Origin of the sequence: Actinoplanes awajinensis subsp. mycoplanecinus (assembly GCF_001509495.1) — a bacterium.
Lineage (GTDB): Bacteria > Actinomycetota > Actinomycetes > Mycobacteriales > Micromonosporaceae > Actinoplanes > Actinoplanes palleronii.
In genome coordinates this window covers 170,874-221,546 of the sequence record NZ_LLZH01000025.1, presented here as the reverse complement: position 1 = coordinate 221,546, position 50,673 = coordinate 170,874, and the positions used below count along the sequence as shown (strand labels likewise).

Sequence of the window (50,673 nt, the reverse complement as noted above, 5' to 3'; positions counted from 1 at the left end):
GGGGGAGGGGTGCCGGGGGAGGGGTCAGACGACATGGGTCACCTCGGCGATCTGCTGCAGGCGCAGCACCAGAACGGGCAGAATGATCGCGCCGACTCCGAGGATCAGGGTGCCCCAGCGGGTCGGTTCGAGCTTGGCCAGCCAGAGCGCGGCCGGGCAGAAGGCGATCGTGGTGATCAGGTAGCCGCCGAACGTGGCGGTGTCCGCCGGGCGGGTGCCGTCGAAGAGGCCGATCACGGCGACCACCACGAGGACCGCGGCCAGGGCGCTGAGCGCGGCCATGGTCAGCAGGTCGAGGCGGCTGGGCGCGCGGTCGAGCGCGCTGCGCAGCAGATACCACGCCGCCAGGAGGAGAGCGACGACGATCGTCGCCGTCGAGAGGGGACCGTTCACCCGGCACAGGTTACTGAGGTGCCGCTGGGCTGGTAACTTCCGGCCCGGGAGATCCTTTAGCGGAGAGGTGGTCGAACCGGTGCGGTTCGGATTATTCGGTACGGGTCCGTGGGCACACATGGTGCACTCCGAGGCGCTGGCCCGGCATCCACGGGCCGAGCTGGCCGGTGTCTGGGGCCGGAACCCGGAGAAGGCCGCCGAGCTGGCGGAGAAGCACGGGACCCGCGCGTACGCGGACCCGGACGAGCTGATCGCGGCGGTGGACGCGGTCGCGATCGCGCTGCCGCCGGACGTGCAGGCCCCGATCGCCATCCGGGCGGCGCGCGCCGGCAAACATCTGTTGCTGGACAAGCCGGTCTCCCTGCGTACCGAAGAGGCTGTTGAATTGGCCTCGGCCGTCGCGGACCGGGAGGTGGCATCGGTCGTCTTCTTCACCCGGCGTTTCGTGCCGGAGTGGGCGGAGTTCCTGGACGAGGCGGTGGCGACCGGCGGCTGGACCGAGGCCCGGGTGGACCACCTCGGTTCGATCTTCACGCCGGACAACCCGTTCGGCGCCTCGGCCTGGCGCAAGGAGCGCGGCGGGCTCTGGGACGTCGGCCCGCACGCGCTGTCGCTGGTGCTGCCGGTGCTCGGCCCGGTGACCGAGGTGACCGGGCTGGCCGGCAACCGCGACCTGACCGCGCTGGTGCTGCGGCACGAGGGCGGCGCGATCAGCCGGCTCACCCTTTCGGTGGACGCGCCGGAGGCGGCGGGCCGGGCGGTGACCGAGTTCTTCGGCGAGGCCGGGATCCGTGCCCTGCCGGCCGTCGACTTCGACGCGGTCACGCTCTACGGCCTGGCGCTGGACCAGTTGCTGACCGCCGCCGACGGTGGTGCGGCGTCGGCGCTCGACGTGGATTTCGGCGTCACGGTGACCCGGATCCTGGAAGCTGCCGAGGAGTCGATCCGGGACGGCCGGACGGTCCGGATCAGCTGATCACTTTCGGTCCCGTGGGCGGCGTCGCGGCCCACGGGACCTGCCCGGTCACGGTACGGTGCGCTCGATCGCGGCGGCGCCGTCGCGCTCCAGTTCGGCCCGGGCGCGGGCGACGTTCTCCGGTGTCGGGTACTTCCCCTGAGCCACCGCCAGGTCCTCGGGATCCCAGGGTTGCTCGGCGCCGGTACGCCAGATCGGCGAGTCCTCCGGCGGTTTCTGGATCGTGCTCACGGCGGCCTCCTTCAGGTGATGTCCGGGCGGTTTTGGTGCCCGGTTTCCCATTCTGTACGCCGGGTAGCGGCAAGGTGGTCCGAACTGAGCGCTAACTGGACAGAACCTGCGCGTTACGGATGGACGCATAGTAGCGAGACGAATACATTTTCGCCTGTCATGCGTGCCCGGGACGACATGTCCCGTCAACGGCCCCGCGGGCCTGCGGGTCGCCGCCGGCGCGCGTGAGGTGAGGGGACGGATCTGCATGACGCACCACCGCACCGCAGCGAGACGAGTGCCGGACCATCGGACGATCGAGCGGCACGGCGCCGCGCCCGCCGGGGATGCCGCGGGCGACGGCCGGAGGGGCGTGCCGAGAGTGGGCCGGGTATGACCGGCCTCTGGGACGCCGAACGCGACGCCGGCGAGGTGGTGCGGGCCCTGGCGGGGCTGGCGGCGCTGCTGAACCAGGACCCCGCGGACCCCGGCCCGGACGAGGAAACCCTGCGGATCATGCGGCAGCTCGCCGTGAACGGCGCGGCGTCCGCGTCCCGGGTCCAGGGCTATCTGCACGAGCAGCGGGGCGCCGGCGACGGCGACGCGGCCGCGGTGCCACCGGCGCTGGGCGAGTGGCGCGACTGGGTGCCCCCGCGGGGTCATCTGTTCGGCGCGCGCCGGGGACACGCCCCCGCCGCCCGCCGGGTCAGCGATGTGCCGCAGCCACGCCGGTGTGATCCCGGGGAGTGACGGTCGCCCGGGGAGTGACGCTCACGCCGCGAGGTGCCGTAGCAGCGCCGGTGTGATCCCGGGCAGTGACGCTCACGCCGTCCGGCGCAACGTGTCGGACGGCGACACCCCGAAGCGCGTCCGGTAAGCCGAGGCGAAGCGGCCCAGGTGGGCGAAGCCCCAGCGATGGGCCACCGCCGCGACGGTGACCATCGCCGGGTCGGCCCGGCGCAGCGTCTCGTGTGCCCGGGTGAGCCGGGTCTGGTGCAGGTACGCCATCGGCGTGCAGCCGAGGTGCCGGCGGAAGCCCTCCTGCAGCGAGCGCACGCTCATCCGCGCGATCCGGGCCAGGTCGGCGACCGTGAACGCCTGGTCCGGCTCCGCGTCGATGGCGTCCAGGGCCCGGCGGATCGCCCGGGGCGGCCCGGCGGTGGCCGGCGCGACCAGCTCGGCGTGGTACCGGTGCGGGACGCTGAGCAGCAGCCCGCTCAGCACGCTGCTGCACAGGTGCTCGGCGACCAGCGGCCGGAAGATCAGGCTGGCCTCGTGGTCCAGCTCGTCGTGCATCAGCCGGATCAGCCGGCTCCAGCTGTGCGCCGGGCCGCCGGTCAGATCAAAAGCGGCCGGGAGGTCGATCGGTCCCTCGACCGGGTGACCCAGCAGGGCGGCCAGTTCACTCTCCAGGGCGCAGCGGTCGATGCGGACGTCGAGCTCGGCGGACGGCGCCTGCGGTCGGAGGTAGACCGGATCGCCGGGGCGGAAGGTGACCGCGGTGGACGGTCCGGCGGTGACCTCGTGGCCGTTGCGCCGGGCCATCACGCGCCCCGCGGTCGGCAAGGTCACGTGATAGGCGTCCCCTTCGGCCGCGACGAGCGTCGCCCGGCCGGTGAAGCGGAAATGGCCGACGGTAAGGGGTCCGAGTTGGATCACATTGATCTGGATCACGCTCTCGGCGCTCTCCGGTTCGCCCAGCGTCACCGGATGATAGAAACGATTCAGCACGTCACGAGCCGCCTGGCCGCCGGTGCTGTCAGAGTGGACAGTCCCCGGGGCCACCGGGTCACGCATGCATTCCGTTGCTCCATCGCATACGGTGAGTATTCGGCCAGGGTCAGTGGACAGTCAACGTGGTCGTCACACAGTGACCGTTCCAGCACATTCCGGCCATATGAACTACTCTGGCGTTCCGCGCCTACGTGGCGTAACTTGCAGACCAGCGGATTGTTGTAGGAACGCGGGTTCCTGTGGCGTCTCCCAGCGAACGCCGCGTGACGTACGACCTTTGTCTCCGGGTCGGCGTGTCATGTCCCGCGGCAAGTCGGCGTCGGACCCTCCGAGGCCAGGAAGAGGGCAGCTGTGTATCTGCCGATCACGACCCGCCAGCTGGCCGACGGCACCGTCGAGATCGCCCCGAGTGGCGAGATCGACCTGGACAACGCCCACGTCATGCGGGACGCCGTCAACGACGTGCTGACCACCATGACGGCCAGCAAGATCTGTCTGGACCTGCAGCGCGTGATGCTGATCGACAGCATCGGGATCGGCATCCTGGTGGCCTGTTTCCACACCGCCGCCGCCAGCGGCATCAAGCTGGTGGTCAGCCACCCCAGTGCCACGGTGTACCGGCAACTCTGGGTCTCCGGGCTGGTCGGGCTGCTGGGCTGCGCCGAGCCGCCGTCACCGCGCACCTCGGTGGGCCTGCGCCCGTCCTGATCCAGCCACGTTTTTTCGGCCGGGGCGCGGACGCGCCCCGGCCGTTTACGTTCAGTGCAGTGATGCCGCGGCCTGCTCCTGGGCCGCCCGCTCGTCACCGGAGAGCGTGGACAGCGGCTTCTCCTTCACGAAGGCCACCGCGACGATCGCCAGGAACGCGATCGGCGCGCCGATCAGGAACAGGTGCGCGGTCGCCGTTCCGTAGATCTCCCGGACCACGGTCAGCACCTCGGGCGGCAGCGTGGTCAGGTCGGGCACCTTGGCGGTCCCACCGGTGGCGGCCGTGCCGAACTTCTCGCTGAACAGCGAGGTGACCTTGCCGGCCAGCACCGCGCCCAGCGCGCTGACCCCGATCGAGCCGCCCATGCTGCGGAAGAACGTCAGCGCCGAGGTGGTGGCGCCGAGCTCGCTGGCCGGAACGTCGTTCTGCGCGGCCAGCACCAGGTTCTGCATCAGCATGCCGACGCCGACGCCGAGCACCGCCATGTAGACCGAGATCAGCGGCACCGAGGTGGTGGCGCCGATCGTGCTCAGCAGCAGCATCCCGCCGGTCATCACGACCGCGCCGGCCACCAGGTACCTCTTCCACCTGCCGTACTTGGTGATCAGCTGACCGGCGATCGTGGACGAGACCAGCAGGCCGAAGATCATCGGCAGGCTCATCAGGCCGGCCACCGTCGGCGACTTGCCCAGCGAGAACTGGAAGTACTGCGACAGGAACACCGTGCCGCCGAACAACGCGACGCCGACCAGCACGCTCGCGACGATGGTGAGGCTGACCGTCCGGTGCCGGAAGATGCCGAGCGGGATGATCGGCTCGGCCGCGCGGGACTCCACCCACACCGCCAGGGCCAGCAGCAGCACCCCGCCGGCCACGAACGCGACGGTCTGCACCGACGCCCAGGCGAAGTGCTGACCGGCCAGCGTGGACCAGATCAGCAGCGTGCTCACCCCGGCCGTGATCAGCAGCGCGCCCAGCCAGTCGATGGTCACGGCGCGCCGGGTCACCGGCAGGTGCAGGGTCTTCTGCAGCATCGCGATCGCGGCGACCGAGAACGGCACCCCGATCAGGAAGCACCAGCGCCAGCCCAGCCAGGACGTGTCCACCAGGACGCCGCCGATCAGCGGGCCGGCGATGGTGGCGACGCCGAAGACCGCGCCGAACAGCCCGGAGTACCGGCCCAGTTCGCGCGGCGGGATCATCGCGGCCATCACGATCATCGCGAGGGCCGACATGCCGCCCGCGCCGACGCCCTGGGCGATCCGGCTGAGCAGCAAAATCTCGACGTTCGGGGCCAGGCCGGCGATCAGCGAGCCGAGCACGAACAGGCCGAGCGAGAGCTGGATCAGCAGCTTCTTGCTGTAGAGGTCGGCCATCTTGCCCCAGAGCGGGACGGTGGCGGTCATCGCGAGCAGCTCGGTGGTGACGATCCAGGTGTAGACGGACTGGCTGCCGCCCAGCTCGGCGATGATCGTCGGCAGGGCGTTGGCGACCACCGTGGACGCCAGGATGCTGACGAACATGCCCAGCATCAGGCCGGACAGCGCCTGGACGACCTCGCGATGGGTCATCCGGCCGTCGGTGGGTTCGATGGTTTCGTCGGCGGTGGGTTGGGCGGTCATCGCTTCCTCAGGGGGTGGGGGTGGGATCTTTCAGGCCGGCGGCGACCAGGCCGAAGGCCTCATGCAGGTGGTCGGCGAGAGACGTCGCCGGATCGGTCGCGGTTGTCCTCGCGCCTGCGGCGGTCTTGGGTACGCCGGGCAGCTCGGTTCCGGCGGCCCACCGCATCAGCGCGACCCGCAGCGCGGCGCCGGTGACCGCGGCCAGCACCGGCGGGAACGCGTGCTCCGGCGGCAGCCCGAGCCGTCCCGCGATCGCGGCGGCCATCTCCTGCTCGGCGGTCGCGGCGATGGCGGCCAGCCGGGGGAGCAGCTGCGGATTGTTGGTGATCACCCGGAACCGGAGCAGCCACAGTTCCCGGTCGTCCTGGATCTGCCGGATCGCCGGGGCGAGCGCCGCCTCGACAGCGCTCAGGGCCGGGCCGGGCGGGGCGGCGAGCATCAGCTCCCGCGGGTCGGCGCAGCCCTCCAAGGGGTCCCCGACCAGGGCGTCGTCCTTGGTGGCGAAGTAGTTGAAGAACGTGCGCGGGGAGACGCCCGCGGCCTCGCTGATCTCGTCGACCGTGACACGGTCAGCGCCGCGCTCGTCGGCGAGCCGGAGCGCGGCGCTGATCAGGGCGAGGCGGGTCTGCCGCCGCTTGTGGTCCCGGTTCACGCCGGGGAGGTTACGCGAAACTTTGCAGAGACTGCAAAGTTTTTACAGATGGCGTTCCAGGAAGTCCACCGTGGCCGAAACCGCCCGGCCGACGTACGGGTCCACGTCGTACAGATCCACGTGGCGGGTGCAGTCCAGCCACAGCGTCTCGTCGGCGTGCATCGCCTCGGCCAGCTCCGGCGAGCAGTAGTCGTCCACCGTGCCGTGCACGATCAGGCTCGGTGGCAGCAGTGGGCGTACGCCCAGCACGTCGAGCGTCATGAGGCTGTGCAGCGAGCCCCGGGTGACCCGGTTCGGCCAGCCGGGCGAGCCGATCCACTTGCCGTAGTACGACAACGGCTCCTCACCCGGCATCGCCGCCTCGCCGTCCGGTGCGACCGCGGGGATCTCCTCGTCGTACCGGGCCAGCATGCCGGCCAGCGCGTCCCGGTAGGCTGGCAGGCCCATCCGCTCGGCGAACCACGCGGGGCTGTTGTACGCGCCGGCGATCCCGGCCACCGCGCGGACCCGGGGGTCGGTGGCGGCGGCGCGCATCGCGTAACCGGCGCCGAGGCAGATGCCGACGACTGCCCGGTCGTACCCGTCGAGCAGGCCGACGGCGGCCCGCAGGTCGGCCAGTTTGCCCTGGCTGTCCTCGTGTCCGGGCCGGCCCTCGCTGGCGCCGTGGCCGCGGTGGTCGAAGGCCAGGGTGGTGATGCCGGCCGCGGTGAGGCGCTCCGCGTACTCGGCCACCACCTGCTCCTTGACCCCGGTGAAGGGGCCGGTCAGCACGGCGGCACGACGGCCGGGGGCGGTACGCAGCACCCCGGCGAGTTGCAGTCCCTCGCTGAAGAACGTCACTGTCTCGGTCACGGTCCGACGCTAGGCTGCCGGGGCGGCGCCGAGAAGAAGGCACTTTCGGGTACCCATGGGGGTGGAGCGTGGATCTGGTCGTACCGGACGTGCTGGAGGAGGGCTGTGTCACGCGGCAGGCCCTGGAACGGCTCGCGGTGAAGTGGCGGGTGCTGCTGATCTACGCGCTGGCCGACGGGGCGCATCGGCCGGCCCGGCTGCGCCGGCGGATCCCCGGGATCACCCCGAAGATGCTCACCGAGACGCTGCGCGGGATGGAGGCGGACGGCCTGGTACTGCGCCGGGTCCACAAGCCCGACCCGCCGCAGCACGTCGAATACGAGCTGACCGCGCTCGGCCGCACCCTGCGCGAGCCGCTCGCCGCGATCTGCGACTGGGCCCGCGAGCACGGCTAGCTCAGTCGTTCAGCTGGGTGTGCTGGATCTCCGTGAGCGCGCCGGTGAGCCACGGGCTCAATGCACGCCCGGCCAGCAGGTCGGTGATCAGCAGCGCGGCGTTGCGCGCCAGCGCCTCCGGTTTCGGCGCCTCGTCGCCGTCCTCGTCCAGCACGCCGAGCGCTCCGGCCAGCAGCCACAGCACGACCTGCGGGTTCGCTTCCGGGTGGGTGCGCACACAGGATCCGAGAGTTTCCCGTACGTCGTCAGCCGTCAACCCGTCCGGGTTGCCGTCCTCCAGCAGCAGCCGGAGCGTGGTGCCGAGGATCAGGCCGGTGTGCGTCGCCTCCAACGCGGCCAGGCCGGCGACGGCCTCCTCGAAGTCGTCCCGGGAACCGCTCCGGACCGCGGTGACGGCCGCCGTGGTGGCCGCCGCGACCGGGCGGGCCGGTGGGGGCAGATGCCGCCAGCTCTCAGTCATCCCGGGACCCTATCCGGTGGTGCCGTCGCCACCGGCACGGTGAGCCGGGACGCCGCGACCGTCACGGTGTGACCGGTGGCGGCCAGCCCCGCGCCGCCGGTGCCCGGATTGCGGGCGAACCGCGGGAACGCGCCGCCGGAGATCTGCAGGCGCAGCCGGTGCCCGGCGAGCAGCCGGTGGAAGCACGGATCCAGGGTGAGCGTCAGCCGCTGTTCCTGGCCGGCCGGCACGTCCGGGTCGAGGCGCAGGTGCCGGTCGGTGACGTTGTGCGAGTGGCCGCGCGGGTCGACGTCGCAGAGCCGGGCGAAGACGTCGGCGTACGGGTTGTCCACCGACACGGTCAGCTCCAGCACCGGCGCGCCGATCACGTCGACCGCGGTGGGCAGCGGATCGGTGCTGAAGACCAGCACGTCCGTCCGCGCCTCCAGGGCCCGGTTGTCCTTCACGCCCATCGAACCGGTCAGGGTGCGGCCACCCACCGACGGGGTCGGGTCGGCCGGGTCGTAGCGGAACTCGGCGACACCCTCCGGACCGTCCGGCGCCGTGGTGGTCAGCCGGCGCCCGGCCCGCAGGTGGAAGACGACCGGGTCGGACGGCGGCGGCCACGCGGGCAGGTCGTGCCAGGCGCGCTCGCCGGTCCGGTGCACTCGTACGGGTGACTTGCGGGCCGCGGCCCCGCCGGCCAGGTGCTGATCGAGCCAGGCCGCGCTCTCCCGGGCGACCAGACCGGCCGCGTGCAGTCCCACCTGCAGATGTGTCCACGGGCCGACGGTCAGGGCGACGTCGACGCCGCGGGCGTGCAGGGTTTTGTACTGTTCCAGGGTCTGGTCCAGGAACAGGTCCTGCCAGCCGCCGATCAGCAGCACCGGAGCGGTCACCTCGGTCAGCGCGGCACCGGCCCGGTACGGCTCCCACCACGGGTCGTCGCCGTCCGGGTGGCCGACCCAGTCGGCGTACCACGGGGCGCGCCCGCGCAGCACCGGCTCGGCCGCCGAGGCCAGCGGCAACCCGCCCAGCGCGGGCCTCAACCGGCGCCCGGCGGTGGCCATGCTCAGCACCCGGCGCAGCCCGCCGTCCTCCTGATGGACGATCTGATCACTCCAGCCGAGGAAGTCACCGAGGGTGAACGAGCCGGTTCCGTAGACCGCCTCGCGGAAGTCGTGCGGGCCGACGTAGACCACCGCGGCACGCAACTCCGGCGGCGGGTCCTGCAGCAGCGCCCACTGGGTCCAGCCCAGGTAGGAGGCCCCGAGAGTGGCCAGCCGGCCGTCGAACCAGGGCTGGTCGCGCAGCCAGGCGACGGTGTCCTGACCGTCCTCGGCCTCCTGCGCCATCGGCCGGAAAGTGCCCTCGGACCCGAACGTGCCGCGCACGCTCTGCAACAGCACGTGGTAGCCGCGGGCCGCGAGCAGCCGGCCGTTCAGCGCCGAGGTGGGCAGACCGCGACCGTACGGGGTGCGGATCAGCACGGTGCCCCGCGGCTCGTCGGCGACCGGGCCGAAGTGGTCGCCGAGCAGTCGCACACCGTCCCGCATCGGGGTCCGGACCTGCTCCACCGTGTACTCGTGCAGGGCCGGCGACTGGCCGAGGAGCCGGCTCAGCATCGCGTCGCCCAGCCGCTGCCGTTTCGAGATCGCCATACCGGCCCCCTTTGTCGCATGCGGGAGAACCGACGATATCGGTGGCCCGGCGAAGGTGAAAGATGAATGGCATTCGCGGGATTGCCGATGTGCGAATCGGCCGGTATTTCGGCAAACTGCGTCGCGTGGACGAGGGAGACAAACTCGGGGGCCGGTACCGCCTGCTGAACGAACTCGGCCGGGGCGGGATGGCCGTGGTCTGGCGCGCCACCGATGAGGTGCTGAACCGTACGGTGGCGGTGAAGGTACTGGCCGGGAGCTACGCCGGCGACGAGCGTTTCCGGTCGCGGATCCTGCACGAGGCGCGAGCCGCCGCGACGTTGTCGCACCCGAACATCGCGCAGATCTACGACTTCGGCGAATCGGTCGAGGGTGAATCCACTCCGGTGCCGTACGTCGTCATGGAATTGATCAACGGGCCGACGCTGCAACAGCTGCAATCGCATGCGCCGCTCCCGCCCCGCCGGGTATTCCGGATCTGCGGCGAGGTGGCCGCGGCCCTCGCCGCCGCGCACGAGGACGGCCTGGTCCACCGGGACATCAAACTGGCGAACGTGATGGTGCCGCCGTCCGGCGCGAAGGTGGTGGACTTCGGCATCGCCGCCGCGGCCGGACCGGCCGAACCGGAGGAGGGCCTGCTCGGCACGCCCGCCTACCTGGCGCCCGAACGCCTCACCGGCGGCGCGATCGAGCCGGCCTCCGACGTGTACGCGCTCGGCGTGCTGCTCTACCGCCTGCTCGCCGACGACTCGCCGTGGACGGTGGAGACCACCACGCAGATGCTCAGCGCGCACATCTACATCGAGCCGACACCGATGCCCCGGCTGCCCGGGGTGCCGGCCGCGGTCGCCGACCTGGTCGACCGCTGCCTGGCCAAGGAGTGCGCGGACCGGCCGGACGCGGCCGAGGTGTCCGCGGTGCTCGGCGACGCCGCGGAGGCCGCCTCGATCCGCCCCGCGGCGCCGGAGACCGATCCGGAACTCACCACCGCGCTGTCGCCGGCCCGGTTCGACGAACAGACCGAGGCGATCGTCCCCGGGATGCGGCCCGCGGTGCCGTCGGCCGACGGGATGCCGGACAGCCGGCGCAAACTCCTGCTGGTCGGCGCGGCCCTGGCCGCGCTGGCGGTGGTGGTGGCCACGCTCTGGGCGACCCGCTCGCACGAGCCGGTGGCCGCGCCGGTCGACGACGTCGCGCCGGCCGCCAGCGGCGACATCGTGGAGGTGGCGCCCGGGGTGACCCGGTCGGCCGGCGCCTCACCGACCCCGGCGGCCTCCCGGAACTCACGGCATCCGGCCGCGCTGAACAGCGGCGTGCCGATCAGCGTCACCGCCTCCGCGGCGATCTCCCCGGCCGCGCCCTCGTCGGCGGCGGCCTCGGCGAACCCGAGTGCCAGCGCGCCGCCGAGCTCGTCCGCGCCGGCCGACCCGGGCACCCTGCTGGAGTCGAAGGGCGGCGCGGTCTACGCGGTCTGCGAGTCCGGCAACGTCAAGCTGATCGACTGGGAGCCGGCCGAGGGTTACGAGGTGGAACGCGCCGACCCCGGCCCGGGGCTGACCGCCTCGGTGGTCTTCGCCGCCGACCTCAGCCGCTACCGCATGTCCGTGACCTGCTTCTCGGGCAAACCCAGCGCGGTAGTCCTCCCCCTCTGACCCCAGCTGGTCCTCAGGGGTGCCTCCGCCCCTCCGAGACACCCCCGAGAACCAGCCGGCCAACCTGTCGCCCGCCGGCTTGCTGTTGTCGGCTGGGCCTCAGGGGTGCCTCCGGCACCCCGAGGCACCCCTGCAAGCCAGCCGGCCAACCTGTCGCTGGTCGGCTTGCTGTTGTCGGCTGGGCGTCAGGGGTGCCTCCGCGCTGCGGAGGCACCCCTGACAGCCAGCCGGGACCCGGGGCGCGCTGCGGTCCGGGGTGGGCAAGTGCCTCGCGGGGCCTCACCCGGGGGGTGCGTTGCCCGCCGCGGCCAGCAGCGTCTCCGCGGCGGGGGTGCGGGAGTTGAGCAGGTGGCGGCGGTCGCGGTGGGTGGCGATCAGGCCGGCCGCGCGGAGGATCCGCAGGTGCTGGGAGATGCCACCGGCGGTGATGCCGGTGCGGCGGGCCAGCTCGGTGGTGGAGAGCGGGCCGGACAGGGCGGTCAGGATGCGGGCGCGGCCGGTGCCGAGCAGGGCGCTCAGCGCGTCCGGCGGGCGGGACGGTTCTTCCCACAGGGTGGCCACGCCGGCGGCCGGGTAGGCGAGTTGCGGTGTGCCCCAGGACGACACGGTGAGCACCGACGGCCAGGCGAAGACCAACGGGATCAGCACCAGGTCGCCGGCGTCCGGCACGTCCGGGGCGGTGCAGTGGCGCTGGTCGACGAGCAGCGTGCCGTCCCGCCAGTGGACCCGGTCGTGCAGGTCGGCGAGGACGGCGGGAGCGCCGTCGGTGGCCAGCCGGTGGGCGCGGCGGCGGACGTCCGCGTCGAGCAGGGCGTGGATCCGCGGCCAGTCCGGTGCGATCGCGGACTGCCAGTAGGCGGCGATCTCGTCGGCGAGCCGGGCCAGGCCGTCGCGCGGATCGGCGTGCAGCCGCCGCACCTCGGGGCCGGGTGAACCGGGCATCAGGTCGAGGTGCGCGCGGACCACGTCGTCGCCGGTGGCGCGCAGGACCGCCAACTCGGCGTCGAGGCCGGGGTCCGGGCCGGTCGGCGGCGGCGTGAGGAAATCCGGGGCATAACCCCCGGTCGGCGGGATCAGGGCGGCGAGCAGGCCTTGCGGTCCGGGGCGGGTCCGGGCCGCCCATTTCTGATGTACGGACGGAACGCCCCGATCGTGCAGCACACGCAGGCTGGCCAGCACCTCCCACAGGCCGGACACGGCGAACCTGATGCGGGAGGTGGCGATCGCGACCATGGTTTTAGTGTCCGCTAAATAGCTGCGTCCGCGCGGCCCGCCCGGGAAGACTTCCGGTGTGACTGACTTCCGTTCTCTGCATCAGCCCGGTTCCCCGCTCGTCCTGGTCAACGCGTGGGACGCGGCCAGCGCCCGGATCGTCGAGGCGGCCGGCGCCGCTGCCATCGCCACCACCAGCGCCGGGGTGGCCTGGAGCCTGGGTGCGCCGGACGGTGACGCGCTCGGTCGTGACCTGGCCGCCGAGCTGGCCCGCCGGGTGGTCGCGGCGGTCTCCGTGCCGGTCACCGTCGACGTCGAGTCCGGTTACGGCGACCCGGCCGGCACCCTGAAGGCGATGGCCGCGGCAGGTGTCGCCGGTGTCAACGTCGAGGACGGTTCCCGGTCCGCGGCCGAGCAGGTCGCCCGGCTGACCGCGGCGCACCAGGCGGCGCCGGAGGTCTTCCTGAACGCCCGGATCGACACGCTGCTGTTCGGGCTCGGTGACGTGGCCGAGGCGATCAGCCGGGCCCGGGCCTATCTCGACGCCGGCGCGGACGGGATCTTCGTGCTCGGGGTGACCGACCCTGCGGTGATCACCGAGCTGGTCGCGGCGATCCCGGGGCCGCTCAACGTGATGACCGGGCCGGGCGCGCCGTCGATCGGCGAGCTGGCGAAGCTCGGCGTGGCCCGGATCAGCCTGGGGTCGTCGGTGGCGCAGGCGGCGTACGGGCTCGTCGACCGGGCGGCCCGGGAGATCTTCGGCGCGGGCACCTACCAGGAGCTGGCCGGCGCCGCCGAGTACGGCCGGATGAACACCCTCAGCCTGCACAAAGACCAGTCGTAGGGTCGGCTCCCAGAATCAGCAGATGATCTTCGTTGACACGACCGGGAGGCGCCGGCGACTGCTCGGCGTCGCCGGTTTCCTGGTGACCCTGTTCGCGGCGCTCTACATGGGCGTGGTGGGTGCCGGCGTGGTGCGGGCCTCCGACGCGTCCCTCGCCGTCCGGGCGACGGTGTCCGCCGCACCCACCCCGTCGGCGTCGGTGAGCGCCTCCGCCGCGGCCGGCTAGCCGGCGAAGTCGTGGAACTGGCCGGTGAACTGCTACCTCGTCTGGGTGATCCCGCTGCAGGCGGCGTCCACCGAGCCGTCGCCGCAGTCGCCGTTGTCCCGGTTCACTGACCAGAACCGGACGAAGCCCAGCCCCTTCTGCCCGGCCCAGCCGAGCAGGTACGCCGCGTCCGCGGTCGTGGTGGTGCCGCCGGTGTCGTTCACACCGATCATCGGGGTGACGCCGAGCATGGCGTAGCGGTCGTCGTCGTCCCGGTCCGGCCACACGGTGGCCAGGTCGGCGTGGACCGCCTCGGCGGCCAGGGTCATGGCCCGGCCCCATCCGCCGCCGGCCGCGCTGAAGTGACCGTGGTGTCGTCGAGCGCGGTCCTGCCGTCCCAGGGGGGAGCACCTCAGCACTATCCCACCGACAAAAGCCGCATGAAGCCGCAATAAAGGCGCACCGGGCCGCGGAGTGACGCCGGCCCGGTGCTCATTGTCGTACCGGAAAAGGGTCTTGAATTTTATGCCCCGGCGGCGGCCGCGGCCTTGCCCGCCTGGCGGCCGGAGAAGAGGCAGCCGCCCAGGAACGTGCCCTCCAGCGACCGGTACCCGTGCACCCCGCCACCGCCGAAACCGGCCACCTCCCCGGCCGCGTAGAGGCCCGGGATCGCCGCGCCGGCGGCGTTCAGCACCCGGCCGGACAGGTCGGTCTGCAGCCCGCCGAGGGTCTTGCGGGTGAGGATGTTGAGGCGCACCGCGACCAGCGGCCCGGCGCTCGTGTCCAGCAGCTTGTGGATCGAGGCGGTCCGGCTGATCTGGTCACCGAGATAGTCCAGCGCGTTGCGGATCCCCATCACCTGGGCGTCCTTGCTGTACGCGTTGTCGATCTCCCGGTCCCGCGCGTCGACCTGCCGTTTCACCGCGGCCGGGTCGAGCAGGTTGTTGCCGGCCAGCCGGTTCATCCCGGCGACCAGCTCGGGCAGCGTCGCGGCCTGCACGAAGTCCACCCCGTACTTCTGGAACTTCTGGATCGGCTCCGGGGTCTGCCAGATCCTCGACAGCAGCAGCCACAGGTTCTTGCCGGTCAGATCCGGGTTCTGCTCCGAGCCGGAGAGCGCGAACTCCTTGTCGACGATCTTCTGGGTGGTGACGAACCAGGAGTAGTCATAACCGGACGCGGTGATCGAGCCGAGCGTGTGCAGGGTGTCGTAGCCCGGCATGTCCGGCGCGCCGAACCGCTTGCCCTTGGCGTCGAGCCACATCGAGGACGGCCCGGGCAGGATCCGGATGCCGTGGTTCGGCCAGATCGGCGCGTAGTTGCGCAGGCCCTCGGTGTAGTGCCACATCCGGTCCGGGTTCACGATCCGCCCGCCGGCCTGCGCGGTGATCGACAGCATCCGGCCGTCCACGTGCGCCGGAACGCCGGTGATCATCGACTTGGGCGCGGGGCCGAGCCGGGCCGGCCAGTTCTGCCGGATCAGGTCCTGGTTCGCGCCGATCCCGCCGGACGTGACGATCACGATCGGCGCCTTCAGATCAAAATCACCGATCACGGTACGGGAGGACGGCGTCCCGCGAGCGGCCGTGCTGGCCTCCAGCACCGCCCCGCGCACGCCGGTGACCGCCCCGTTCGTGACGACCACCTCGTCCACCCGGTGCCGGAACTTGAAGACCACCTTGCCGGCCGCCACCCCGGCACGCACCTTCTTCTCGAACGGCTCGACGATGGCCGGCCCGGTGCCCCAGGTCACGTGGAAACGCGGCACCGAGTTGCCGTGGCCGTCGGCCAGGCCGCCACCGCGCTCCGCCCAGCCCACCGCCGGGAACCACTGCAGCCCGAGCCCGGCCAGCCAGGAGCGCTTCTCGCCGGACGCGAACTGCACGTACGCCTGCGCCCACTTGTACGCCCAGTAGTCCTGCCCGGCCGGGTCGTCGATCCCGCGGTCGAACCCGGCCGTGCCCAGCCAGTCCTGCCAGGCCAGGTCGTACGAGTCCTTGACGCCCATCAGCCCCTGCTCGACCGAGTTGACCAGGAACAGCCCGCCGAACGACCACCAGGCCTGCCCGCCGAGGCTCGCCTCCGGCTCCTGGTCCAGCAGCAGCACCTTGCGCCCGGCCGCGACCAGCTCGGACGTGGCGACCAGCCCGGCCAGCCCGTGCCCGATCACGATGGCGTCCGCGTCGGCTGCCGCGGCGGCGCCGAACGCCGGTGTCGCCCCGGTGGCGGCCAGAGCCGCCCCGGCCGTGGACGCAGCAAGTACGGTGCGGCGATTCATGAGCCCTCCTCGCTTTTCCTGGGCTCTGATGTAAACAAGACGGTCATCCGCGCGGTAGTCGCTGGGGACCAAAGCGAAACTCGGTCGTTGTCGACCGGCGCTGTTGCGTACGGTTTTCCGGTGACCGAGATGAGATCCGTGCCAGAGAAGATCACCCTCGACGGCCTCGAGCGGAAATGGCGCGAGGTATGGGCCCGGAACGGCACCTACACGTTCGACCGGACGGCGCCCCGGTCCCGAGTCTTCTCGATCGACACCCCGCCGCCGACGGTCAGCGGGTCGCTGCACGTCGGGCACGTGTTCTCGTTCACCCACGCCGACGCGATCGCCCGCTACCAGCGGATGACCGGCCGCGAGGTGTTCTACCCGATGGGCTGGGACGACAACGGGCTGCCGACCGAGCGCCGGGTGCAGAATTACTACGGCGTGCAGTGCGACCCGTCGCTGCCGTACGACCCGGATTTCACGCCCCCGGAGGACCTGCCGAAACGGCTGCTGCCGATCTCGCGGCGCAACTTCGTCGAGCTGTGCCAGCGGCTGACCGCGATCGACGAGCAGGCGTTCGAGGACGTGTGGCGCCAGGTCGGGCTGTCCGTGGACTGGTCGCTGCAGTACAGCACGATCGACGACACCAGCCGGGCGGTCTCGCAACGGGCGTTCCTGCGCAACCTGGAGCGTGGTGAGGCGTACCTCGCGGACGCGCCGACGCTCTGGGACGTCACGTTCCGGACGGCGGTGGCACAGGCCGAGCTGGAGGACCGGGAACGGCAGGGTGCGTACTACCGGCTCGCGTTCGGCCTGCCCGGCGGCGGGACCACGTACATCGAGACCACCCGGCCCGAGCTGCTCCCGGCCTGCGTGGCGCTCGTCGCGCATCCCGACGACGAGCGGTACCAGAAGCTGTTCGGCACGTATGCCACCACGCCGGTGTTCGGCGTCCAGGTGCCGATCCGGGCGCACCCGCTGGCCCAGCCGGACAAGGGCTCCGGCATCGCGATGATCTGCACGTTCGGCGACCTCACCGACGTGATCTGGTGGCGTGAGCTGGACCTGACGACCCGCCCGGTGATGGGCCGGGACGGCCGCCTGCTGGCCCAGCCGCCCTCGGACGTGCCGGCCGGGCCTTACGCCGAGCTCGCCGGGAAGACCGCGTTCTCGGCGAAGGAGAAGATGGTCGAGCTGCTGCGGGCCGCCGGCGCGCTGGACGGCGAACCCCGGCCGACCACACAGCAGGTGAAGTTCTTCGAGCGCGGCGACAAGCCCCTCGAGATCGTCACCACCCGGCAGTGGTACATCCGCAACGGCGGCCGGGACGCCGCGCTGCGTGCCGCCCTGCTCGCGCGGGGCCGCGAGATGACCTGGTCACCGGAGTTCATGCGGAACCGGTACGAGAGCTGGGTGGAGGGCCTGGCCGGGGACTGGGTGATCAGCCGGCAGCGGTTCTTCGGCGTGCCGTTCCCGATCTGGTACCCCCTCGACGCGGCCGGCGAGCCGGACCACGCCGCGCCGATCACCGCGACCACGCTGCCGGTCGACCCGAGCAGCGACACCCCGCCCGGCTTCACCGAGGACCAGCGCGACAAGCCGGGCGGCTTCACCGGCGACCCGGACGTGATGGACACCTGGGCCACCTCGTCGCTCACCCCGGAGATCGCCGGCCGGTGGGGCCTGGACGACGACCTGTTCGAGCGGGTCTTCCCGATGGACCTGCGCCCGCAGGCCCACGAGATCATCCGTACCTGGCTGTTCGCCACGGTGCTCCGCGCCCACCAGGAGTTCGACAGCCTGCCGTGGCGCACCGCGCTGCTCTCCGGCTGGATCCTCGACCCGGACCGCAAGAAGATGTCGAAGTCCAAGGGCAACACCGTCACCCCGATGGCGCTGCTGGAGGAGTACGGCTCGGACGCGGTCCGCTACTGGGCGGTCAGCGGCCGCCCGGGCACCGACACCGCGTTCGACACCGGCCAGATGAAGGTCGGCCGCCGGCTCGCCATCAAGATCCTCAACGCGACGAAGTTCGTGCTCCGGTTCGGCGTCGCCGCCGATCTCGAGGCCGTTGCCGTCACCGAACCGCTGGACCGCGCCATGCTCGCCGGTCTCGAGGCCGTCGTGGCTGACGCCACCAGGCACTTCGAGGGGTACGACTACGCGCGCGCCCTGGAACGCACCGAGCAGTTCTTCTGGACGTTCTGCGACGACTACCTGGAGCTGGTCAAGGAGCGGGCGTACGCCGACCCGGCCGGCCCGGCCACCCGATCGGCACACGCCGCGCTGGCGCTCGCCCTGCGGACGCTGCTGCGGCTGTTCGCGCCGGCGCTGCCGTTCGTCGCCGAGGAGGCCTGGTCCTGGTGGCAGGACGGTTCGGTGCACCGCGCCGCGTGGCCGTCCGCCGGCGAACTCACGCCGGCACTGGACCCGGCGGCCCCGGCCACACTGCTCGGCCTGGCCGGCACCGTGCTCGGTCTGGTGCGCAAGGCGAAATCCGAGGCCAAGCAGTCGATGCGTGCCGAGGTGGCCCACCTGACGGTGCGCGGACCGGAGGCCGACGTGCTCGCCTTCGGACTGGTCAGGCCGGACGTGCAGGCAGCCGGCGTGGTCCGCGAGGTGACCGTCGAGGCGGTCGGCGAGACGGTGCTCGCCGAGGTCCGTCTTGCCTAGTTGACACCGGGGAGGGGCCTTCGTGCCCCTCCTCAGCGTGTCCGCTGCGGTACGCTCCGCCCGTGCCCGACAAGATCAACGCTCGCCGCTTCCCGCGGTCGAAGCCGTTCGAGTTCCTGGTGCTGCTCATCGTGGCGGTAGTGGTCGCCGCCGGGGTGCGCACCTTCCTGGTGCAGACCTTCTACATCCCGTCCGGATCGATGGAGAACACGCTTCTCCTGAACGACAAGGTCCTGGTGAACAAGGCGGTCTACCGGTTCCGGGACCCGGCGCGCGGCGAGATCGTGGTCTTCGAGCCGCCGGTCGGCTGGGGCATCGGCCCCAGCGAGCAGGAGTACATCAAGCGGGTGATCGGCATCGGCGGCGACCGGGTGGTCTGCTGCGACGCCGACAAGCGGATCACCGTGAACGGGCACGCCCTGGTCGAGGACTACCTGTTCCCCGGCGACGCGCCGTCCGACGAGGAGTTCGACGTGACCGTCCCGGCGGGCCGGATGTTCATGATGGGCGACCACCGCTCGGACTCGGCCGACTCCCGCGCCCACATGGACAGCGACCAGGGCACCATCCCGGTGGACCGGGTGGCCGGGCGGGCCTTCGCCATCTACTGGCCGTCGTCCCGGTGGCGCTCCCTGTCAGTCCCGTCCACCTTCGACGCCATCCCCTGACGACCCGGTCTGCCCGGCCGTCCGCCGCCGGACCAGCCCGGGGGTGATCTGTTCAGCGGTGTCCATCGAGGACCCTCACGCCTGTTCGACGACCGGGCGCAGCAGGCCCACGCGCACCAGCCAGCGGACCGTCAGCAGCGGCGGCGCGCCCGGCACGCCAGGGTCCAGCTTGAACATCGCGGCACCGCCGGGCTGCCCAAAGGCCGGCCCGGTCACGCCGGCCCGCACCGGGATGTCCCCGGTCACCAGGTACCGGTAGTTGTCTCGCCCCGGGTTTGATGGAGACATCCAAACCTGGGAGAAAATCTAGTCATGGCGGCACCGAAGAGGTACCCCGATGAAGTTGGCCTTGGAGGCCCGTCGGGATCCGGCTACCGCGACCGGAGCGTTGCGGCGGATCGCTGATCAGCTCGGTGTCCATCCGGAGGCGTTGCGGACGTGTGGGTGAAGAAGGCCGAGATCGACGCGGGGCAGCGGCCGGGCACGACCACCAGCGACGCCGAACGCCTCGCTGCCCTGGAACGGGAGAATCGTGAGCTGCGCCGGGCGAACCAGATCCTGAAGTCCGCAGCAAGTGCCCGGCCCGCGACGGGTGGCCCGGGTCGGCCGATCGTTCACAGCAGGATCTCCATGGCTTCGCGTAGTGCCTTTCGGCCTGCGGGAACTGACGAGCCGTCGCGAGAAGTTCTGACGGCGAGGATCCGCCTCGGCTCAACCAGCGTCGCAGTGCCCCGTAGACGAGCTCGGTGCCCTCGCGGTGGCGCAGCCGCGCGGCATCGATGATGCTTCGCGGCGCGTCGTACAGCCCGATGGAGGTCTGATCGTCGAGCGGCACGGTGATCCGGCCGGTCCCGAATGTCGCGGGATGGAAGAGGTGCCAGGTCACGGGAGCCTGGACCGTAGGGCGGTAGGTGCCGCGAGGAAGGGCCACATCGATCGACGGGGGAATCTCGTCGATCAGGCCGTGTCACGCCAGCGCGCTCGTCAGGCACACCGTGGCCAGCGGTGCTCGCCGGGCGATCTCCAGAAGGTCGATATCGGCGAGGAGGTCCGCATCGGTGCGGCGGAACAGGCCGCGGCCGACAGCCTCGATGGCCCCGTCATCCCGCAAGCGGTACAACTGACGGTCGGACAGTCCACCCTTCTCCACGAGCGGCCCGATGGGGCTCCGGGGTGTCCCCGGCGTGGGGACTGGGGCTCGGGCCCCAGGTCAGAAAAGCACGATGGCGCCGCGTCCGCGCTTTCCGCGGACAAACGACGCCTGCCAAATCGTGCCCCCGGCAGGATTCGAACCTGCGCTTTCGCCTCCGGAGGGCGACGCTCTATCCCCTGAGCTACGGGGGCTCAGTGCTTGGAAAGCGTAGCAGGACCTCCGGAAGCACCGCCAATCGGCGTCGCCGGGTCGGGTGATCAGCCGGCTTGGGCCTGCTTGAGCAGGTCGTCGATCAGCTGGATCTCGCCCTGCTGCGCGGTGACCATGCTGTCGGCGAGCCAGTCGACGTCCTTGTTGTCGGACAGGTCCTCGGCCTCCTGGGCCATGTGGATGCCGCCCAGGTGGTGCGCCCGAATCAGGGTGAGGAACTGGACGTCCAGGTCCTTGCCGGTGGCCTTGCGCAGCGAGGCGAGCTGCTCGGGGGTGGCCATGCCGGGCATCAGGCCGTCGACGACCGAGCCGGCCGCGTCCGGCATCCAGGCCATCGGCTGCTCGCCGCCGGTCGGGCTGAGGTCCCAGTCGCGCAGCCAGGCCTGCATGTACCCGATCTGGGCCTGCTGGGTGGTGGCGATGTCGGCCGACAGCGTGACGATGGCCGGGGTGATCGAGTCGGCGTGCGCCTCCATCGCCATCTCGACCGCCTGCGCGTGGTGGGTCGACATGTCGCGGAGGAAACCCGCCTCGACGGAGTCGTCGGCCGGGGTCCGGAACCGGGGGACCACCAGGCCGATCCCGGCGCCGAGCACGATCCCGGCGAGTAGCAGCGCGAGCGCCGCATACCCGAAGCGGTGACGCGCGGGAACCTCCCCGGACGCCGGTGCGGCGTCCAGGGAGGTGGTGTCCGAGCTCATCAGCTGCCGGTGTCCGAGCTGGCGCCGTCGCTGACGGCCGCGCTGACCGGGTCGGAGGTGGTGTTACCGCTGGAGCAGGCCGCGCCGGGCTCCATCGAGGCCTTGACCCGGGCCGCGGAGATGAACGTGTCGATCCGCGAGTCGTTCACGTCGTCGGTCTTGAGCTGGTAGCCCCAGACCTGGACGGAGACGTTCTTGTCGAGTCCGGCGTAGGGGGACATCAGCATGTAGTCCTTGCCCTCCACCTTCTTCTGCAGGGTGGCGACCTGGTCGGCGGCCAGACCCTGCTTGTACGTGATCCAGACCGCGCCGTGCTCGAGGCTGTGCACCGCGTGCTCGTTGGCGATCGGCGCGGTGTACACGTCGCCCTGGCAGTTCTGCCAGGTCTGGTTGTGCGCGCCGCCGACCGGGGGACTCGTCACATACGTCAGCGGGCCGGCCTTGTGGGTGCGGTCGTCGATCAGCGCGTTCTTCTGCGCGCGGTAGTTGACCACGCCCTGGATCTCGGCCACCTTGTCGGTCCAGTCGCGGGAGCCCTGCACCGAGGCGTACACGCCGTACCCGATGATGCCGCCGGCGATCACGACGACCAGGCCCGCCACGGCGATCGGGCCCCAGTTGCGGCCGCCTGCGACCTTGACCGGGGCGATCGGCTTGCGGCCCTTGCCGCCCGGCCTGGTGGCGTTCGGCCGATTGGCCCCGGGTTTGCCGGTCGGCGGCTTACCCTGACCGGTGGTCTTGCCGACCTTCACGGTGGACGGGACCCGTTCGGGCCCCGGCGTGCTCATACTCATCGCGCCTCGTCGATTCGTCAAAAAGGGGAAGGGCGGGGCTCGGGTGGCCGCCGAACGCTGAAGTCTACCCCCGATAGCATGGCCCAGTGACTCCCGCCAACCTTGCTGACACCGTTCTCTCAGCTGCTCGTGCCGTATTCGAGACGCGTGGCCTGGACCTGGCCGCGCTGCCCGCGACCACGGCGCTGGAGCGGCCCCGCAACCCCGAGCACGGCGACTACGCCTCCACGCTCGCCCTGCAGCTGGGCAAGAAGGTCGGTGTGGCGCCACGCGAGCTGGCCGCCGCGCTCGCCGAGGAGCTGGGCCGCCGCGACGGGATCAAGACGGTGGAGATCGCCGGGCCGGGCTTCCTGAACATCCGGCTGGACGCCGCCGTGACCGGCGCGATCGCCCGCCTGGTGGTCGAGGCCGGCGCCGCGTACGGCCGGAACACCCAGCTCACCGGTCAGCGGATCAACCTGGAGTTCGTCTCGGCGAACCCGACCGGCCCGATCCACCTGGGGCACACCCGGTGGGCCGCGGTCGGCGACTCGCTGCGCCGGGTGCTGGCCGCCGCCGGCGCCGAGGTGACCAGCGAGTACTACATCAACGACGCGGGTGCCCAGGTCGACCGGTTCGCCCGGTCGCTGTACGCCGCCGCGAACGGTGAGCCGGCCCCCGAGGACGGGTACGGCGGCGACTACATCGGCGAGATCGCCCAGCGGATTCTCAGCGCGGACCCGTTGCTGGCCGGTCAGCCGGCCGAGACCGCGCTGCCGGAGTTCTGGTCGCTCGGCTACCAGCTGATGCTCAAGGAGATCCGGGAGAGCCTGGAGCGCTTCGGCGTGCACTTCGACGTGTGGTTCTCCGAGAAGGAGCTGCACGAGGGCGGCGCGGTCGAGCACGCCATCGCCGAGCTGCGCAAGCAGGGGCACATCTTCGACGACGGCGGCGCGGTCTGGCTGCGCACCACCGACTTCACCGACGACAAGGACCGGGTGCTGATCCGGTCCAACGGCGAGAAGACCTACTTCGCGGCCGACGCGGCGTATTACATCAACAAGCGCGAGCGCGGCTTCGACAAGTGCATCTACCTGCTCGGCGCGGACCACCACGGCTACATCGGCCGGCTCAAGGCGATCGCGGCGTGCGCCGGCGACGACCCGAAGCAGAACATCGAGATCCTGATCGGCCAGCTGGTGAACCTGGTCCGGGCCGGTCAGCCGGTGCGGCTGTCCAAGCGGGCCGGCAACATCATCACGCTGGACGAGCTGGTTGACGCGGTCGGCGTGGACGCCGCGCGGTACTCGCTGGCCCGGTCCTCCACCGACTCGATGCTGACCCTGGACATCGAGGAGATCACCAAGCACTCCAGCGACAACCCGGTCTTCTACGTGCAGTACGCGCACGCCCGGATCTCCTCGATCCTGCGCAACGCCGCGGAGAAGAAGATCACCCGGGGCGACGACTTCGACCCGTCGCTGCTCGCCCACGAGCGGGAGAACAGCCTGCTCAAGACGCTCGGCCAGTTCCCGGCCGTGGTGGCCACCGCGGCCGAGCTGCGCGAGCCGCACCGGATCGCGGTCTACCTGGAGGAGCGGGTCGCCACCGACTGGCACCGGTTCTACGACGCCTGCCAGGTGGTGCCGAAGGGCGACGAGCCGGTCGCCGAGGTGAACCTGGCCCGGCTGTGGCTGGCCGAGGCCACCCGTACGGTGATCGCGAACGGTTTGGACCTGCTCGGCGTCTCGGCCCCGGAGAAGATGTAGCCATGCGCGCACATGAGGCCGGGGCATTGCACGGCGACCTCGGCAACCGTGGTCCGGCGTGGCTTCGTACCCCGGAAGACGTCAACGCCCTGATGCCGGAACTCTGGCCGCGGACCGTGACCCGCGACGACGCCGGGCCCCTGGTGATCGGCGGCGTGAGCGTCACCGAGCTGGCCGCCGACTACGGCACCCCGGCCTACCTGCTCGACGAGGAGGACCTGCGGGCCCGCTGCCGTGACTTCGCGGCCGCCTTCGCCGGCGCGGACGTCTACTACGCCGGCAAGTCGTTCCTCTGCAAGGCGGTCGTCCGGATCGTCGAGGAGGAGGGCCTCTTCCTCGACGTGTGCTCGGGCGGCGAGCTGGCGGTGGCCCTCGCGGCCGGGTTCCCGCCGGAGCGGCTGGGCTTCCACGGCAACAACAAGTCGCAGTCCGAGCTGCGCCGCGCGCTGGACGCCGGGGTCGGCCGGATCATCGTCGACTCGTTCGACGAGATCGCCCGGCTCTCCGCGCTGTCCCGCGAGCTGAACAAGCGGCCGGGTGTGCTGGTCCGGGTCACCGTCGGCGTCGAGGCGCACACCCACGAGTTCATCGCGACCGCGCACGAGGACCAGAAGTTCGGTTTCTCGCTGGCCGGTGGCGCGGCGTTCGCGGCCTGCGCGCAGATCCTCGACGAGGGCGTGCTCGACCTGCGCGGGCTGCACTCGCACATCGGTTCGCAGATCTTCGACACCAGCGGGTTCGAGGTGGCCGCCCGGCGGATCCTGGAGCTGCAGGCGCAGGTCCGGGACGCGCGCGGGGTGGAGCTGCCGGAGCTGGACCTGGGCGGCGGGTTCGGTATCGCGTACACCACGCAGGACGACCCCGCCACGCCCGGCGATCTGGCCAAGCGGATCAACAAGATCGTCGAGTCGGAGTGCGAGATGGCCGCGCTGCGGGTCCCGCACCTGTCGATCGAGCCGGGCCGGGCCATCGTGGGGCCGGCCGTGTTCACCCTCTACGAGGTCGGCACGGTCAAGGACGTCGACGGGATCCGGACGTACGTGAGTGTCGACGGCGGGATGAGCGACAACATCCGGACCGCGCTCTACGACGCGTCCTACTCGGCCACTCTGGCCAACCGGAGCTCCACCGCGGAGCCGATGCTCGCCCGCGTGGTGGGAAAACATTGTGAGTCCGGGGACATCGTCGTGAAGGATGAATTCCTGCCCGCTGACGTGCAGCCCGGAGATCTTGTTGCGGTGCCGGGTACCGGCGCCTATTGCCGGAGCATGGCCAGCAACTACAACCACGTTCCTCGGCCGCCCGTGGTGGCGGTGCGCGACGGCGCTGCCCGCGTCATCGTGCGGCGCGAGACCGAGGACGACCTGCTTGCATTGGATGTTGGATGAGCCCAGCAACTGAGCTGACTGAAAAGCCAGCAGTCCGTCTCGCCCTTCTCGGCTGCGGCACGGTCGGCACTGAAGTGGTCCGGCTGCTGCACGAGCAGGCCGACGATCTCACCGCCCGGATCGGCGCACCGCTGGAGCTGGTCGGCGTCGCGGTGCGGCGGCTCGGCCGCGAGCGCGGCGACCTGCCGATCGACCCGGCGCTGTTCACCGCGGACGCGCTCGGCCTGATCAAGCGCGACGACGTGGACATCGTGATCGAGGTGGTCGGCGGCATCGACACGGCGCGCACCTGGCTGGTCGAGGCGCTGCACGCGGGCAAGAGCGTGGTCACCGCGAACAAGGCGCTGCTCGCCGAGGACGGCGGCACCCTGCACGACGCGGCCGCGCAGGGCGGCGCCGACCTGTACTACGAGGCCGCGGTGGCCGGCGCGATCCCGCTGCTGCGCCCGCTGCGCGAGTCGTTGCACGGTGACCGGGTCACCGCGGTGACCGGCATCGTGAACGGCACCACCAACTTCATCCTCTCCTCGATGGCGTCCACCGGCGCCGGCTTCAACGAGGCGCTCGAGGAGGCCACCGAGCTGGGGTACGCCGAGGCCGACCCGACCGCCGACGTGGAGGGCTTCGACGCCGCCGCGAAGGCCGCGATCCTGGCCTCGCTGGCGTTCCACACCCGGGTCACCGCGGCGGACGTGTTCCGCGAGGGGATGACCGGGGTGACGGCCGGCGACATGGCCAGCGCCAAGGAGATGGGCTGCACGATCAAGCTGCTCTGCATCGCGCAGCGCGGCTCCGGCCCGGACGGCGACGAGACGGTGTCGGTCCGGGTCCACCCGGCGATGATCCCGCTGACCCACCCGCTGGCCGGTGTCGGCGACGCGTTCAACGCGGTCTTCGTCGAGGCCGAGGCGGCCGGTCCGCTGATGTTCTACGGCCGTGGCGCCGGTGGCCGGCCGACCGCCAGCGCGGTCCTCGGCGACATCGTGGCGGCGGCCCGCAACAAGATCAGCGGGACCCGTGCCCCGAGCGAGAGCAACTACGCCAAGCTGCGGGTCCGCCCGATCGGCGAGTCGCTGACCCGGTACCACATCAGCCTGGACGTGGCCGAGCGCCCGGGCGTGCTGGCCACCGTGGCCGGGGTCTTCGCCCAGCACGAGGTCTCGATCGCCACGGTCCGGCAGTCCGGCCGGGCGGATGACGCGAAACTGGTCATCGTGACCCACAGCGCCCCGGACGCCGCTCTGGCGGCTACCGTCGAGGCGCTGGCCGGGCTGGACATCGTCCGGTCCATCGCCAGTGTGCTGCGGGTCGAGGGCGGGGCGGGCTAGGACCACCGCGTCGGGCGCCGTCCTGAATAATGGACTTCCGGTCCCAAAGATCGGATTACTGGGGCACGCTGTGCGCGATTGCCCAGCTGGAGTGAGGAGTACGACCATGTGGCGGGGTCTGATCGAGGCGTACCGGGACCGCCTTCCGGTGACCGAGGCCACCCCGGTGGTCACGTTGCACGAGGGCAACACACCGCTGGTGCCGGCGCCGGTGCTGTCCCAGCGGGTCGGCGCGGACGTCTACCTCAAGGTGGAGGGCGCGAACCCGACCGGCTCGTTCAAGGACCGCGGCATGACCATGGCCGTCTCCAAGGCGGTCGAGGAGGGTTCCAAGGCGATCATCTGCGCCTCCACCGGCAACACGTCGGCGTCCGCCGCGGCCTATGCGGCCCGCGCCGGGATCACCTGCGCGGTGCTGGTGCCGCAGGGCAAGATCGCGCTCGGCAAGCTGGCGCAGGCCCTGGTGCACGGGGCCCGGCTGCTGCAGGTCGACGGCAACTTCGACGACTGCCTGGCGCTCGCCTCGAAGCTCTCCCAGGACTACCCGGTCTCCCTGGTCAACTCGGTGAACATCTTCCGGCTGCACGGTCAGAAGACCGCGGCCTTCGAGATCGTCGAGGCGCTCGGCGACGCGCCGGACATCCACTGCCTGCCGGTCGGCAACGCCGGCAACATCTCCGCGTACTGGATGGGCTACCAGGAGGACAAAGAGGCCGGCAACAGCACCCGGCTGCCGAAGATGTACGGCTTCCAGGCCTCCGGCGCCGCACCGATCGTGAACGGCAAGGTGGTCGAGCAGCCGTCCACGATCGCCACCGCGATCCGGATCGGCAACCCGGCGAGCTGGACCAAGGCCCTCGACGCGCGGGACGCCTCGGGCGGCCTGATCTCGGCGGTCACCGACCGGGACATCCTGAACGCGTACCGGCTGCTGGCCCGCGAGGTCGGCGTCTTCGTCGAGCTGGGCAGCGCGGCCAGCGTGGCCGGTCTGCTGCAGCAGGCGGCGGCCGGGAAGATCCCGGCCGGCTCGCGGGTGGTCTGCACGGTCACCGGGCACGGCCTGAAGGACCCGGAGTGGGCGATCTCCACGGCGCCGTCGCCGACCGTGATCGCCAACGACGCCCTGCTCGCGGCGAAGGCGCTAGACCTGGCCTGACGCCTCGTCCCGGATCGCCGCGGCCTCCCGCAACAGCAGGTGCGTCGCTTGAGACACCACCGCGAGCTCCTCGGCTGAGAGTCGGCTGAGGAGGTCGCGCTGTTTCGCCACCCCGGCGGTGATGATGCCGTCGATGAGTTCGGTGCCCGCTTTCGTCAGCCCGATCCGGCGGATCCGCCGATCGTGCACGTCTTCCGTGCGCGTGACGAGTTCCTGCACCACGAGCCGGTCGATCATGCCGCTCAGTGCGGCGGCGCCGACGCCCACCAGGCGGGCCAGTTCGCCGCCCGCCAACGTCCCGTGCCGGGCCAGCAACAAGAGTATTTTCAACTGCGACATCGTCAGATGCGACGAGAAGAGCGGATCTGACCGGTCGTCGGCGAACAGGTGCTGCATCCGGATGTGTGCGCCCATGATGTCCGCGATGAGCTGTTCTTTCTCGCTCAGCGCCCGCTCCTTATGTGACGTCCCGATGGCCGTGGTGGGTCCACCTCGTAACGGACCCTATCAACGGGCTTTGTTCGCGACCTACCTTGAGGCGCGCCTCGAGGTAGGGAGCAGATCGTCTCCACCGTCGCGAACAAACCCCGCAGGGACCCCATCGAAAACCATTTGTTCGTGTCAGGCAAACTATCAGTGTCGGACGAAATTATCTCGGGGGAGCGCCCATGTCAGCCCTGACACGGCTCAGCCTTGCCAACCGAGGTCTGGTAGCTCTGATCGCCATCGTGATCAGCGGCTTCGGCCTCTATGCGATCCCGTCCTTGAAACAGCAGCTCTTTCCGTCGATCGAGCTGCCGGCGGCCTTCGTCAGCGCGGTGCTGCCCGGCGCCTCGCCGGAGACGGTCGAGCAGACGGTCACCAAACCGATCGAGGATGCCGTCAAGGGCATCGACGGCATCGACTCGGTCACCTCGACCTCGCGTGAGAACGTGACGAGCGTCGTCGTGCTGTTCGAGTTCGGTACGGACATCGAGTCCGCCGTCAACCAGGTCACCACCTCGATCAACCGGATCCAGTCGCAGCTGCCGGCCAACGTCGACCCTCAGGTCTTCGCGGGCGGCACCGACGACATCCCGGCCATCGTGCTCGCCGCCTCCGGTGGCGGCGACGAGAGCGCCCTGCTCAGCAAGCTCAACGAGACAGTGGTCCCGGAGCTGAACGGCATCTCCGGCGTCCGCGACACCCAGGTCACCGGCTCCCGCGCCAAGCAGGTCGTGATCACGCCGGACCTGGCGAAGATGGGCGCGGCCGGGGTCAGCCCGGCGTCGCTCACCACGGTGCTGCAGGCCAACGGCGTCTCCATCCCGGCCGGCACGGTGACCGAGGGCACCAAGTCGCTGACCGTGCAGGTGGGCACCCCGATCACCACGGTGCAGCAGCTGCAGGACGTCTACCTGACCGGCGCTCGCGGGCCGGTGCGCCTCGCCGACGTCGCCACGGTGGAGAGCAAGCTGCCGGCCGCCGACGGGTACACCCGGACCGACGGGGTGGACAGCCTGGGCATCGCGGTCACCGCGCGCCCGGACGGCAACCCGGTGGAGATCTCGCACCAGGTCCGCGACATGCTCGCCGACCTGGAGAAGGACTCCGGCGCCAAGCTCACCGTGATCACCGACCAGGCGCCGTTCGTGGAGCGCTCGATCAAGAGCCTGACCACCGAGGGACTGCTCGGCCTGGTGATGGCCGTGGTGGTCATCCTGATCTTCCTGCTCAGCGTCCGCTCGACGCTCGTCACCGCGGTCTCCATCCCGCTCTCGGTGCTGATCGCGCTGATCGCGCTCTGGGCCGGCGACTACACGCTCAACCTGCTCACCCTCGGCGCGCTGACGATCGCGGTGGGCCGGGTGGTGGACGACTCGATCGTGGTGCTGGAGAACATCAAACGACATCTCGAGTACGGCGAGGAGAAGGTCCACGCCATCCTCGGCGCGGTCCGCGAGGTGTCCGGCGCGGTGGTCGCCTCCACGCTCACCACGGTCGCCGTCTTCGCCCCGATCGCCCTGGTCGGCGGCCTGGTCGGGCAGATCTTCTCGTCCTTCGCGATCACCGTGACGGTGGCGCTGCTGGCGTCGCTGTTCGTGGCGCTGACCGTGGTGCCGGTGCTGGCGTTCTGGTTCCTCAAGCCGCCGGCCGACGACGCCGACACCGAGGCGATCCGCAAGACCGCCGAGGAGAAGGAGCTGCGCAGCCCGCTGCAGCGCGGATACCTGCCGGTCATCAAGTTCGCCACCACCCGCCGCTGGACCACGGTGCTGATCGGCATCGCGGTGCTGCTCGGCACGTTCGCCCTGTCCACCCGGCTGGAGACGAACTTCCTGGACCAGTCCGGCCAGGACAGCATCACGGTCTCCCAGGAGCTGCCGGTCGGCACCAGCCTGGCGGCCACCGACGAGGCGGCCAAGAAGGTCGAGGCGATCCTCTCGGACCGCGACGACGTGACGACGTACCAGGTCACCGTCGGCGGCAACTCGTCGAACCCGTTCGCCGGGGGCGGCGGTGGCGCCACCGCGACGTTCAACGTGGCGCTGAGCGAGGACGCCGACACCGAGCAGGTCTCCGACCAGCTGCGCGACGAGTTCGGCAAGCTCACCGACGCCGGTGAGATCAAGATCGGTCAGGACAGCTCCGGGCTGGGCAGCAGCCAGCTCTCCGTCGAGGTCACCGCGGCCGACAACGACGTGCTGACCGCCGCGACCGAGCAGGTCCGCACCGCGATGACCGGGATCGGCGGGGTCAGCGACGTGGACACCACGCTGGCCGCCAGCGTGCCGCGCCTGGACGTGGTGGTGAACCGCAAGGCCGCCGCCGAGGCCGGTCTCACCGAGGCGCAGATCGGCCAGACCGTGGCCGGCCTGTTCCGCTCCGCGCCGGCCGGCACCGTCGCGATCGACGGGGCCAGCGAGGACGTGGTCATCTCGTTCGGCGCCGCGCCGACCGACCCGGACGCGCTGAAGAACGTGCCGCTGACCACCGCCAAGGGCACCGTGCCGCTGAGCAAGGTGGCCGAGGTCAAGCAGGTCAACGGCCCGGAGCAGGTCACCCGGGTGGACGGCAACCGCACCGCCACGGTGACCGGCGCGGTGACCGGCTCCAACCTCAGCAAGGTCAACACGGATCTGACCGAGAAGCTGGACGCGCTCGACCTGCCGGCCGGCGCCTCGTACACGGTCGGTGGCGTCAGCGCCGACCAGCAGGAGGCGTTCGCGCAGCTCGGCCTCGCCGTGCTGGCGGCCATCGCGATCGTCTTCATCATCATGGTGGCGACGTTCCGCAGCATCGTGCAGCCGATCATCCTGCTGGTCTCCATCCCGTTCGCGGCGACCGGCGCGATCGGCCTGCTGCTGGCGACCGGCACCCCGCTCGGTGTGCCGGCCCTGATCGGGGTGCTGATGCTGGTCGGCATCGTGGTCACCAACGCGATCGTGCTGATGGACCTGATCAACCACTACCGGGCGGCCGGCATGGGTGTCCAGGAAGCGGTGGTCGAGGGCGGCCGGCACCGGCTGCGGCCGATCCTGATGACCGCCATCGCGACGATCTTCGCGCTCATCCCGATGGCGCTGGGTCTCACCGGCGAGGGCGGCTTCATCTCCCAGCCGCTGGCCATCGTGGTGATCGGTGGTCTGGTCAGCTCGACGCTGCTCACCCTGGTGCTGGTGCCCGCGCTCTACACGCTGGTGGAGAACCGCAAGGAGCGTCGCCGGGCCAAGCGCGAGGCCAAGCGGCTGGCCAAGGGCGGCAAGCCCGTCACGCCGGCCGAGGCGACGGCGACGGCCGAGCCGGTGACCGTGCCGGACGACGCCCCGGTGGCGTCGACGGTGCCGGTCGAGCCCGCTTCCAGCGGCGCGCTGCGGGGCTACACCGATCAGTTCGAGGTGCTCAAGATGCCCAAGGGGCCGGCCAAGCCGGTGCAGGAGTAGGGCGTACCGAAAAACTAAGCAAGAAATAAGGAAACGATGCCCGGCCCCGGCGGCCGGGCATCGGCCTTTTCCGGGGTACGACTACATTCCGGTACGTGCCAGCAACGTTCTCGGTCCTTACCCGGAATCGTGATTTCCGCCGTCTGTTCACCGCTGAGCTGGTGGTCTTCGGCGCGGACTGGTTCGTGATGGTGCCGCTGCTGGTGCTGCTGCCCGAGCTCACCGGCCACGGGTTCTGGGGCGGTCTGGTGCTGGCCGTGGACACCGGGATCAACGCGCTGCTGCTCCCCTACACCGGGACGATCGCCGACCGGCTGGACCGGCGGAAGATCCTGATCGTGGCGAACCTGGCGTCGTTCGCCGCGGTGCTGCTGCTCTTCGCGGTGCGGTCGGCGGCCACCGCGCCGCTCGCCCTGGTCGCGATCGGTGCGATGGCCGTGGCCAAGGCGTTCTACCAGCCGGCCAGCTCGGCGGCGCTGCCGAACGTGGTGGACCCGGCCGACCTGCCCGCCGCGAACGCGATCTCCGGCTCGGCGTGGGGCACCATGACGATCCTCGGCGCGTCGCTCGGCGGCGTGGTGAGCAGCCTGTTCGGCCCGTACGTCAGCTTCACCGTGACCGCGGCCGGCCTGCTGATCGCGAGCCTGCTCACCGCGCTGGTCCGCCGCCCGCTGCAGGCCGAGCGCGCCGCGGACGCCGAGCGGCCGGAGACCGGGCACGCCCTGCGGGAGGCGCTGCGGTACATCGTGATCCGTCCCCGGCTGCGCGCGCTGGTCACCGTGAAGTCGGCGGTCGGCCTGGGCAACGGGGTGCTGACCGTGTTCCCGCTGATCGCCGCCGCGCACGGCGCCGGTGAGCTGGGCGCCGGCCTGCTCTTCGCGGTCCGCGGCCTCGGCGCGCTGGTCGGCCCGATGGTGATGCGCCCGGTGCTGGCCCGCCCGGCCTGGCTGTTCACCGGTCTGGCCCTGTCGATGAGCCTGTACGGCCTCGGCTACCTCGGTGTCGCCTTCACCAGCTGGTTCCCGCTGGTCCTGCTGCTGGTCTTCGTCGCGCACTTCGCCGGCGGCACCAACTGGGTGCTCTCCAACTACGCGCTGCAGGCCGAGGTGCCGGACCGGCTGCGCGGGCGGGTGTTCGCCACCGACATGATGCTGGCGACGCTCGCCATCTCGATCAGCCAGCTGGGTGCCGGCGCGGTCGTCGACCACGTGTCCCAGCGGGCCGTGCTGGCGGTGTGCGGCCTGATCACGGTGCTCTACGCGGCCGGCTGGTGGCTGGCGACCCGGGGGCTGGCGCGCCGGTCGGCGTCCGGGAATGAGATTCCCGGGGCGCGGCAATCACCCTGAGATGATCAAGCCCTAGCATGTGGCGATGGGCCTGACCTTCGCCACCGATCCGGTTTCCGTCAGCACCCCGGCGACCAGTGCGAATCTGGGTCCGGGCTTCGACGCGCTGGGTCTCGCGCTGACCCTGTACGACGACCTGACCGCGAGTGTGACCGCGTCCGGGTTCACCGTCGAGATCAGCGGTCAGGGCGCTGGTGAGCTGCCGACCGACGCCGGGCACCTGGTGGTGCGGGCCATGCTGGCCACCTTCGACGAGTTCGGCGAGCGCCCGCCCGGCCTGGCCGTGCGCTGCGTCAACCGGATCCCGCAGGCGCGCGGGCTGGGCAGTTCGTCGGCGGCCATCGTCGGCGGCGTACAACTGGCTCGTGGCCTGGTCAAAGGCGGTCTCGAGCTGATCGACGAGGCGGCCGCGCTGCGGATCGCGGCGCGCATCGAGGGACATCCGGACAACGTGGCGCCGTGCCTGCTCGGCGGGTTCACCGTGGCCTGGACCGAGCCCGGCGGCGCGCGAGCGGTGAAGCTGGCGCCGGCCGGGGGCGTGCGCCCGACGGTTTTCATCCCGTCCGAGCGGGGCTATACCGCCACCGCGCGCGCCGCGCTGCCGTCCGAGGTGCCGCACCGGGACGCCGCCTTCAACGCCGGCCGGGCCGCCCTGCTGAGCCACGCCCTGACGAGTGATCCGGCGCTGCTGTTCCCGGCCACCGAGGACCGGCTGCACCAGGGGTACCGTGCGCCCGGCATGCCGGGCACGACCTCGCTGGTCGCGGCGCTGCGGTCGGTGGGTGTCGCGGCCGTGGTGAGTGGCGCGGGACCGACCGTGCTCGCATTGACCGAGGTCCCGGGCGATTTCCACCCCGGCGCGGATTGGCGCGCCGAAGTGCTGGGCGTGGACGGCGCCGGTGCTGTTGTGAAAGGGGGTATGGTGGAACACGCCGAGCGGGGTCCTGTTGCCGCAGGTCGCAAGAGTTGATTACGCTCTAGACCTAGCACAGCCGCGAAGCAAGCGATCTCTGCGGTTCGGCGCACCCCCGAGATTTCTGGGCCGTCCGGGCCCGTCTCAATTCTCAGCAAGGCATACGCCGGGCAGCAGTCCATAGATCGCTGCACTCGCCGAGACCTACCCGTCAAAGTCTGGTGGGCAGGGAAACCGTCGAGCTGCCGTGCTGCATGAACTCCCGCACCGCTGTTGCGAAGCGGGTTCCGAGGGCACCCGGCCCAGGCTGCAGTTCCGGGTGATCTCGGGTTTTTCCGACGGAAGGAATCCATTGAGCGACACCACCGACGTGACGTCGGGTGTTTCTGACGTCGCTGACGGCGCCGGCACCACCGCGACCGCCACGAAGCGCCGCCGCGCCGGCACCGGGCTGTCCGCGATGCTGCTGCCCGAGTTGCAGAGCCTCGCCGCGTCCCTGGGCATCTCCGGCACGGCCCGGATGCGCAAGGGCGAGCTGATCACCGCGATCACCGAGCGGCAGAGCGGCGGTTCGGCCGCTGCTGAGCCGGCCCCACGTCCGCGGACCGCCGCTGCCGCCGCGGTGCAGCCCGCCCCGGCCCAGGTGGCTCCGGTTCAGCCGGCCCCGGCCGAGACGCCGCAGCCCGTGGCCGCCCCGGCCGTTCCGGTCGAGACCGCCCCGGCCGCCGAGGCCGCGCCGGTGACCGAGCGTCCGTCCCGGCGCAGCCGCGAGCGGGCCCGTGACACCACCCCCCGTGAGACGGCTCCTCGGGAGACGGCTGTTGCGGAGGCCGCTCCGGTCGCCGCCGCGCCGGTCGCCGCGGTGACCGAGACGGCTCCGGCCGACACCACCGAGCGTGCCGAGCGGAGCGAGCGTCCCGAGCGGGGCGACCGCAACCGCGACCGGCAGCGCACCGAGCGCGCGCCGCGCGACAGCGAGCGGACCGACCGGACCGAGCGCACCGATCGTTCCGAGCGCACGCCGCGCGACGGCGAGCGCACCGAGCGGATCGAGCGTTCCGAGCGCACCCCGCGTGACGGCGAGCGGACCGACCGGACCGACCGGACCGAGCGTTCCGAGCGCACCCCGCGCGACGGCGAGCGGACCGAGCGGTCGGACCGGCCCGAGCGCGGCGAGCGTCCGGACCGGACCAACGACCGGACCAACGACCGGACCAACGACCGGGGCCCGCGCACCGAGCAGGCTCACGACGACGACGACGCTGACGGCGAGGGTGGCCGCCGGAGCCGGCGCAGCCGTTTCCGGGACCGTCGTCGCGGTCGTGACCGTGACGACCCGCGGGACAACACCAGCCCGCGCGAGGGTGGCCAGCGGGACGGCGGCCAGCGCGACGGTGGCGGCCGCGAGCCGCACGTCTCCGAGGACGAGGTGCTCGTCCCGGTGGCCGGCATCCTGGACGTGCTGGACAACTACGCGTTCGTCCGGACCACCGGCTACCTCTCCGGCCCGAACGACGTCTACGTGTCCATGTCGCAGGTCAAGAAGTACGGCCTGCGCCGCGGCGACGCGGTCACCGGCGCGGTGCGCTCCGCCCCGCGTGACGGCGGCAGCGGCGACCAGCGTCGGGACAAGTACAACCCGCTGGTCCGGCTGGACACCATCAACGGGATGGAGCCCGACGAGGCCCGTCGCCGTCCCGAGTTCTACAAGCTCACCCCGCTCTACCCGCAGGAGCGTCTGCGGCTGGAGACCGAGCCGCACATCCTCACCACCCGCATCATCGACCTGGTGATGCCGATCGGTAAGGGTCAGCGCGCGCTGATCGTCTCTCCGCCCAAGGCGGGTAAGACGATGGTGCTGCAGGCCCTCGCGAACGCGATCACCCACAACAACCCGGAGTGCCACCTGATGGTGGTGCTGGTCGACGAGCGGCCCGAAGAGGTCACCGACATGCAGCGCACGGTGAAGGGCGAGGTCATCGCGGCCACGTTCGACCGTCCGCCGCAGGACCACACCACGGTCGCCGAGCTCGCCATCGAGCGGGCCAAGCGGCTGGTCGAGCTGGGCCACGACGTCGTCGTGCTGCTCGACTCGGTGACCCGGCTGGGCCGGTCGTACAACCTGGCCGCGCCGGCCTCCGGCCGGATCATGTCGGGTGGTATCGACTCGACCGCGCTCTACCCGCCGAAGCGGTTCCTCGGCGCGGCGCGCAACATCGAGAACGGTGGCTCGCTCACCATCCTCGCGACCGCGCTGGTCGAGACCGGGTCGATGATGGACACGGTGATCTTCGAGGAGTTCAAGGGCACGGGTAACGCCGAGCTCAAGCTGGACCGGAAGATCGCCGACAAGCGGGTCTTCCCGGCCGTGGACGTCTCCGCCTCCAGCACCCGTAAGGAAGAGATCCTTCTGGGCAAGGAGGAGCTGGCGATCATCCACAAGCTCCGCAAGGTGCTCAGCTCGCTGGAGTCCGGCGCTGCCCTGGACCTGTTGATGGACCGGCTCAAGCAGACCCGGACCAACATCGAGTTCCTGATGCAGATCGCCAAGTCGACGCCTGGCGAATAAACACCCGAAAACGACGAGCCCCACCCGATCGGGTGGGGCTCGTCGTCTTTGTCGCACACGTTGTCTGATTCGCCCCGTACGGGGTCGTGCGAACCTCCGGTATCCCCATCCCTCAATAATCCGGAGGCTCCCGATGATCGTGCCTGGTTACCGGGACCATCCCACCGAGACGTGGGATCCCGACGCGCCGGTCGACCCGGGTGAGGCGGAGGACTTCCTGCGCCGCTGTTACACCGAGAACCCCCGTCTCGGGCCGGTCGAGCCGCGGCTGGCCATCATCCGCGCGCAGATCGCCGCGACCGGCACCTACGTGCACACCCCGGACGAGCTGACCCACGGCGCCCGGATGGCCTGGCGCAACGCCGGCCGGTGCATCGGCCGGCTCTACTGGCGCAGCCTGCACGTGCTGGACCGGCGCCGGGCCCGGACCGCCGACGAGATCTACTCGCTGCTGGTGCAGCACCTGCAGACCGCCGGGGAGACCCAGATCCGGCCGGTGATCAGCATTTTCGCGCCGGCCCGGCCGGGTCAGCCGTACGCCCGGGTGTGGAACGAGCAGCTGATCCGGTACGCCGGCTACCGCACCGAGAGCGGCGAGGCGGTCGGCGATCCCCGGCTGCGCGAGTTCACCACCGCGGTCCGGGCGTTCGGCTGGCAGGGCAAGGGCGAGGCGTACGACGTGCTGCCCCTGGTGATCGAGACCCCGGCGGACGGGATCCGGCTCTACGAGCTGCCCGAGCGCGCCATCCGTGAGGTGCCGATCGGCCACCCCGACTACGCCTGGTTCACCGAGCTGGGACTGCGCTGGCACGCCGTCCCGGCGATCGCCAACATGCGGCTCACCGTCGGCGGCGTGCACTACCCGCTGGCGCCGTTCAACGGCTGGTACATGGGCACCGAGATCGGCGCGCGCAACCTGTCCGATCCCGATCGCTACGACATGATCCCGGTCATCGCGGCCCGGATGGGCCTGGACACCACCCGCGAGTCCACCCTGTGGCGCGACCGCGCGCTGGTCGAGCTGAACATCGCGGTCCTGCACAGCTTCGAGCAGGCCGGCGTCAAGATGAGCGACCATCACACCGAGTCACGGCGCTTCCTCAAGCACCTCAGCAACGAGGAGAAGGCCGGCCGCCCGGTCCCGGCCGACTGGAGCTGGATCGTGCCACCGATGTCCGGCGGCATCACCCCGGTCTTCCACCGCTACTACCAGGAACTCGACCTGCGCCCCGCGTTCTACCTGGACGAGGACGCGGCGTCGCTGGCCCGCGAGGGCATGCGCGGCTGTCCGCACCGCCCATGAAAAAACCTTATTCGGTACGAATACGGAGCGACCGTCCGCAGGCTACAAGCCGCGTCCCGTGCTGGTCTCGCGCGACGTGATCCCGCCACCGGACCGCAGCGCGCCACCGGGTTGTTCAGCTGGCTCTGACGGCCCTTATCGCATCGCGATAAGGGCCGTCAGGCCCAGCCGGGACGGTAAGTCGCGTCATGGTCCGGAGCGGTCGCGGCCTCGCGGAAGCCTCACGGGCGGGACTCGGCTCGTAGCCTACGGACGAGCGCCGGACTGTTCGTACCGAAAAGGGGGTCAGGCGAACTCGTTGAGGGCGAAGTCGTCGCGGTGGCGCCAGGCGGCCGGGGTGCGGACGTGGTCGGCGCGGACCCACTTGAGCACCTGGCGCTCGAACTCGGCGGCCGGGATGCGGCCGGCCGCGCGGACCACAAAACCCTCCGAGGAGTCCGTGTCGCGCATGCCCGGCCAGGCCGCGCGGGCCTCGCTGAGGCTGCCGCCGCGGTAGAGGACCGGGACCATCGGCAGCTCCAGCCGCCGCGCCCAGTCGACGGTGTCGTCCCAGCCCAGCAGCGTGTCGGTCTCGTCCCAGATGCCGAAGACCAGGAAGACACCGGGCAGATCCGCGTAGGCGACGCTGCGGCGGGCCCACATGGACTCGCCGCAGACCCGCCAGGCGTCCGGGATCCGGTACGCCGTCATCGCCCACAACGCCTTCGCCGGCCGGTCCCACGGGTGGGTGCCGGAGTCGGGGGAGCGGGCGTACATCGCGTCCCGGGTGAAGGTGAGGTTCCCGCCGTCCATCTTCTCGGTCACCACGAGCTCGCCGTCCAGCCACGACAGATCCGATTGGACCCGGTCATCGTCGGAGGCGCCCGGGGAATCGGGCAGATGGAACGTCCGCGGATACTTCCTCACCTGACACTCACCTCAGAAGTCCCCTTCCGCCACCTGGAACACCGTCAGGCCGAGCGCACGCCACATACGTACCACCTGCTGGCGGTCGTCGAAAACCCCGACGACCCGCCACCGGTCCCGGATCTCGGTATCGAAGATCTCCCGCTTGACGATCGAGTCCTTGCGGCTGTCCCCTTCCGGTCGCATGAACAGAGCCTCGTACGGCACGCCGACGAACAGCTCCAGCCACGCCTCGGTCTCCTCCCGGCACACCGCGTCCCGCCCGGAGCAGAAGACGATGGCGTGCCCGGCCGCGTGCATCGCCCGCACCGCCGCGATCACCGACGGATTGGGGGCGTCCTCACCGACCCGGCTCCAGTCGTACGGGCTGCGCCCGGCCATCAGCGCGACCGTCCCGTCGATGTCCACCAGCACCACCGGCGGCAGCTCCGGGTCGGCCTGGTAGACCACCCCGGGGCCACCCGGGTCCACGAACGGCACCGGCAGCGGGGTGTTCTTCCCGGCCAGATAGCGCTCGTGCATCCGGCGGATGCCGTCCTCGCCGACCCGTTCGTCCTCCGGCCGGTCGGCGTCGCGCCGCAGGCACTCCTCCAGCGGCACGTCGGTGAAGTCGTGCACCTCGAACGACGCGCCGAACCGGGCGGCCATCTCGGCCCACTCCCGGACCACCTTGGCCCGCAGGTTCGTGTCGTCGACGATCACCGACGCCCGGGCGCGCAGCAGGGCCTCGACCGCGGCCCGCTGCGCGTTCGTCACCTGCGCCTCGGCCCACTGGGTGAACAACCGCTGCCCGTGCAGCATCCGCCGCAGGTCGTCGCGGTTGACCCGGACCACGCCCGGCTGCAGCTTGCGGGCGAACGTGGTCTTCCCGGACGCGGGCAGGCCCCGCGTGATCAAAAGTCGTGTCATTCCTCGGCTCCTCCACCAGCGGCCCGGACCGCGTCACCCGACGGCCGCACCCGCTGCCACAGACCCGGACGGTAATCATGACCGTCCAGGCGCTGGAACAACTCGCCCCGGTGCGGCGTGCGCACCGCCGCGAGCGCGAACTCCTTGCGGCCCCACCCGTCGGGCAGCCCGGCGACGAGCTCGGCGTAGGCCACCTCGACCGCGGCGGCCCGCGCGTCCACCTCGGTGGTCAGGCCGTCGGCGATGCCCCGGGCCCAGACGTGGAACTCGTCGGGGAGCGGTTCGAGCAGGGCGTCCAGGTTCTGACCGTTGGCCAGCAGCTCCCACACGGTACGAGCGGTGAGCCCGGTCACCAGCCGGTGCAGCCGCACGTAGTCCGCGTACTTGATCTTCACGCGCTGATCGGCCTCGGTGAAGTGCACGACCAGGCCCTCCCGCCCGTCGCGCGGGGGAGCGGCGAGCGCCTCGGCCAGCGTCGCGTACCCGAACGTCTCGACCGCCGGACCCGGCCAGCCCGGGACAGCGTCCGGGCCGTAGGACCGCCCGGTGGCGATGTCCACCGCGCCGAGCAGCACCAGGTCGTCGAGCCCCTGGTAGTCCACGACGATCCGGTTGCCCGGATAGATGATCTCCACGAGCACGGTCGTCCCGGCCGGCGGCACGAACGACGCGTACCGCGTACGCAACAGTGCGGTCGCATGGATCGCCTGGTCGGAGGCGAACGACCCCCGCGTCGCGACGGCGAAGCCGGAGCCGTCGTGATAGATCACACCAAGGCTGCCATCCGCCTTGTCCGTCACCGTGACCTGCGCGGACGGGTCGAGAGCCGGCGCCTGCGGCTCGGTGTGATTAAAGAATTTGTCGAAGGCACGTGCCACGATCCGCCCGTCGGCGTCCGCGATGAGACCCCGGCAGGCCAGCGTGACCGGGCTCCACGAGCCGGTGTACTGGCAGGCCTCGGTGTAGTTGTAGATCGTGAACGGCAGGCTCGGATGACGTTGCAGCCGGACCATCCCGCTGTCGATCGCCTCGGCCAGCGCGGCCGGATCGAAGACGTCGTGGAGCAGCGTCATGACAGGTGCCTTTCGGGTGCGGGAATTACCGGCGGAGCGCTCACGTTATCGACCACGAAACCGTTTGCACCTCCTGATTTCCGGCCGGTACAGGGGGCATGGCAGACTGGTACATCGGCCAGTAGGGGTTCCGGTTCACGTCTTCCCATCCGCGGCAGGCGACCCGGCGGCCCGTTTCATCGAGAGGGACCGAGTAGACATGAAGAGCGGAATCCACCCGGAGTACACGACCACCGAGGTCATCTGCTCCTGCGGCAGCACCTTCTCCACCCGCAGCACCGCCAAGGGCGACGAGATCCGCGTCGAGACCTGCAGCGCCTGCCACCCGTTCTACACCGGCAAGCAGCGCGTTCTCGACACCGCGGGCCGGGTTGCGAAGTTCCAGGCGAAGTACGCCAAGGTCAACGCCGCGAAGAAGAAGTAACTGCTTCAACGGCGCCCGTCCCGGAATCCGGGGCGGGCGCCGTTCGCGTGTGGTCCGCTTTTCCAGACTTGGAGAGGCGTGTGGTTCGCTTTTCGCTGACTGGAGAGACCGATGAGCACCGACCGCCTGACCGCGCTTCTCGACGAGTACGCCGATCTGGAGAAGCGGATGGAGGACCCGGCCATCCACGCTGACCAGGCGCTGGTCCGCCGGGTCGGCCGGCGATTCGCCGAGCTCGCCCCGCTCTACACCGCGCACGCCGAGCTGGAGGCCGCGCGCGCCGACCTGGCCGCCGCCAAGGAGCTGGCCGCCGAGGACCCGGCGTTCGCGAGCGAGGTCGAGGCGGTCGCCGCCGTCCTCCCGGCGCTGGAGGAGAAGCTCGGCGAGATGCTCATGCCGCGCGACCCGAACGACGCCAAGGACGTGATCGTCGAGATCAAGGCGGGTGAGGGCGGCCAGGAGTCCGCGCTGTTCGCCAGCGATCTGCTGCGGATGTACACCCGGTACGCGGAGCGCCACGGCTGGGTGGTCGAGGTGATCGACCTGCAGGAGTCGGACCTCGGCGGCGTCAAGGACATCTCGGTCGCGGTGAAGACCAAGGGTGTGCCGGCCGGCGGTCACGGCGTCTGGTCCCGGATGAAGTGGGAGGGCGGCGTGCACCGGGTGCAGCGCGTCCCGGTCACCGAGTCGCAGGGCCGGATCCACACCTCGGCGGCCGGCGTGCTGGTGCTGCCCGAGGCCGAGGACGTCGAGGTGCACATCGAGCCCGGCGACCTGCGGATCGACGTGTATCGCTCGTCCGGGCCGGGTGGCCAGTCGGTCAACACCACCGACTCCGCGGTCCGGATCACCCATCTGCCCACCGGCACCGTGGTGAGCTGCCAGAACGAGAAGAGCCAGCTGCAGAACAAGGAGTCGGCGATGCGCATCCTGCGCTCCCGGCTGCTGGTCCAGCTGCAGGAGGCCGCCGACGCGGTCGCCGGTGACGCGCGCAAGGCCCAGGTCCGTACGGTGGACCGCTCGGAGCGGGTGCGGACGTACAACTTCCCGCAGAACCGGATCACCGACCACCGGATCGGCTACACGGCGTACAACCTCGACCTGGTGCTCGGCGGTGAGCTGGACGGGGTGCTGGACGCGCTGGGCGCCGCGGACCGCGAGGCCCGGCTGGCCGGGGAGACCGAGCTCAGCCGGCGTCAGTGACGGTCAGCCGGTTGTTCTCCCGGCCGCAGACCAGGTAGCGCCGGACCGTCTCGCAGCCGGTGGTGATGCCGGGCATCGAGCCGATCAGCCGGGTCCGGCCGGTCGCCGGGTCGAGCAGCGAGACCGCGGTACGCAACTCCGGGTACCCGGCGGCGCGGGTCACCAGCAGCTCGCCGCCGGGGCGTTCACCGCCGAGCACGCTGCCCGGGATCTGCGGGCCGATCGCCGTGCCGGTCAGGGCGTCCACCACGGTCGAGCTGGTGGTGTCGGGCCGGGTGACCATCAGGCGCCCGCCGCCGATCGGGTATGCGTCGGCCCGCGGCAGCTGCCACCGCGCCCGCCCGGTCGCCGGGTCCAGCCCGGCCAGCAGGCCGGCGTGCAGCGTGCAGAGCACCGGGTGGCAGTCGTTCAGGATGACGTCGCTGTCCGGCCAGGTGATCCGCCACAGCTCGGCCAGGGTGTCCGACCGGTACGCGGTCACCGAGGTGGTCGTGCCGGGCACGATGTCGTAGAACCGGCCGTCGCGGACCAGGGCCATCCAGGGCGGCTGGTCCCGGGCGCCGACCTTGCGGGTGGCGAGCGGGACCCCGTCGGCGTACCGCAGCGCGGTCATCGTGCCGGACGGGGTGATCGCGATGAGGTCACCGGTCCCCGGCGCGTCGGCCGGGGGCAGCACGAGCGAGGCCGGTGCGATCGGGTGCTCCCAGACCGGGGTGCCGTCCGCGGCCCGGAGCAGGTGCAGCCCGACCACCCGGGCCTGCTCGTCCCAGTCGGCGAACAGGGCGGTCCCACCCGAGGCGGCCAGCGCCTGCCCGGCGTGCCGCCAGCGGACCGCCCCGGTGCCGCTGTCCAGCACCACGGTGCTGGTGGCGTACCCGGTCGAGCTGCTGCCGGCGGTGTAGGTCCGGGCGCCGTCGGCGACGTAGATCCGGTGCGCGTCGTCGTCCGGGATCAGCCAGTTCGACTCCGGGCCGGTCAGCGTGGCCCAGCGGACCCGGCCGGTGCCCAGGTCGTACGAGGTGAGCTCGGCGCCCGCGTCGGTGACCCGGGAGAGCAGTGCCGCGTCGGCGGACAGGTACGGGTAGTCGCCGTCGCGTACCGGTATCGACCACAGCTCGTGGACGCGGGGCGGAGCGGGCGGCCCGGAGCCGGTCAGGCCGGCCGCGCAGAGCACCGCGAGACCGGCGGCGACCACCCGGGTGAGCAGGCGGTCGGCGCGGAGCTCCGGCGCCGCGCCGGGTGTGGCGGTGCGCTCGCTGAGATCGCCGAGCTCGATGGTGGCCACGGGTCAGCCGATCGCGGTGACCACGACGCGGTCCCCGCGCCGGCAGACCAGGAAACGCGCGGTGCTGCCGCAGTCGTGCCACTCGGCGGAGCCGACCGTGCCGAGCACGGCGACCCGGCCGGTCTCCAGGTCCATCCGGCTGATCACGACCTGGTCCGGGTCGTCCCGGCCGGCGCGCAGCAGGATCCGGGCGGCCGGGTCGGTGCGGTTCATCTGCCAGCCGACCGCGCTGTCGCCGAGCACCCGGCCGGTGGTCGCGTCCACCAGGGTCTCCGACGGCGGGTCGCGGTCGGTGTAGGCGAGCAGCCGGCCGGTGCCGGCCACGTTGATCCCGGCCGGCCCGGGCAGCTGCCAGCGGGACGCGCCGGTGGCCGGGTCGAGGCCGGACACCTCGGCGCCCTCGGCGAGGCAGACCACCGGTCCGCACGGGGTGACCAGGGCATAGCGGAGGGTGCGCAGGCTCCAGAGCGGGGTGTCCAGGTCGTCCGGCCGGAACGCGGTGACGGTGGAGCCGCGCCGGTCGGTCCAGGTCACCACGAGCCGGTCACCGGCGATGGTGGCCCGGGCGCTCTCCGGCCGGGTGTCGTCGGTCCAGGTGAACCCGCGGTGGGCCAGCGGCGCGCCGTCGGCGTACCGATAGATGTTGATCTCGTCGGGTGCGGTGGTGACGATCCGCGCGGGCCGGCCGTCGTCGTATTGGATCTGCGCGTCCGCGGCGCGTGCCAGCGGCCGGGTCCAGAGCACGTCGCCGGTGCGGGTCGTGACCAGCCGCATCGCCCGGGCCTCCCCGTCGTCGCCCCGGTCGGCCAGCAGCATCGTGTCGGGCGTCGACGCCAGCTGGTCGCCGGGACCGCGCCATCGCTCGGCGCCGGTGGCCGGGTCCAGCATGATCACGCCGTCCGACCACATCAGCGTGGAGCTCTGATCCTCGCCGGTGAGCATGACGGTCTTCAGCGAGCCGAGGACCAGCAGCAGGCCGGCCACCTCCTCGCTCGGCCCTCCGCCGGCGTCCAGCGTCCGGCTCCACCGGACCGTCCCGGTGGCCAGGTCGTGCGCGGTGATCTCGCCCTGGCTGCCGGTGAGATAGACGGTGTCCGTGCCGATCAGCATCGCGCCGTCCCGCGGGCCGGCGGTCGACCAGACGTCGCGGACCAACGGGGGCGGCACCGGCGCCGCGGCACCCAGGGTGAGCGCGCAGGCGATCGCGACGACCGCGACCGCGGCACGGCGGAACCCGCGCAGCGGCAGCGGCTCGGCGACCGGGTGCTCGGCGGGCTCGTGGGCCCGCACCTCGCCGAGGTCGATGACGCTCATACCGGCACTGTAGCCACCAGCATCCGGTTGTTGTCCTGGCACAGCAGCAGCCCGGCCGCGGTGCCGACGCACCGGCGCGGATCGCGGATCGACGGCAGCAGGCCGAGCGTGCGCCACGCTCCGGTGGTCAGGTCGAGCCGCACCGCGGCGCTGCGCCCGGCCGGCGACCGGGTGTCGTGCAGCAGCAGCACCGAGTCCCGGACGGTGTCGTCGGCGACCACCTCACCCGGCACGTGGGTGGCCAGCGCGCGGCCGGTCGCCGGGTCGACGAGGGTGCGGGTCGAGCCGTCGGTCGCGATCAGCAGCAGCCGGTCTGCGGTGACCAGCGCGAAACCGGCCACGTCGGTGCGCCGCCACACCTCCCGCCCGGTGCCCGCCTCGGTGGCGGTCACCGAGGCCGGCCCGGCCCGGCAGACCAGCGGGCCGCACTCGACGGCCGGCACGGTGCCGGCGTCGATCGTGCCGAGCTGCCGGAAGTCGGTCAGGTCGTACCAGGTGGAGGTGATCCCGGCGGTGGCGTACCGGTCGGCGCGGAGCCGGCCGTGCACGGCGCTCAGCAGGCTGTCGGGGGCCAGGGTGACCCGGCCGGAGGCGGACGGGACACCGTCGGCCCACCGGTAGAGGTCGATCCGCCCGTTCGTCACGGTGAGCACCCGGCCGAAGTGCCCGTCCCGGGTGGGTTCGACCAGCACGTCCCGAGCCGGCGCGATCGAACGGCGCCAGAGCGCGGCGCCGTCGGCGACCCGGACCTGGCGCAACCGGATCACCCAGCCCCGGGTGTCGTGGTCGGCGATCAGCGCGAGCCCGGCGTCGGCGGTCAGCACCGTGCCGGGCTGCTGCCAGACCGTGGCGCCGTCGGCGCTGCGCCGCGCGGTGACGGTGCCGCCGTCCCGGTTCGGGGTCGCCACACCCTGGTCGTCGACGACGAGCACCACGGCGTCCGCGGGCGAGGGCAGCACCCGGGTCAGCGGGGCGTCGCCGGTGCGCCAGCGCAGGGCGCCGGTGGCCAGGTCGTACACGGTCAGCTCGGAGGTCCAGCCGGTGCGCTGCTGGAGGACGGCGTCACCGGCGACGGTGATCTGGTCCTCGGCGGCGATCGGCGCGGACCAGAGGATCCGGCCCGGCCGGCCGCCGTGGGGCCGGGCCGAACCGGTCAGCGCGACGACGCAGAGCAGGGCCACGGCGGTGATCAGCCAGGGGCGGGGCCGCCACCGGTGCGGTGCGGTGGGCTCGTCGGTGACCGGGGCCGGCTCGCCCAGCTCGATCACCGCCATCTCAGGTCGGCTTGCGGATCGCCGCGGCGGCGGCCAGGGCGGCGCTCAGCCCGCGGCCCTTGGTGCCCACCTCGGACCAGCCGGCCGCCAGCGCGATCGGGGTACCCGGCACCAGGACCTGCCAGTTCTCCGCGGCGGCGGCGGCGCTGATCCGGCGGGACACCTCGGCCGCGTGCTGCGGGCCGGCGCCCGGCAGCACCAGGACGAACTCGTCACCGGCGAACCGGGCCGCGAAGTCGCCGCGGCGCATCACCCGGGCCAGCACGCCGGCGATCCGCTGCAGGACCAGGTCGCCGCAGTGCCGGCCGTGCCGCATGTTGACCGTGGTGAAGCCGACGATGTCGCAGACCCCGACGGCGGCGCGCTCGCCCCGGGCCAGCAGCCCGTCGACGTAGTGCTCCAGCTGGCGGCGGTTGGGCAGGCCGGTGAGCGGGTCGACGAGGGTCTCGTCGCCGTACCGGTGCGGGTCGCGCTGGGTCTCCTGGGCGTCCAGACGGGCCGCGACGCCGTCCAGGTAGCCGTCGCGGAGCTGGTCGATGCGCTGGGCGGCGAGGCGGAACGCGTACCGGTCGGCGGCGTGCGCGGCGGCGTGGTCACCGGCGCTGGCGTGGCAGATACTGCGTAAACGGGCAGGCTCCGGGGCGCCGAGCACCTCGGCCGAGACCGGGATCGCCTCCAGCATGGTCAGCGCCCGCTCCGGTTTGCCGGCCGCGATGGTCAGGCAGACCGCGCCGAGATGCCGCAGGTCGCGGGTGCGCACGCTGTCGCCGCCGCCGGTCAGCCACTTCGCGGCGTCGGCCTCGGTGGGCTCGCCCAGGGCGGCGCGGCGGGCCAGGGCGTAGCCGTAGACGGCGCGGCTGCCGGGGCGCAGCTGGTCGGTGGCGACGTACCGGGAGAGCTCGGCGTCGATGTCGCGGAGCACCCGCAGGCAGCCGTCGGTGTCGCCCTGGTGGTCGAGCGAGACCGCGTTGCGCAGCCGGATGCCGGGGGCGGCGAACACCTCCGGGGTGAGCCCGGCGCTCGCGCCGACCTCGCGGGCCTGCTCGATAGCGGTCAGCGCCTGACCGTGAAAACCCAGATATGAGTACGCCATGGCCAGGTCGTGCCAGCCCCAGGCGGTCTCCGCGTCACCCTCCGGCACCGCGGCCAGCGCCCGGGACGCCTGCACCAGGTGGGTCACCCCGCGGTCCAGGTTGCTCTGCAGGTGCGCGCCGAGGGCGGCGAACGCGTGCATCTGGCCGCGCAGGTAGGGGTCGGGCACCTCACGGACCGCCTCGGCGGCGGCGGCCATCGCGGCCGCCAGCTCCGCCACCCGGCCCAGGTTGATCAGCGCACCGAAGCGCTGCACGAGCGCGTACGCCCGGGTGGTCGGATCGGAGCTGGTGGCCAGCACGGCGTCCAGGATGGGCAGGGCCTGCGCCGAGCGTCCGTCCTGCTGCAGCTGCCCAGCCCGATGCAGATCATCGACATGTTCCGCGAGCTGGTCCAACCAACCCACCAGGCGCCTCCCACGGCCTACGGCGCGCTCGCTGGGTGACCCGGCCGATCCCCGGCGTGCGCGACGTCTCATGATTATGCCGTGATGGCGCGTGACGAACACCCCCGAGACCGTCCGGATCGGACCCGGCTGGCTCCGGAGCTGGCATCGGCGGCCGCCGAACTCGCGGCGGCCGGGGTGTCGTCGCCCCGCGTCGACGCCGAATGGCTTGCCGCACACGTCCTGGACGTGCCACGGGGCCGGCTGGTGCTCGTCGACACCATCCGGGCCGAGGAGGCCGACCGGTTCCGGGAACTGGTCGCCGGGCGGGCGAAGCGGGTGCCGTTGCAGCACCTGGTTGGCACAGCGGCGTTCCGCCATCTGGAACTCGCGGTCGGCGACGGCGTCTTCGTGCCCCGCCCGGAGACCGAGCTGCTGGCCGGCTGGGGCATCGAGCGGACCGTGCCGGGGGCGACGGTGGTCGACCTGTGCAGCGGCAGCGGCGCGATCGCGCTCTCGGTCGCCGACGAGTCGCCGGCCGGGCGGGTGATCGCGGTGGAACGCTCGCCGGAGGCGCTGCCGTGGCTGCGGCGCAACGCCACGGGACATGCCACGGTCGAGGTGCTCGAGGCCGACGTGACCGACCCTGATCTGCTGGCTGAGCTGCGTGGACAGGTGGACGTGCTGCTCTGCAACCCGCCGTACGTCCCGGTCGGCACCCCTGTCCCGCCCGAGGTGTCCGATCACGACCCGGCCGACGCGGTCTTCGGCGGCGCCGACGGGCTGTCGGTGATCCGCCCGGTGATCGCGCTCGCGGCCGCCCTGCTCAAACCGGGCGGATGGGTCGGTATCGAACACGACGACGTGCACGGCGCGGCGGTGCCCGCGCTGCTCCGCGCGGACGGCCGGTTCACCGAGGTGACCGCCCACGACGACCTCACCGGCCGCCCGAGGTACGCGACCGCCCGCCGCCAGTGAACTATCAGGTAGTCACATGGCAGACTGCATCCCGTGATGCTCTACGACTGCGCGGCCATCGCCGATCGTGATCGCGGGATCGCCGCGGCCGTCGAGGCGGCCAAGAGCGGTGAGCTCGTGGTGATCCCCACCGACACGGTGTACGGGGTGGGTGCCGACGCGTTCACCTCGCACGCGATCACCCAGCTGCACCATGCCCGCGGCTCCGACCGCCGGGTGCCGCCGCCGGTGCTGGTCGGCTCCCGCCACACGCTCGACGGTCTGGTCTACTCGCTGCCCCGGGCCGCCCGGGAGCTGGCCGACGCGTTCTGGCCGGGCGCGCTGACCATCATCGTGGAGCACTCGCCGAGCCTGCAGTGGGATCTCGGCGACACCGGCGGGGTGATCGCGGTCCGGATGCCGTTGCACCCGGTCGCCCTCGAGGTGCTGCGCGAGGTCGGCCCGATGGCGGTGACCACCGCCAACAAGCTCGGCTCGCCGTCGCCGCTGACCGCCGAGGAAGCCCGCGAGCAGCTGGAGTATTCGGTGCGCGTCTATCTGGAGGCCGGCCCGGCCACCGATCCGTGGCCCAGCACCGTCGTCGACGTGACCGGCGACGTGCCGCGGGTCCTGCGGACCGGCTCGATCCCGGTGGAGAAACTCCGCGACGTGGTGCCCGAGCTGGTCGAGGGGCAGGCCTGAGGTGGCGCCGTTCACCGTTCTACACGTCTGCATGGGCAACATCTGCCGGTCACCGATGGCCGAGCGCCTGCTCGCCCGGGCGGTCCGGGACCGCGCCGGCGACGGGACCGAGCCGCTCGTCCGCAGTGTCAGCGCCGGCACCGGCGGCTGGCACGAGGGCGAGGAGATGAACCCGCCGGCGGCCCGCCAGGTCCGCGCCCGGCGTGGCTCGACCGACGGCTTCGAGGCCCGCAAGCTGCGCGGCGGCTTCATCGACGAGGCCGACCTGATCCTCACCGCCACCGCCGACCAGTACGACTACGTGGTCGCGCTGCGCCCGGAGGCCGCCGCCCGCACGTTTGTGCTCGGCGAGTTCGGCCGGCTGCTCAACGGGGTCGACGCGGCCGCGCTGCCCGCCGGCGAGGCGAAACCCGACGCGGTGCACGAGCGCGGCACGGCCATCGTCGCGGCGGTGCACCGGCTGCGCGCCGGCGAGACCCCGCTGATCAGCGACGATCTCGACGACCCGTGGGGCCGTGGCGACCAGACGTTCCAGCGGGTCGGTGAGGAGATCGAGGACACCACGGTCCCGCTCGCCACGTTGTTGCTTCCGTGAACCCTGTTGTCGCTTCCGTGAATCCTCGTGTCATCGCACCGGACGCCGTAGGTATCGGGCGCGCCGTGGAGATCCTGCGCGCCGGCTCGGTCGTCGCCTTTCCCACCGAGACCGTCTACGGCCTCGGTGCCGACGCGTTCTCCCCGGCGGCGATCGGCGAGATCTACCGGCTGAAGAACCGGCCCAGCTGGAACCCGCTGATCGTGCACGTCGCCTCGGTCCCGGCCGCCCGCGAACTGGCCGCCGCGTGGCCCGCCGTCGCCGACGAGCTGGCCGCCCGCTTCTGGCCGGGCCCGCTGACCCTGGTCGTCCGCCGGGCCGCGCACCTGGCCGGTGTCGGCGCCGACAACGACACCATCGCGATCCGGATCCCGGCGCACGAGGTGGCGCAGCGCCTGCTCGAGGCGTCCGGCCTGCCGCTCGCCGCCCCCAGCGCGAACCGCTCCGAGTCGATCTCGCCGACCACCGCCGAGCACGTGATCCGCAGCCTGCCCGACGTGCCGCTGGTGCTGGACGGCGGCCCGTGCTCGTGGGGCATCGAGTCGACGGTGCTGGACCTGACCACCGAGGTGCCGACGCTGCTGCGCCCGGGCGCGCTGAGCCTGCGCGCGCTGCGGGACGTGACCGGGTCGATCGCGTTGCGCGACGCGGAGGCCGCGGACGGCACGGCCCGGCCGTCGCCCGGGATGAGCCGGCGGCACTACGCCCCGCGCGCCAAGGTCGTGCTGATACGGGACTTGCGGCAGGCGGATCGGTCCGGGTTGCCGGCGCCGTTGGCGACTTTGACGTACGAAGGTCAGCCCGCGACCGACAGCTCCGGAGCCGTCGAGATCCTCTCCGCCGACCCGCGGGAGTACGCGGC

47 protein-coding genes and 1 tRNA gene (1 of these 48 cut by a window edge) are annotated in these 50,673 nt (G+C 71.8%); 24 read left to right on the top strand and 24 right to left on the bottom strand.

Features of this window, described 5'->3' with window-relative positions; genetic code table 11:
* Positions 1–24: 24 nt before the first annotated feature.
* Entirely contained in the window at positions 25–393 is a 369-nt protein-coding gene (locus tag ADL15_RS07060) for a hypothetical protein (protein ID WP_067685911.1), read from the bottom strand.
* Between the two features lie 79 nt (positions 394–472).
* Here ADL15_RS07060 and ADL15_RS07055 point away from each other — a divergent pair, with 79 nt between their 5' ends.
* On the top strand, positions 473–1,369 hold the full coding sequence (locus ADL15_RS07055; RefSeq protein ID WP_157441202.1) for a Gfo/Idh/MocA family protein: 897 nt from the start codon (positions 473–475) through the stop codon (positions 1,367–1,369).
* A gap of 48 nt (positions 1,370–1,417) precedes the next feature.
* Here the strand turns inward: ADL15_RS07055 and ADL15_RS07050 are convergent, their stop codons facing one another.
* Positions 1,418–1,600 carry a hypothetical protein gene (locus tag ADL15_RS07050; RefSeq protein ID WP_067685907.1) on the bottom strand — a complete coding sequence of 61 codons (183 nt, stop codon included), beginning with the start codon at positions 1,598–1,600 and terminating at the stop codon, positions 1,418–1,420.
* A 372-nt stretch (positions 1,601–1,972) separates the two neighbouring features.
* On the opposite strand from ADL15_RS07050, the gene ADL15_RS07045 reads away from it, so the two are divergent.
* Positions 1,973–2,329 (top strand): hypothetical protein, encoded by a 357-nt coding sequence (locus ADL15_RS07045; RefSeq protein ID WP_067685905.1) that lies wholly within the window; start codon positions 1,973–1,975, stop codon positions 2,327–2,329.
* A 72-nt stretch (positions 2,330–2,401) separates the two neighbouring features.
* Here ADL15_RS07045 and ADL15_RS07040 read toward each other — a convergent pair whose 3' ends face one another.
* A complete protein-coding gene (locus tag ADL15_RS07040) occupies positions 2,402–3,376 on the bottom strand; it encodes a helix-turn-helix transcriptional regulator (RefSeq protein ID WP_067685903.1) in 975 nt (324 codons plus the stop codon).
* Between the two features lie 288 nt (positions 3,377–3,664).
* Between ADL15_RS07040 and ADL15_RS07035 the strand changes: the two genes are divergently transcribed.
* Positions 3,665–4,021, top strand: a complete 357-nt coding sequence (locus ADL15_RS07035) for an STAS domain-containing protein (RefSeq protein ID WP_067685901.1) — start codon at positions 3,665–3,667, stop codon at positions 4,019–4,021.
* 51 nt (positions 4,022–4,072) lie between these two features.
* Here the strand turns inward: ADL15_RS07035 and ADL15_RS07030 are convergent, their stop codons facing one another.
* The 3 genes from ADL15_RS07030 to ADL15_RS07020 are packed head-to-tail and all read right to left on the bottom strand — an operon-like array spanning position 4,073 to position 7,148.
* Positions 4,073–5,644, bottom strand: coding sequence for an MDR family MFS transporter (locus ADL15_RS07030; protein WP_067685899.1), 1,572 nt, complete (start codon positions 5,642–5,644; stop codon positions 4,073–4,075).
* A 7-nt stretch (positions 5,645–5,651) separates the two neighbouring features.
* Positions 5,652–6,296, bottom strand: coding sequence for a TetR/AcrR family transcriptional regulator (locus ADL15_RS07025; RefSeq protein ID WP_067685897.1), 645 nt, complete (start codon positions 6,294–6,296; stop codon positions 5,652–5,654).
* Positions 6,297–6,338: 42 nt separating this feature from the next.
* Positions 6,339–7,148 (bottom strand): alpha/beta hydrolase, encoded by an 810-nt coding sequence (locus tag ADL15_RS07020; protein WP_067685895.1) that lies wholly within the window; start codon positions 7,146–7,148, stop codon positions 6,339–6,341.
* A 68-nt stretch (positions 7,149–7,216) separates the two neighbouring features.
* Here ADL15_RS07020 and ADL15_RS07015 point away from each other — a divergent pair, with 68 nt between their 5' ends.
* Complete coding sequence (locus ADL15_RS07015) at positions 7,217–7,543, top strand: winged helix-turn-helix transcriptional regulator (protein WP_067685893.1); 327 nt, start codon at positions 7,217–7,219, stop codon at positions 7,541–7,543.
* Between the two features lies 1 nt (position 7,544).
* On the opposite strand, the gene ADL15_RS07010 is transcribed toward ADL15_RS07015, so the two are convergent.
* Both ADL15_RS07010 and ADL15_RS07005 read right to left on the bottom strand, forming a co-directional pair.
* Positions 7,545–8,003 (bottom strand): hypothetical protein, encoded by a 459-nt coding sequence (locus ADL15_RS07010; protein ID WP_067685891.1) that lies wholly within the window; start codon positions 8,001–8,003, stop codon positions 7,545–7,547.
* Positions 8,000–9,643 carry a CocE/NonD family hydrolase gene (locus ADL15_RS07005; RefSeq protein ID WP_067685889.1) on the bottom strand — a complete coding sequence of 548 codons (1,644 nt, stop codon included), beginning with the start codon at positions 9,641–9,643 and terminating at the stop codon, positions 8,000–8,002. The genes ADL15_RS07010 and ADL15_RS07005 overlap by 4 nt, the downstream gene beginning before the upstream one ends.
* Positions 9,644–9,768: 125 nt before the next feature.
* Between ADL15_RS07005 and ADL15_RS07000 the strand changes: the two genes are divergently transcribed.
* A complete protein-coding gene (locus tag ADL15_RS07000) occupies positions 9,769–11,295 on the top strand; it encodes a serine/threonine-protein kinase (protein ID WP_067685940.1) in 1,527 nt (508 codons plus the stop codon).
* Positions 11,296–11,574: 279 nt separating this feature from the next.
* Here ADL15_RS07000 and ADL15_RS06995 read toward each other — a convergent pair whose 3' ends face one another.
* Positions 11,575–12,528, bottom strand: coding sequence for an ArsR/SmtB family transcription factor (locus ADL15_RS06995; protein WP_067685887.1), 954 nt, complete (start codon positions 12,526–12,528; stop codon positions 11,575–11,577).
* Between the two features lie 58 nt (positions 12,529–12,586).
* Here ADL15_RS06995 and ADL15_RS06990 point away from each other — a divergent pair, with 58 nt between their 5' ends.
* Positions 12,587–13,351: an isocitrate lyase/PEP mutase family protein gene (locus ADL15_RS06990; RefSeq protein ID WP_067685885.1), complete on the top strand. Its 765-nt coding sequence runs from the start codon at positions 12,587–12,589 to the stop codon at positions 13,349–13,351.
* A 22-nt stretch (positions 13,352–13,373) separates the two neighbouring features.
* Positions 13,374–13,577, top strand: a complete 204-nt coding sequence (locus ADL15_RS06985; RefSeq protein ID WP_067685883.1) for a hypothetical protein — start codon at positions 13,374–13,376, stop codon at positions 13,575–13,577.
* A gap of 32 nt (positions 13,578–13,609) precedes the next feature.
* Here the strand turns inward: ADL15_RS06985 and ADL15_RS06980 are convergent, their stop codons facing one another.
* Complete coding sequence (locus ADL15_RS06980) at positions 13,610–13,885, bottom strand: glycoside hydrolase family 18 protein (protein WP_067685881.1); 276 nt, start codon at positions 13,883–13,885, stop codon at positions 13,610–13,612.
* A gap of 194 nt (positions 13,886–14,079) precedes the next feature.
* Positions 14,080–15,834, bottom strand: a complete 1,755-nt coding sequence (locus ADL15_RS06975) for an FAD-binding dehydrogenase (RefSeq protein ID WP_067685879.1) — start codon at positions 15,832–15,834, stop codon at positions 14,080–14,082.
* A 138-nt stretch (positions 15,835–15,972) separates the two neighbouring features.
* On the opposite strand from ADL15_RS06975, the gene valS reads away from it, so the two are divergent.
* Positions 15,973–18,492, top strand: a complete 2,520-nt coding sequence (gene valS, locus ADL15_RS06970) for a valine--tRNA ligase (protein WP_067685938.1) — start codon at positions 15,973–15,975, stop codon at positions 18,490–18,492.
* Positions 18,493–18,554: 62 nt separating this feature from the next.
* Entirely contained in the window at positions 18,555–19,160 is a 606-nt protein-coding gene (gene lepB / locus ADL15_RS06965; RefSeq protein ID WP_067685877.1) for a signal peptidase I, read from the top strand.
* A 75-nt stretch (positions 19,161–19,235) separates the two neighbouring features.
* On the opposite strand, the gene ADL15_RS51100 is transcribed toward lepB, so the two are convergent.
* From ADL15_RS51100 to ADL15_RS06945, 5 genes are all read right to left on the bottom strand, one after another.
* Positions 19,236–19,448, bottom strand: a complete 213-nt coding sequence (locus ADL15_RS51100; protein ID WP_083970972.1) for a glycohydrolase toxin TNT-related protein — start codon at positions 19,446–19,448, stop codon at positions 19,236–19,238.
* 679 nt (positions 19,449–20,127) lie between these two features.
* The gene (locus tag ADL15_RS54035; protein ID WP_067685875.1) at positions 20,128–20,310 is read right to left on the bottom strand and encodes a hypothetical protein; all 183 of its coding nucleotides are present in this window, start codon (positions 20,308–20,310) and stop codon (positions 20,128–20,130) included.
* 122 nt (positions 20,311–20,432) lie between these two features.
* Positions 20,433–20,504: transfer RNA gene (locus tag ADL15_RS06955), tRNA-Arg, on the bottom strand.
* A gap of 66 nt (positions 20,505–20,570) precedes the next feature.
* The gene (locus ADL15_RS06950; RefSeq protein WP_067685873.1) at positions 20,571–21,224 is read right to left on the bottom strand and encodes a DUF305 domain-containing protein; all 654 of its coding nucleotides are present in this window, start codon (positions 21,222–21,224) and stop codon (positions 20,571–20,573) included.
* Positions 21,224–22,018, bottom strand: a complete 795-nt coding sequence (locus ADL15_RS06945; protein WP_067685871.1) for a DUF3105 domain-containing protein — start codon at positions 22,016–22,018, stop codon at positions 21,224–21,226. Before ADL15_RS06945 ends, ADL15_RS06950 begins: the two co-directional genes overlap by 1 nt.
* Positions 22,019–22,104: 86 nt before the next feature.
* On the opposite strand from ADL15_RS06945, the gene argS reads away from it, so the two are divergent.
* From argS to thrC, 4 genes are all read left to right on the top strand, one after another.
* The gene (gene argS, locus ADL15_RS06940) at positions 22,105–23,766 is read left to right on the top strand and encodes an arginine--tRNA ligase (protein ID WP_067685869.1); all 1,662 of its coding nucleotides are present in this window, start codon (positions 22,105–22,107) and stop codon (positions 23,764–23,766) included.
* Between the two features lie 2 nt (positions 23,767–23,768).
* Entirely contained in the window at positions 23,769–25,154 is a 1,386-nt protein-coding gene (gene lysA / locus ADL15_RS06935) for a diaminopimelate decarboxylase (RefSeq protein ID WP_067685867.1), read from the top strand.
* Positions 25,151–26,482, top strand: coding sequence for a homoserine dehydrogenase (locus ADL15_RS06930; protein WP_067685865.1), 1,332 nt, complete (start codon positions 25,151–25,153; stop codon positions 26,480–26,482). Before lysA ends, ADL15_RS06930 begins: the two co-directional genes overlap by 4 nt.
* A gap of 106 nt (positions 26,483–26,588) precedes the next feature.
* The gene (thrC, locus tag ADL15_RS06925) at positions 26,589–27,638 is read left to right on the top strand and encodes a threonine synthase (RefSeq protein WP_067685863.1); all 1,050 of its coding nucleotides are present in this window, start codon (positions 26,589–26,591) and stop codon (positions 27,636–27,638) included.
* Here thrC and ADL15_RS06920 read toward each other — a convergent pair.
* Positions 27,624–28,052: a MarR family transcriptional regulator gene (locus ADL15_RS06920; RefSeq protein ID WP_083970971.1), complete on the bottom strand. Its 429-nt coding sequence runs from the start codon at positions 28,050–28,052 to the stop codon at positions 27,624–27,626. The two genes, thrC and ADL15_RS06920, sit on opposite strands and share 15 nt — an antisense overlap.
* Positions 28,053–28,306: 254 nt before the next feature.
* On the opposite strand from ADL15_RS06920, the gene ADL15_RS06915 reads away from it, so the two are divergent.
* From ADL15_RS06915 to ADL15_RS06895, 5 genes are all read left to right on the top strand, one after another.
* Entirely contained in the window at positions 28,307–31,561 is a 3,255-nt protein-coding gene (locus ADL15_RS06915; RefSeq protein ID WP_067685859.1) for an efflux RND transporter permease subunit, read from the top strand.
* A gap of 95 nt (positions 31,562–31,656) precedes the next feature.
* Complete coding sequence (locus tag ADL15_RS06910; protein ID WP_067685857.1) at positions 31,657–32,907, top strand: MFS transporter; 1,251 nt, start codon at positions 31,657–31,659, stop codon at positions 32,905–32,907.
* 25 nt (positions 32,908–32,932) lie between these two features.
* Entirely contained in the window at positions 32,933–33,877 is a 945-nt protein-coding gene (gene thrB, locus ADL15_RS06905; protein WP_067685855.1) for a homoserine kinase, read from the top strand.
* Positions 33,878–34,172: 295 nt separating this feature from the next.
* Positions 34,173–36,389, top strand: coding sequence for a transcription termination factor Rho (gene rho, locus ADL15_RS06900; protein ID WP_067685853.1), 2,217 nt, complete (start codon positions 34,173–34,175; stop codon positions 36,387–36,389).
* 133 nt (positions 36,390–36,522) lie between these two features.
* A complete protein-coding gene (locus tag ADL15_RS06895) occupies positions 36,523–37,692 on the top strand; it encodes a nitric oxide synthase oxygenase (RefSeq protein WP_067685851.1) in 1,170 nt (389 codons plus the stop codon).
* 285 nt (positions 37,693–37,977) lie between these two features.
* Here the strand turns inward: ADL15_RS06895 and ADL15_RS06890 are convergent, their stop codons facing one another.
* Genes ADL15_RS06890 through ADL15_RS06880 form a run of 3 tightly spaced genes read right to left on the bottom strand, consistent with a single transcriptional unit; the run spans position 37,978 to position 40,580 of the window.
* Positions 37,978–38,598, bottom strand: a complete 621-nt coding sequence (locus ADL15_RS06890; RefSeq protein WP_067685849.1) for an RNA ligase family protein — start codon at positions 38,596–38,598, stop codon at positions 37,978–37,980.
* A 12-nt stretch (positions 38,599–38,610) separates the two neighbouring features.
* Positions 38,611–39,507, bottom strand: a complete 897-nt coding sequence (locus tag ADL15_RS06885; RefSeq protein WP_067685847.1) for a phosphatase domain-containing protein — start codon at positions 39,505–39,507, stop codon at positions 38,611–38,613.
* Entirely contained in the window at positions 39,504–40,580 is a 1,077-nt protein-coding gene (locus ADL15_RS06880; protein ID WP_067685845.1) for an RNA ligase, read from the bottom strand. The genes ADL15_RS06885 and ADL15_RS06880 overlap by 4 nt, the downstream gene beginning before the upstream one ends.
* Positions 40,581–40,779: 199 nt before the next feature.
* Here ADL15_RS06880 and rpmE point away from each other — a divergent pair, with 199 nt between their 5' ends.
* Complete coding sequence (rpmE, locus tag ADL15_RS06875) at positions 40,780–41,004, top strand: 50S ribosomal protein L31 (protein ID WP_067685842.1); 225 nt, start codon at positions 40,780–40,782, stop codon at positions 41,002–41,004.
* Between the two features lie 111 nt (positions 41,005–41,115).
* On the top strand, positions 41,116–42,207 hold the full coding sequence (gene prfA / locus ADL15_RS06870; RefSeq protein WP_067685840.1) for a peptide chain release factor 1: 1,092 nt from the start codon (positions 41,116–41,118) through the stop codon (positions 42,205–42,207).
* Here the strand turns inward: prfA and ADL15_RS06865 are convergent.
* From ADL15_RS06865 to ADL15_RS06850, 4 genes are read right to left on the bottom strand one after another with little or no spacing between them, the layout of a single operon-like run.
* Positions 42,191–43,492 (bottom strand): outer membrane protein assembly factor BamB family protein, encoded by a 1,302-nt coding sequence (locus ADL15_RS06865; RefSeq protein ID WP_067685838.1) that lies wholly within the window; start codon positions 43,490–43,492, stop codon positions 42,191–42,193. The genes prfA and ADL15_RS06865 overlap by 17 nt on opposite strands.
* 3 nt (positions 43,493–43,495) lie before the next feature.
* Entirely contained in the window at positions 43,496–44,806 is a 1,311-nt protein-coding gene (locus tag ADL15_RS06860) for an outer membrane protein assembly factor BamB family protein (protein WP_067685836.1), read from the bottom strand.
* Positions 44,803–46,080, bottom strand: a complete 1,278-nt coding sequence (locus ADL15_RS06855) for an outer membrane protein assembly factor BamB family protein (protein ID WP_067685834.1) — start codon at positions 46,078–46,080, stop codon at positions 44,803–44,805. Before ADL15_RS06855 ends, ADL15_RS06860 begins: the two co-directional genes overlap by 4 nt.
* 1 nt (position 46,081) lies before the next feature.
* Positions 46,082–47,578 carry a GGDEF domain-containing protein gene (locus ADL15_RS06850; RefSeq protein WP_067685832.1) on the bottom strand — a complete coding sequence of 499 codons (1,497 nt, stop codon included), beginning with the start codon at positions 47,576–47,578 and terminating at the stop codon, positions 46,082–46,084.
* 84 nt (positions 47,579–47,662) lie between these two features.
* Between ADL15_RS06850 and prmC the strand changes: the two genes are divergently transcribed.
* The 4 genes in view from prmC to ADL15_RS06830 are tightly spaced (at most 36 nt apart) and all read left to right on the top strand, a layout consistent with a single transcriptional unit that may run on beyond the window.
* Entirely contained in the window at positions 47,663–48,535 is an 873-nt protein-coding gene (gene prmC / locus ADL15_RS06845) for a peptide chain release factor N(5)-glutamine methyltransferase (RefSeq protein ID WP_083970970.1), read from the top strand.
* Between the two features lie 36 nt (positions 48,536–48,571).
* Complete coding sequence (locus ADL15_RS06840) at positions 48,572–49,216, top strand: L-threonylcarbamoyladenylate synthase (protein ID WP_067685934.1); 645 nt, start codon at positions 48,572–48,574, stop codon at positions 49,214–49,216.
* Between the two features lies 1 nt (position 49,217).
* A complete protein-coding gene (locus tag ADL15_RS06835; RefSeq protein WP_067685830.1) occupies positions 49,218–49,811 on the top strand; it encodes an arsenate reductase/protein-tyrosine-phosphatase family protein in 594 nt (197 codons plus the stop codon).
* A 17-nt stretch (positions 49,812–49,828) separates the two neighbouring features.
* Positions 49,829–50,673 carry the 5' portion of an L-threonylcarbamoyladenylate synthase gene (locus ADL15_RS06830; RefSeq protein ID WP_067685828.1) on the top strand. 124 nt of this gene lie beyond the right edge of the window, so only the first 845 of its 969 coding nucleotides appear in the window; the start codon lies at positions 49,829–49,831; its stop codon lies beyond the right edge, outside the window.

Excerpts from the sequence above, each read along its gene's own strand:
- ADL15_RS07045 (WP_067685905.1), top strand. The coding sequence starts at position 1,973 with ATGACCGGCCTCTGGGACGCCGAACGCGACGCCGGCGAGGTGGTGCGG.
- ADL15_RS07040 (WP_067685903.1), bottom strand. The coding sequence starts at position 3,376 with ATGCGTGACCCGGTGGCCCCGGGGACTGTCCACTCTGACAGCACCGGC.
- ADL15_RS07030 (WP_067685899.1), bottom strand. The coding sequence starts at position 5,644 with ATGACCGCCCAACCCACCGCCGACGAAACCATCGAACCCACCGACGGC.
- ADL15_RS07010 (WP_067685891.1), bottom strand. The coding sequence starts at position 8,003 with ATGACTGAGAGCTGGCGGCATCTGCCCCCACCGGCCCGCCCGGTCGCG.
- ADL15_RS07005 (WP_067685889.1), bottom strand. The coding sequence starts at position 9,643 with ATGGCGATCTCGAAACGGCAGCGGCTGGGCGACGCGATGCTGAGCCGG.
- ADL15_RS06995 (WP_067685887.1), bottom strand. The coding sequence starts at position 12,528 with ATGGTCGCGATCGCCACCTCCCGCATCAGGTTCGCCGTGTCCGGCCTG.
- ADL15_RS06985 (WP_067685883.1), top strand. The coding sequence starts at position 13,374 with ATGATCTTCGTTGACACGACCGGGAGGCGCCGGCGACTGCTCGGCGTC.
- ADL15_RS06980 (WP_067685881.1), bottom strand. The coding sequence starts at position 13,885 with ATGACCCTGGCCGCCGAGGCGGTCCACGCCGACCTGGCCACCGTGTGG.
- ADL15_RS06975 (WP_067685879.1), bottom strand. The coding sequence starts at position 15,834 with ATGAATCGCCGCACCGTACTTGCTGCGTCCACGGCCGGGGCGGCTCTG.
- ADL15_RS51100 (WP_083970972.1), bottom strand. The coding sequence starts at position 19,448 with ATGTCTCCATCAAACCCGGGGCGAGACAACTACCGGTACCTGGTGACC.
- ADL15_RS06950 (WP_067685873.1), bottom strand. The coding sequence starts at position 21,224 with ATGAGCTCGGACACCACCTCCCTGGACGCCGCACCGGCGTCCGGGGAG.
- ADL15_RS06945 (WP_067685871.1), bottom strand. The coding sequence starts at position 22,018 with ATGAGTATGAGCACGCCGGGGCCCGAACGGGTCCCGTCCACCGTGAAG.
- lysA (WP_067685867.1), top strand. The coding sequence starts at position 23,769 with ATGCGCGCACATGAGGCCGGGGCATTGCACGGCGACCTCGGCAACCGT.
- ADL15_RS06930 (WP_067685865.1), top strand. The coding sequence starts at position 25,151 with ATGAGCCCAGCAACTGAGCTGACTGAAAAGCCAGCAGTCCGTCTCGCC.
- thrC (WP_067685863.1), top strand. The coding sequence starts at position 26,589 with ATGTGGCGGGGTCTGATCGAGGCGTACCGGGACCGCCTTCCGGTGACC.
- ADL15_RS06920 (WP_083970971.1), bottom strand. The coding sequence starts at position 28,052 with ATGGGCGCACACATCCGGATGCAGCACCTGTTCGCCGACGACCGGTCA.
- ADL15_RS06915 (WP_067685859.1), top strand. The coding sequence starts at position 28,307 with ATGTCAGCCCTGACACGGCTCAGCCTTGCCAACCGAGGTCTGGTAGCT.
- thrB (WP_067685855.1), top strand. The coding sequence starts at position 32,933 with ATGGGCCTGACCTTCGCCACCGATCCGGTTTCCGTCAGCACCCCGGCG.
- ADL15_RS06895 (WP_067685851.1), top strand. The coding sequence starts at position 36,523 with ATGATCGTGCCTGGTTACCGGGACCATCCCACCGAGACGTGGGATCCC.
- ADL15_RS06885 (WP_067685847.1), bottom strand. The coding sequence starts at position 39,507 with ATGACACGACTTTTGATCACGCGGGGCCTGCCCGCGTCCGGGAAGACC.
- ADL15_RS06880 (WP_067685845.1), bottom strand. The coding sequence starts at position 40,580 with ATGACGCTGCTCCACGACGTCTTCGATCCGGCCGCGCTGGCCGAGGCG.
- rpmE (WP_067685842.1), top strand. The coding sequence starts at position 40,780 with ATGAAGAGCGGAATCCACCCGGAGTACACGACCACCGAGGTCATCTGC.
- prfA (WP_067685840.1), top strand. The coding sequence starts at position 41,116 with ATGAGCACCGACCGCCTGACCGCGCTTCTCGACGAGTACGCCGATCTG.
- ADL15_RS06860 (WP_067685836.1), bottom strand. The coding sequence starts at position 44,806 with ATGAGCGTCATCGACCTCGGCGAGGTGCGGGCCCACGAGCCCGCCGAG.
- ADL15_RS06855 (WP_067685834.1), bottom strand. The coding sequence starts at position 46,080 with ATGGCGGTGATCGAGCTGGGCGAGCCGGCCCCGGTCACCGACGAGCCC.
- prmC (WP_083970970.1), top strand. The coding sequence starts at position 47,663 with ATGGCGCGTGACGAACACCCCCGAGACCGTCCGGATCGGACCCGGCTG.
- ADL15_RS06840 (WP_067685934.1), top strand. The coding sequence starts at position 48,572 with ATGCTCTACGACTGCGCGGCCATCGCCGATCGTGATCGCGGGATCGCC.